This is a genomic window from Luteimonas qiangzhengi, assembly GCF_039548515.1.
GTDB lineage: Bacteria > Pseudomonadota > Gammaproteobacteria > Xanthomonadales > Xanthomonadaceae > Luteimonas.
On the sequence record NZ_JBCLVE010000008.1, the window covers coordinates 115,344 to 173,014 of the forward strand.

Here is a 57,671-nt window from a genome sequence, read left to right on the forward strand (position 1 = left end):
GGACTTCCACCCCGCCCTGAAGACGTTTCTGGTTGGTTTGGTGCCGGTCGAACCGGCGCCGGAATTCTACCACCCGGCCCCGATGCCCGGCCCGGAACGCGGCGTTCCACCGCAAGACCGCCGGCGGTGTCTTCGCAGGTCGGCCTATGCGGCCGACGCGGGGGATGTGTGGTTCGCGGCGAACGCGCGAGTACAGGATTCCCGGGGCGTCGGGGGCGTAGCCCCGACCTACGGGGCTACCGGTCGCAGGCGGATGCGCAGGTCTTCGCCGAGTTTGCGGGTTTCGGCGGCGCGCAGGCAGTAGCGGTGGGCCATGTCGTCCACCTTCAGCCCAGCAAACAGCGGCCGGGCAGTGTCGCCCAGCAGCACCGGGGCCACGTACAGCAGCAGCTCATCCACCAGCCCTTCCGACAGCAACGCGCCGGCCAGGGTGGCACCGGTTTCCACGTGCACCTCGTTGACCCCGCGCTCCACCAGCAGCTGCAGCACCGCGCGCAGATCCAGCCCGCCGTTCTTCTTCGGCACCGCGGCGCGGGGCGCGGCCATCTCGCGCGGCGGCTTCACGTCGGGCGCGTGCAGGTACAAGGTGGGCGCATCGCCCTCGCGGACCCGACCGCGGGCCACCGTGGCCAGGCCCGGATCCAGCACCACCCGGATGGGCGCCACGAACGGCGTGTCATCGCCCATGCGTACGGTCAGCTGCGGATCGTCGGCCATGATCGTGCCGGCGCCGGTGAGAATGGCCCCGGCGCGGGCGCGCCAGCGGTGGCCGTCGACGCGGGCCGCCTCGCCGGTGATCCACTTCGATTCGCCGCTGGCCAGCGCGGTGCGCCCGTCCAGGCTCATCGCCAGTTTCACCCGCACCCACGGCCGGCCACGCTCAATGCGGGAAATAAAGCCGACGTTGAGCTCGCGGGCCTGCGCTTCCATCAGCCCGGAAGCGGTTTCAATCCCCGCCGCCTGCAGCCGCTCGAACCCCTTGCCGTCCACCTGCGGAAACGGATCGCGCATCGCCGCCACCACCCGCGCCACGCCCGCAGCCACCAGCGCATCCGCGCACGGGCCGGTGTGCCCGGCATGCGCGCAGGGCTCCAGGGTCACGTAGGCGGTGGCGCCACGGGCGCGCTCGCCGGCGGCTTCCAGGGCCAGCGCCTCGGCATGCGCCTCACCCTGGCGCTGGTGCCAGCCCTCGCCCACCACCTCGCCGTCGCGGACCAGCACGCAGCCGACCATCGGGTTGGGCTTGGTGGTGTACAGGCCGCGCTCGGCCAGGCGCAGCGCGCGCGCCATCATCTCGTGATCAGTCGCGCTGAATTGATTGGTCATGGACACAGCCTTTTTTCCCGGATCAGGAAGGTCATTGCGTTGCGGCGCACGCCCTCAACGCTTGCGCCCCTTGCCTGCAGCGTCGGCTGCAGCGTGCTCAGCGGGCAGCCCTTCGCCACCCACCCCCGGCAGCGGCAGCTGGCCTTCGTCGGGCGCCTCGCGCTCCAGGCGGTCAAGCTCGTTGCGGAAATCCGCTACGTCCTGGAACGAGCGGTACACCGAGGCGAAGCGCACGAAGCCGATATGGTCGAGCTTGCGCAGCTCGGCGATCACGAACTCGCCGATCCGCCGCGACGGCACCTCGCGCTCGGTGGTCATGCGCAGCTGGTGCACCACTGCCCGCACCGACGCCTCCACCTGCTCTTCGGGCACCGGGCGCTTGTGCAGCGCGCGGTCGAAACTCTGCCGCAGCTTGCGCGTTTCAAACGCCTCCCTGCGGCCATCGCTCTTGATCACCGCAGGCAGCTTGAGCTCGATGGTTTCCAGGGTGGAGAACCGCTCGCCACAGGCCTCGCACTCGCGCCTGCGGCGGATGGTGGCCCCATCCTCCGAGGCGCGCGAGTCGATCACGCGGGTATCAACGTGCTGGCAGAAGAGGCAGTGCATCAGGCCCGCCGGTCAGGATCAGCCATACACCGGATACTTGCGGCACTGCGCAGTGACCTGGTCACGCACGCGGGCGATCACTTCCTCGTCCGCCGGCGCGTCCAGCACGTCGCACATCCAGTTGGCCAGGTCCACGCAGTCCTGCTCGCCATAGCCGCGGGTGGTCACCGCCGGCGTGCCGATGCGCAGGCCCGAGGTCACGAACGGCTTTTCCGGATCGTTCGGCACCGCGTTCTTGTTGACCGTGATGTGGGCCCGGCCCAGCGCTTCTTCCGCAGCCTTGCCGGTGATGCCCTTGCCGATCATGTCCACCAGCATCAGGTGGTTCTCGGTGCCGCCGGACACGATGCGGTAGCCGCGTTCGATAATGGTCTTCGCCATGGCCTGGGCGTTCTTCACCACCTGCTGCTGGTAGGCCTTGAACTCCGGCTCAAGTGCTTCCTTGAACGCCACCGCCTTGGCCGCGATCACGTGCATCAGCGGCCCGCCCTGCAGGCCCGGGAACACGATCGACTGCAGCTTCTTGCACATGTCGTCGAACCTGTCGCCGGCGCCTTCGCGGCTGGCGACGATGATGCCGCCACGCGGCCCGCGCAGGGTCTTGTGGGTGGTCGAGGTGACCACGTGCGCGTGCGGCACCGGGTTCGGGTACGCACCCGCCGCGATCAAACCGGCCACGTGAGCCATGTCGACGAAGAAGATCGCGCCCACCTTGTCGGCGATGGCGCGGAAACGCGCCCAGTCGATCACCTGCGAGTAGGCGGAAAACCCGGCGATCAGCATCTTCGGCTTGTGCTCGACCGCCAGCCGCTCGACCTCGTCGTAGTCGATCAGGCCGTCGTCATTCACACCGTACTGCACCGCGTTGAACAGCTTGCCGCTGATATTGGGCTTGGCGCCGTGGGTCAGATGCCCGCCGTGGGCCAGCGACATGCCGAGGATCGTGTCACCCGGCGAAAGCATCGACAGATACACGGCCTGGTTGGCCTGCGAGCCCGAATGCGGCTGCACGTTGGCGTAGTCCGCACCAAACAGTTCCTTCAAGCGGTCGATCGCCAGCTGCTCGGCCACGTCCACGTACTCGCAGCCGCCGTAGTAGCGCCGCCCGGGATAGCCCTCGGCGTACTTGTTGGTCAGCTTGGAACCCTGCGCCTCCATCACCCGCGGGCTGGCGTAGTTCTCCGAAGCGATCAGCTCTACGTGGTCTTCCTGCCGCCGACCCTCATCCGCGATGGCCGCGGCCAGCTCGGGATCGTAACCTTCGATGCGCGCGTCTTTGGGAAACATTCAACTTCTCCTGGGTCGGGGCGGGGGGAATGGACTGATTGTAGCTTTTCGGCCGCTGCGGGCGGCGCCTGCCCGGCCGCCCTCGCCCGGTTGTGATCCCCGCGGCCCGACCCCAGTTATAATGGGCAGATCCCTACACCTTCGCCGGCCCGTCTTTCCACGGGCCGGTTTTCGCTTGCGGAGCCCCCCAATGTCGCAATACATCTACACCATGAACAAGGTGTCCAAGGTGGTGCCGCCCAAGCGGCAGATCATCAAGGACATTTCGCTCAGCTTTTTCCCCGGCGCCAAGATCGGCCTGCTGGGCCTGAACGGCTCCGGCAAGTCCACGGTGCTGCGGATCATGGCCGGCGTGGATACCGATTTCGAAGGCGAGGCGCGCCCGCAGTCCGGCATCAAGGTCGGCTACCTGGCCCAGGAGCCGCAGCTGGACCCGGAGCACACCGTGCGCCAGGCAGTTGAAGCGGGCCTGGGCGAAGTGCTGCAGGCGCAAGCCGCGCTGGAGGCGGTGTACGCCGCCTACGCCGAGGAAGGCGCCGATTTCGACGCCTTGGCCAAGGAACAGGAACGGCTTGAGGCGATCCTGGCCAGCGGCGATGCCAACACCCTGGAACAGCAGCTGGAAGTGGCCGCCGACGCGCTGCGCCTGCCGCCCTGGGACGCGGTGATCGGCAAGCTGTCCGGCGGCGAGAAGCGCCGCGTGGCGCTGTGCCAGCTGCTGCTGCAGAAGCCCGACATGCTGCTGCTGGACGAGCCCACCAACCACCTGGACGCCGAATCGGTCGAATGGCTGGAGCAGTTCCTGGCCCGCTACACCGGCACCGTGGTCGCGGTGACCCATGACCGCTACTTCCTCGACAACGCCGCCGAATGGATCCTGGAGCTGGATCGCGGCCGCGGTATTCCGTGGAAGGGCAACTACACCCAATGGCTGGAGCAGAAGGAAGACCGCCTCAAGCGCGAGGAATCCTCTGAGAAGGCGCGCCAGAAGGCGATCCAGAAAGAGCTGGAGTGGGCCCGCAGCAATGCCAAGGGCGGCCGCTCCAAGGGTAAGGCCCGTCTGTCGCGGATCGAGGAGCTGCAGGCGGTCGATTACCAGAAGCGCCAGGAAACCAACGAAATCTTCATTCCGCCGGGCGAACGCCTGGGCACCAAGGTGATGGAGTTCAAGAACGTTTCCAAGAGCTTTGGCGACCGGCTGCTGATCGACAACCTGAGCTTCATCGTGCCCCCGGGCGCGATCGTTGGAATCATCGGCCCCAACGGCGCCGGTAAATCGACCCTGTTCAAGATGATCACCGGCCAGGAAAAGCCTGACTCGGGCACGATCGAGATGGGCCCGACGGTCGACATCGCCTACGTGGACCAGAGCCGCGACAAGCTGGAGGGCAACCACAACGTCTTCCAGGAAGTCTCCGGCGGCGCCGATATCCTCAATATCAACGGCATCGAGATCCAGTCGCGCGCCTATCTTGGCCGCTTCAACTTCAAGGGCCAGGACCAGCAGAAGATGGTGGGCACGCTGTCGGGCGGTGAGCGCGGCCGGCTGCACATGGCCAAGACCCTGCTACAGGGTGGCAACGTGCTGCTGCTGGACGAACCGTCCAACGACCTTGACGTGGAAACCCTGCGTGCGCTGGAAGATGCGCTGCTGGAGTTCCCCGGCAACACGTTCGTGATCAGCCATGACCGCTGGTTCCTTGACCGCGTCGCCACCCACATCCTGGCGTTCGAGGGCGACTCGCACGTGGAGTTCTTCCAGGGCAATTACCGCGAGTACGAGGAAGACAAGAAGCGTCGCCTCGGCGACGACGCGGGTCCGAAGCGGCTGCGTTTCAAGGCGCTGAAGTGATCCAAGGGCGCCCGCGTCCCACGCGGGCGCCGTCTGCTGGACGGAGGCTGTGGGCATGACCTTCAACGACGTTACGTTCATCGACAGGCTGCGCGCTCGCTGGCAGTCCGCCGACACCCTGGTGTGCGTGGGCCTGGATCCGGAGCCGGCGAAGTTCCCTGCCCGCTTCCGCGATGACCCGGACGCGGTGTTCAACTTCTGCCGCGACATTGCCGATGCCACCGCGGAGTTCGCCTGCGCGTTCAAGCCCCAGATCGCGCACTTCGCAGCATTGGGCGCCGAAGACGCGCTGGAGCGGCTGATCGCGCACCTGCGCCAGGCGCACCCGTCGGTACCGGTGATCCTGGATGCCAAGCGCGGCGACATCGGATCCACCGCGCAGCACTACGCGGCCGAGGCCTTTGACCGCTACGGCGCGGATGCGGTGACTGCCAATCCGTACCTGGGACGGGATTCGGTGCAGCCGTTCCTCGACCGCGCCGACCGCGGCGTGGTGATCCTGTGCCGCACCTCCAACCCCGGCGCCGCCGACCTGCAGGATCTGCCGGTGCGCGGCGCGGACGGCAGCGAGCGTCCGCTGTACCAGCACGTGGCCGAGACCATTGCCCGTGACTGGAACGGCCACGGCAACTGCGCCCTGGTGGTGGGCGCCACCTGGCCGGAACAGCTGCGCGAAGTACGCGCGATTGTTGGCGACATGCCGCTGCTGGTTCCGGGCGTCGGCGCACAGGGCGGTGATGTGGAGGCGGTGGTCCGCAACGCCCGCAGCGATGACGGCACCGGCCTGATGGTCAGCTCCTCGCGCGCGATCCTCTACGCCTCATCCGGCGACGACTACGCCGAAGCCGCCGCCACCGCCACCCGCACCCTGCGCGACCAGATCAACCGCTTCCGCACCGCCTGACCGCGGAAGCCCCCTACTCGGTCGACTGGGCACTTGCGACGGACGATTTGTAGGAGCGCGCCATGCGCGCGAAGCCGCGTGACCTCTGCTCATGACGCGATGGCCGCAAAGGTAAAGGGCCGGCGGATCAGCCCACGCAAGACTTAACCCATCAGGCAAGCCGGAATTCACGCGGCTTCGCGCGCATGGCGCGCTCCTACAGAAGCGGGGTACATGCCCGCCCCAGTGGACCGGTCAGGCGACTTCGAACACCTGGCGCAGGTAGGCCAGGTAGCCGGGATCGTCACACATGGTCTTGCCCGGCGAGTCGCTGAGCTTGGCCACCGGCTGCCCGTTGCAGCGGACCATCTTCATCACGATGCTCAGCGGCGGCACGCCCAGGTCGTTGGTGAGGTTGGTGCCGATGCCGAACGACATCTTCGCCCGGCCGCGAAAGCGCGCGTACAGGCGCATCACCTGGTCCATGTCCAGCCCGTCGCTGAACACCAGCACCTTGGTATTCGGATCAATCCGGTAGCCCTGCAGGTGGGCGATCATGCGCTCGCCCCATTCGAACGGGTCGCCGGAATCATGGCGCATACCGTCGAACAGCTTGCAGAAGTACAGATCGAAATCGCGCAGGAAGGCATCCAGCCCGATCACGTCGGTCAGCGCGATGCCGAGATCGCCGCGGTATTCGCGCGCCCAGCTGTCGAACGCCGCACTCTGCGAATCACGCAGCCGCGGACCCAGCGCCTGGAAGGCCTGCAGCCATTCGTGGGCCATGGTGCCCTGCGGATTGATATTCAGCCGCCGCGCCAGGTCCAGGTTGCTGGTGCCGGCGAACTTCGGCCCAAGCTCATCAACCAGCATCTGCACCACTTCGCCGTGCCAGGCGCGCGAGTAGCGCCGACGCGTGCCGAAGTCGGTGATCCGACAATCCTCATAGCCGACGCCTTCGCGCAGCTGGGCGGCCTTGTTCCGCAGCCGCCGCAGCCCTTCCACCCGCACTTCCGGCCCCGCCCCATGGGCCATGTGCAGCTCGCTGATGATGGCCAGCAGCGGCACCTCGAACAGGATCGTGTGCAGCCACGGTCCGGCGACTTCCAGCTCGATCCCGCCGGGCTCGGTGTCGGAGCGGCGCAGCGAGACGTACTTCCGGTCCAGCTGGAACAGGCCGAGGAAATCAATGAAGTCGGGCGTCATGAAGCGCAGCCCGGCCAGGTATTCCAGCTCCTGCGGAGTGAAGCGCAGGCTGCACAGCGCATCGATCTCCGCAGAGATCGCATCCATATGCCGGGCCAGATCAACGTCCTGCGAGCGACAGCGGAAGCGGTACACCGCGTGCGCGCCGGGGTGCTGGTGCAGGACCGCCTGCATCATGGTGAGCTTGTAAAGATCGGTGTCGAGCAGCGATTCAATGACCGGCATGGCGTCTTTCCGATGGGCCGCGCCGGTGACTCAGGCTCCAGCCTGCGAGCGGCTGGCGGCCCGCAATACGGCAATGGGGAAGCGGGCCCAGATGATCGCATACACCGCCAGGCGCACCGGCAGGGAGCGCTTCGGCGCTTCGAACCGCCGGAAGTAGCGGGCCAGGCCGCGATGCTTGTTCCACTCCACGAACACCGGCCGCGAGCGGCTCGACACCCCGCGCAGGTGCACCACCCGCGCCGGGTTGGCGACGGCGATGAACGCCCCGGCTTCACCCGCGCGTCGGCACAGATCCAAGTCTTCGGCGTGCAGGCGGTAGCCTTCGTCAAAGCCACCCAGCTGCTGGTACAGCGCGCGCGGCATCAGCATCAGCGCACCCGATATCGCCTGCACCGGCTGCAGCGGCTGCGTGTCATCGGGAGCGATGGCCATCGACGTGGCGGTACTGCCACCGCCCAGCACGCCGCGGAGCATGGCGGCAAAGTCCGGCTCACGCCGCCGCGCCGCAGGATCGCGCACCCCGTCCTCACCCACCAGATCAGCCCCCAGCAGCACCCGCGGCAGGCCGCCCTCGCACACCGGCCCCCGATGCGTCCAAGCCAGCGAGATCATCCGCGCGAATGTATCCGGCTCCAGCATCAAATCGGGATTGACCATCGCCACCCAGCGGCCGCCTTCGTCATCCGCCGCGGCTACGCCCTGGTTGCAGGCCACCGCGAAGCCCGGGTTGTCCGGATTGGCAATGAAACGCACCCGCGGATCGGCGGCCGCGTGCCGCTGCACGATCGCCATGGTCCCGTCCTCGGACCCGTTGTCGACCACCCGCACGGCGGCCACCGCATCCGCTGCCCGCAGTCGCTGCAGGCACTCATCGATCGTTGAAGCGCTCTGGTAGGTCACCACCACGGCGGTGACCGTGTCGGCGCGTGTGCGCCCGTCGTTGTGCACGCTCAGTCGCCGTCGGTGGCAGTCGCGCGTGCGGCTTCCTGGGCCTCGCGGGCCTGCTGCGCCTCGCGCTCATACATCGGCGCCATGGCGCGGAAGCGTCGGCCGTACTCGTCGGTCAGGCGGCGCGCCTCAAGCGGATTGCGCACGATCGACGGGGTCAGCAGGATGATCACCTCGCTGCGCTCGTTGCGGGTGCGCTGCTGGCCAAACAGCCCGCCGATGATCGGAATCCGGCTCAGTCCCGGCACGCCGGTGGAACCGCGCACCGAGCCCTCGCTCATCAGCCCGGCCAGCATCACCGTATCGCCCGACTGCACTGCGGCTTCAGTTTTCAGATAGCGGGTGTCGATGCGCACGTTGCCGCGCTCGTCCACCTCGCCCAGCGGCGAGCTGACTTCCTGGGCGATATCCAGGAACACCATGCCGTCCTGGGTCACCCGCGGGCGCACCTTCAGGATGATGCCGGTGTCCAGGTACTGCACCTGGGAGTAGGCCGTGTCGCTGCCCATGCCGGGATTGATCGACACCGAGTTGACCGGAATGCGGCTGCCCACGTTGAGTTCGGCTTCGGCGTTGTTGCGCACGAATACCGAGGGCGTCTGCAGCAGGCGCAGATCGGTCACTTCATCCAGCGCCGAGATGACCGCCGCCGCGTTGCGACCGAGGAAGGTCCAGCCCAGCCCGGCCGCTCCCGCGCCGGTCGGCGTGCCGGTCAGGTTGCCGGCCAGCGTGCTCCAGGTGGTGCGGCGGACCGCGTTCGGCAGGCCGGCATCGGTCACCGCGCGCTCAAAGAACCAGTTGACGCCATATTCCAGCGCGCCCTCCAGCGCCACCTCGACCACCTGGGCCTCGATGTGCACCTGCATGGGCATCACGTCCATGCGTTCGACCACTTCGCGGATCGATTTCCACGCCTGCGCGGTGGACCGCACCAGCAGGGTGTTGGTTTCTTCCAGGGCGGAGACGCCCACCTGGTCGCCATCGATTTCCAGGGTCACGCTGCCCGATCCCGGACCCGCTTCATCCAGCTGCAGCTGGCCGCCATTGGCCATGCCGCCTCGCCGTCCTTGCCCATCTGCACCGCCGCGGCGCCGGGCATCGTCTCCAAACTCGCCGCCGCCAACCGCCAGGCTGCTGCCACGCCCGCCCACGCCGCTGCTGCTCAGGCTGGTGGACTGCAGGCCTGGCATCAGCGAAGCGCTGCCATCGTCCATCCGCCCACCACCGGCGCCGAACACTTCGGCCAGGCGGTCAGCCAGGTCCATCGCCTTGATGTATTTCAGCTCGTAGGAAAACAGCCGCGCATCGCGGCCGGCGCCGTCGATCCGCTCCAGCCAGCGCTGCACTTCCCCCAGGTAGGCCGGCTGCGGGGTGATCACCATGATCGCGTTGGCGCCATCAAGCGGCATGAAGCGGAACATGCCGGCCACTGGCGAACCGCTGTCCTCGCCGAACACCGTTTCCAGATCGCTGACCACTTCCGAGGCGCGCCCGGACTCCAGCGGGAACACGCCCACCGACATGCCCGCCAGCCAGTCCACATCGAAGATCTCGATCGTGCGCAGGTAGTTCTCCAGCTCGGCGCGGCTGCCGGACACGGTGATCACGTTGCGCGCGTTGTCGGCGCTGACGATGGCTTCCGGGCGAGCGTAGGGCTCGAGCACCTTTTCCATCTCGGTGGCCGAGATGTAGCGCAGCGGCACGGTGCGCACCTCGAAGCCGCGCGCATCCACCGCGGCGCCGGTGCGCGGGGACACGGTACCGGTGGCCATGGCGCCTTCGGCCGGCACGATGTTGTAGCGGCCATCGCTGTAGATCATGCGGGCGTTGTTCCAGCCCAGCACCATTTCCAGCATGCTCAGCGCGCCCGAAGCACTCACCGGGCGCGGCGTGGCCAGGGTCACCGTGCCCTGCACTTCCGGCGCGATCACGTAGTTCTGGCCCAGCATGTCGCCCAGGATCGCCTTGACCACCGCGTGCACCGGCGCGCCTTCGAAATTGAACGTGGACTCGCCGCTGGTCGCGGCCAGGCCCGGCCGTGGCGCGCTGGCCGCGGACTGGTTGATGGTGTGGCCGCTGCCATGGCGCAGCTGCGCCTGGGGCGGGCCGGATTCCTCCAGCGGCTCGGCTTCAACGCTGCTGCGGATCACCGGCTCGGGCATGCCCGCAGTGCCGCCCCGCTGCATATGCGGCATCGGCGTGGCGCAGGCGGCCAGCAGGGTGGTGAGCAGGGCGGCCAGTGCTGCTTTGGACAGGGTGGATGGCTTCATGGAATGCACTCTACGGATTCTGCTGCTGCGGCGTGGGCGACGCCGATGATTGCTGCTCGCGCAGGCGCGCGCGCCGCGCCTCGATACGGGCGCGGATGGCTTCGGCCTGTTCGCTGCGGTCGCCAGCCTCGTTGCCGGCACCGGTTTCGGCGATCACGCCGGTGCCCGGAGCGCTGCGACGCAGCGCATCGCGCGCCGGCGCTGCGGCGTCGACCGCTGCCTCCTGCGATGGCTCTCCATCAGCCATCGGCGTGGGAGGCTCCCCGCCGACGCCGTCGAATACCCGCAGCTCCAGCCTGAGTTCACCGTCCGGCCCGTTGAAGACAGCGCTGCGCGGGCTGACCGAAGTCAGCGTCCAGTCCGGCGCCAGCGGCGAGGACTCCCCCACCCGGAAGCTCATCGCCCCGCCATCCTCATCACGCTGCACGATCGCCATCTGCAGGCGCGGGGTGATCAATACGCTGGTCAGGACCACGTCGAAACCGGTGTCCTGGACGGCACCTTCCGCGCTGCCGTCCAGCAGGAACGGCCGGTACGTGCGGTCCGCTTCAAACAGCGCACGATCGCGGATGGCCGAATATTGCGGCAGCGGCCCCAAGCCGTCGTCAATGGGGCTGCCGGCCTGCGGCAGTGGCTGCAGGAGGGCCGGATCTTCCGGCAGCGATTCCACCCGGCCGCCCAGCCCGAAGGCCGCCACCACCCACGTGCACACCGCCCAAAGCGCCACCGCCGCAAGCAGCCAGGTCCTGGCGCCGGCCTGCTCAATTCGCATGGGCAGCTCCCGGCAGCGGCCGCAGGTAGCCGATCAGGTCGAAGGTGACATCCAGTCCGGCGCCGCGCCCTTCCTCCAGCCGCACGCCGCCCAGCTGATGGGTCAACAGGTTCAGGTTGTCCACGAACAGCCGCGGCGTGCCGCTTTCCAGCCCATGCAGGATCGTGGCCAGCTCCGCCCCGCCGCAGTGCAGGCGCACCTGCACCACCGCCCGCGGAAAGCGCTCCTGGCGGACATCGGTCATGGGCGAGCGGTTGATGATGGCGCAACTGCGGTTTCCGGGGCTGGCCTCGGCCACCACGGTTTCCAGCTGCTGCACCAGCGCCGCGGTGGCGCGCTCCGGACTGGTCTCGGGCATGAAGCCGGGGCGGCGCAGGGCCTGTTCCTGCTGCGCCTGCAGCTGCTCCAACACCTGGGGCTGCTGGGCCAGGGCCATGCGCGCGCGCAGGTCGCGCTGCTGCAGGGAGTCAATGCGCGCGCCGACTTCCTGCATCGGTCGCGTCCACCATGGGTGCACCAGCAACAGGTAGCCCAGCCCCAGCAGCACAAGGAGGATGCCCAGCGCCAGCCAGCGCTCGCGCTCAGGGATCGGGCTGCGCATCGGCGCCTCCTGCTGACGTCGATGCAACTTCTGCGGTCAGGGTGAAGCGATCGCGGCGGCTGCGCGGATCCGGCTGCAGCGCGCCGGCCAGCGCGGGCGAGTGCCACAGCGCCGAGTTGCCGAGCTGCTGCACCAGCGCCGAGGCCTCGGTGCTCTGGCCGATCAGCAACAGGCGGCCGTTCTCGACCGCCAGCTTTTCAAGATAGGTGCCGTCCGGCAGCAGGCGGCTCAGCTCGTCGAGCAGCTCGACCATGGCCGGCTGCGCGGCACGCAGCTGGTCCAGGTACTGCATGCCTTCAATATGGTCGGCGACCTGGCGGCGCTGGTCCGAGGCCTGCCGGGCCTGGGCGATCAGCGGCTGCGACGTCTGTTCGAACGCATCCGCCGCCTGGCGGCGATTGTCCAGGGTCATCCACATGGCGGTGGTTACTGCCAGCAGCGCGAGCATGGCGAAGGCAAGGTTCCAGCGCTGGCCGGGGTCGGCGCGGCGCTCGCGCGCGGCTTCCGGCAACAGGTTGATCCCCAGCGGCGAACCGCCGTCATCGTCAAGGTCCACGCCTGCCAGGCCGGTACCCGCATCGCCGAGCGCGCTGATGGCGGCATCGAAGGCCGCGCGCGGCACCACCACCAGCTCGACGTCCAGCTGACCGTCGCTGCGGCGCCGGATCACCCGGGCATCGAAACACACCTCGCCGACGGCGAATGGGGTCTGCCGGTCGATCTCGAACCCCAGCACCTCACGCAGCCGGTCGGCGGCAGCGATGGGCACGGTCATCGGCCGTCGCAGGGCGGACCCGGCCGGCAGCACCAGCCAGCGCGGCAGCGCCGACAGCCGAGCCGGCAGCAACGTATTCAGAATGGCGGTGCCACCGCCGGCATCGCCAGCGGACCACGGCAGGCGGGCCAGTTCCGGTTCGCCTTCACTGTGTTCAAGGACCAGCGACAGCTCCGCATCCGCGTGCCGCAGCAGCAGACGCCGACCGTCCAGACCCAGCAGCGCGCGCAGCCGGGCCGGAACCCAGGTCACCAGCGCGCGGCTCCACCACGACCAGAACCCCAGCCATGGCCCCAGGCGGCTTCCGCCTTCGCGCCACAGCCGCTGGATCAACGACGGGGGCGAAGGCGGCGCAGCGATGTGGTCGGCATCAGTCATCGGGAGCCGAAGCACCCTCCTTCCAGCGCAGGGAAACATAGGCCGCACCTGGCAGGGCGGTCCCCCCCGCCCGAACCACTGCCTGCAGTTGCGCCCGACGCCCATCGGGCAGCCGCGCGAGGCTGTCGATACTATACGTTCCGCTGCCACCTGCGACGAAGCCCTGGTCCGGACCCAGCATGGGATCCGGCTCACGCATTGCCTCAACGACTTCCGGGTCCAGACCCATGGCCTGCAGGACCGGACCGCTGGCCCAGCGCTGATCGGGAACCGGCGAGGGGTTGTGCACAGTCACGTGTGGCGCCATGCGCGCGGCGAGGTCGGCAGGCATGCCCAGGACGAGCTCCAGTTCGGACACGGTTTCAAACCACGCGTTCCTCGGCCCGTAGGGCAATCCAGCCGCCGCGTACTGGGGGGCTTCGGCAGAGCCCACCAACTGCCCCAGATCATCCTCGTCGCGCCAGTCTTCAATCGCCGCGGCCAGCACCTGCGCTTCGGTTTCATCGGCTCCCAGCGCCACCATCAGGGCCGCGAGCAGGGTCTGCTCGGCTACGTTGAGGTCGATCTTGCCGCGCTCGTCCACGATCTGAACCTGCACCGGCATGCCGGCGAACTCCCAGTCGTACGAGCGCCCATCCGGCACCCAGGCGGTCAGCGGGTCACGGTCGGCGAGCCGCAGCATGGCGTATTCCAGCCCCGCCCGGGCGGCCTGGTCCGCCACCACGCCGCGATACAGCACGCGGCCCTGGATGTGTTCGATCCGCGCCGAGAAGGCGAACGCCCCCACCAGCGCCGCCAGCAGCGCTACCAGCCATATCACCAGCAGCAGCGCCGCGCCGCGCTGGGCGTTGGGGGTCCGTCGTGCACTCAACGTCGCGGTCCTCCCGGGAATCCCTGGCCCTGCGCCTGGAACGGGGCCACCACCAGGGTCGGCCAGGCACCCTCGCGTTCGCCTTCCACCTCGATGCGCACCAGCAGCGGAAGTCGCTGCGGATCGGGCCATTCATCCAGCCAGTCGGTCATCCCGCCCTCCGCATCCGGCCCCCGATAGCTGAAACGCACGCTGGTCAGCTGTGCGGCCAGTGGCTCGGGCGGACGCGCCGGCTCATCCCGGAACACCTGCCCCGCAAGCACGGTGGCAAACGAGACCTCCAGCCGCAGCCCGTCACGATCCCCGGCGGCGACCACTTCATGCAGCGCCGGCCCCCCATGACCCAGATACGCCGGCACGTCGCTGACAAACAGCATGTGGTCCCGCCCGCCGATGAAGTACACCGGGTCCGGGCCGGCCAACTCATGCTCAAAGGTCAACGCATGGGCCGAGGCCAGCCGGCTGCGCAGGAATCCCTGCACGGCCCGGATCCGCTCGCTGCTGGCCACCAATGCCTCGCCCCTGTCCACCGTGGCGGTGGCGGCGCGCAGGGTAGCAAAGGCCAGCGCAAGACCGGCAGCCAGCAGCGCGGTCGCCACCAGCACTTCGATCAGGGTGAATCCGCGCGCGTGCCGCCCGGCCATTGCGCTGCTGCCGTTCACAGCGACCGCCCCGCGGGGTCCGGTTGCACCAGGCGCAGCGAATCAACCTGCAGACTCTGCGCCGGGCCACCCTCACCCCATTGCACACGCAGCCGCAGCGCCATCAGCTCCGGACCGGAGACCGCTTCGAGCAGCTGCGGCGGCTGGGCGGGATCGACCCAAGGCGCCACTTCCAGCGTCCAGCGGTAGAGTCCTGCGTCCAGCTCGCCCTCACGCCGGCCGGGCAACAGCAGCTCACCCACGCCAGCCTGGGCGATCAGCGACTGCGCGTGCAGCGCCGCGCGACCGGCATCGGCCGACCAGCGCACTTGGCGGGTGGAGCCCGACAGCGTGCCCAGCAGCAGGGTCAGCGCCAGGGCCAGCACCGAGAACGCCACCAGCACCTCGATCAGGGTGTAGCCGCGCTGGCGCGAGCCCGGGCGTGCCTGGCCCGTCATGGCTGGCCCCGATGGATGCGGACTTCGCCGGTCAGCCAGGCCACGTCGATGTCCCAGCGCGCGCCGCCGGACTGCAGCCGCACCCGGCCGCCGGTGGAAGCACCGTCGTCGAAAAACACCACCGCCCCTTCGTCACCGCGCACCTGCGCTTCGCGCGCGCCGGTGAACTCCACTTCCATGCGCGCCGGGATCCGTCCGCTGCGATCCCGCGGCGCCTGCCAGGTGCGGGCCACAGGATCGATGGTGAAACGCTGCGGGGTGCCGGTGGCCAACGCATGGGCGCGGGTGAAGCGCAGGTTGGCGGCAATATCCTTGGCGGCCGAGCGCATCTGCATGCGCTCCAGTCCTCCACCCAGCACGCCCACCGCGAGCAGGCTGGCGATGGCGATCAGGGCGACCACCGCGATCACTTCCAGCAGTGAAAACCCGCGCTGGCGCCTGCCCATCCCGCGCTCCCGGCCCGGCTACTGCCGGATGCCGATGTCCGCGTTGACGCTTTCGCCGCCCGGCTGGCGGTCCGCGCCGTAGCTGACGATGTCAAAACGGCGGTTGTCACCCGGTACCCGGTATTCAAATGGGGTGTTCCAGGGGTCGGTCAGCTCGCCCTGGGTCGCGTACGGACCCAGCCAGCCGCTCACGCCGGAGGGCTGCACCACCAGGTCGCTGAGGCTGCCGGGCAACGTGCCGGTATCCATTTCATAGCCTTCGACCTTGTCGACCAGGGTCTGCACCTGGGCCTGGGCCAGGTTGACCCGGGCACGGTCGCCGCCGCCCAGGATGCGGCTGGCCGCGAACGCGACGATGCCGCCAATCAGCACCACCACCACGATGATTTCGATCAGACTGAAGCCGCGCTGCATTGAACGCGCCGTGCCAGTGGCCGGCATACGGCCGCTTTTCGACTCCAGTCCCGACTCCAGCCCTGGGGCTGAAACCCAAACACGCCCGGCCCGTCGGCAATAACGATATCTGTTCATACATCAACCTATGACATTGGTGAGATCGTAAATGGGAACCAGCACCGCCAGGATCACCACCCCGACGATGCCGGCCAACAGCAGGGTCACCACCGGCACCAGCGCCGCCAGCATGCGGTCCAGTGCCTGCCCGGTTTCCTGCTCGAAAGTATCGGCGGTCTTGAGCAACATGGAATCCAGCGCGCCGGACTCCTCGCCGACCTGGATCATCTGCAGCGCCAGGCGCGGGAAGCGCTTGTTCCGACCCAGCGCCACCGACAGGCCCACCCCGCCCTTGACCTCCTCGGCTGCCGCTTCGACATCCGCCGCCAGCGCGCGGTTGCCGAGCACGTTGCGGGCGATGCCCAGCGCCGCCAGCAGCGGCACGCCGTTCTTCAACAGGGTGCCCAGGGTACGGGCCAGGCGGGCGGTTTCCAGCCGGGCCACCAGCGATCCGGCCAGCCGGGTGCCGAGCAGCCAGCCGTCAAAACGGGCGCGAAATACCGCGTCGCGCAGCCTGCGGTCAAACCACAGCAGGGCCAGCAGCGGCACCGCCAGCATCAGCAGCCACCAGTCGCGAACCAGTTCGCCCACGCCCAGCACCAGCCGGGTGAACAGCGGCAGGTCGGCATCCAGGCTTTCATACATGCCGGCGAACTGCGGCACCACGTAGCCCAGCAGGAACAGCAGCGACAGGCCCACCATTCCCATCAGGATCGCCGGATAGATCATCGCGTTGACTACCCGCCCACGCAGCTCACTGCTGCGCTCCAGGTAATCGGCCAGCCGCTGCAGGGTGTCGTGCAGGGTGCCGCCGGCCTCGCCCGCGCGGACCATGTTCACGTACAGGCGCGAGAACGCCCCATGCTGGCGCTCCAGCGCCTGCGACAGCGGGCTGCCGCCGCGCACCGCATCGCGGATATCCGTGATGGTGCGCTTGGCGGCCGCATCTTCGGGCAGGTCCAGCAGGATGGTCAGGGCCCGGTCCAGCGGCTGCCCCGCCGCCAGCAGGGTCGCCAGCTGCTGGGTGAACTGCACCAGCCGCTGGCCGGCGAAAGGCTTGGGCCGCAACAGCGCGCGCCAGTTGGTCGAACCTCCCCCCTCGCTCGCCGGCCGCGCCTCGACCGGCATGTTCCCCTGCTCCTGCAGGCGCTGCACCACCTCGGCTTCGCTGGCCGCTTCCATTACGCCCTCAAGCGATTCGCCGCGCGCGTTGAGTGCCTTGTAGCGGTACTGGGCCATCAATCAGCACCCGAGGCCGCCGGCAGGGGAAGCAGCCTATGCATCTTCCGTGACCCTCAACACTTCCTCGATGGTGGTCACCCCGGCCAGCGCTTTGACGATCCCGTCCTCATACATGGTGCGCATGCCGTGCTGGCGGGCGATCTGTTCGATCTCGCCCATGCCGGCGTGGCGCATCACCGCCCGGCGCAGCTCGTCGTTCATCACCAGAAATTCCATGATCGTGGTGCGTCCCAGATAGCCGGTCGAAGTCAGCTCCGACGCACGCGGGCGATACAGCATGATCTCGCCGTGCGGCTGGAAGCGCCGCAGGTCAAACTTTTCAATCTCCTCCGCGGAAGCCGGATAGCGCTCCGCATGGGTGGGCTCCAGCTGCCGCACCAGGCGCTGGGCCAGGATCCCGTTCACGGTGGAGGTCAGCAGGTAATCCTCCACTCCCATGTCCAGCATGCGGCTGATGCCGCCGGCGGCGTTGTTGGTGTGCAGGGTGCTCAGCACCAGGTGGCCGGTGAGCGCCGACTGGATTGCGATGCGCGCGGTCTCCAGATCGCGCATTTCGCCGATCATGATGATGTCCGGATCCTGGCGCACGATCGAGCGCAGCGCGTGGGCGAAGTCCAGCCCGATCTGCGGCTTGGCCTGGATCTGGTTGATGCCCTCGATCTGGTATTCCACCGGATCCTCGACGGTGATGATCTTGACCCCGGGCGTATTGAGTTTCGACAGCGCGGTATACAGGGTGGTGGTCTTGCCTGAACCGGTCGGGCCGGTCACCAGCAGGATTCCGTGCGGCTGCTCCAGCACCTTCTGGAACTGCGGCAGAAACTGATCGGTAAAGCCCAGCCGCTCGAAGTCGAACACCACCGTCTCGCGGTCGAGCAGGCGCATCACCACGCTCTCGCCGTGCGCGGTCGGCATCGTGCTCACGCGCAGGTCCAGCTCCTTGCCCTGTACCCGCAGCATGATCCGCCCATCCTGCGGCAGCCGGCGCTCGGCGATGTTGAGCCGGGCCATGATCTTGATGCGGCTGATCACCGCGGCGGTCAGGTTGGCCGGCGGGCTTTCGCCCTCCACCAGCACCCCGTCCACCCGGTAACGCACCTTGAGCCGGTTCTCGAACGGCTCGATATGGATATCGGAGGCGCGCAGCTCCACCGCCCGCTGGATCACCAGGTTCACCAGCCGGATCACCGGTGCCTCGCTGGCCAGGTCGCGCAGATGCTCCACGTCGTCCATGTCGCCGGCTTCGCCGTCGGCGGTTTCCACGATCGCGCCCATCGCGCTGCGACCCTGTCCGTACCAGCGTTCAATCAGATCATCGATCTCCGACCGCACGCCCACCACCGGCTGCACCTGCAAACCGGTGGCCAAGCGCACGGCCTGGCGGGCGTAGTCATCGAACGGATCGGCCATCCACAGCACGAGCCGCCCCTGTGACTCGCCCAGCGGACACACATTGAACTGGCGCAGGAACCGCGGTGACAGCGGCTGCGCGCCCTCGATCAGTTCGGGCGGCTCTTCAGGCAGCTGCTTGCCCGCCACCAGGCGCAGGCCCAACACCGTGGCGCAGGCTTCGGCATGGTCACGCTCGGACACCAGCCCCAGCCTGCCGAGCAGGCCCAGCAGGCTGCCACCGGCTTCCTCATGCAAACGCCGGGCCCGGGCAAGATCGGGCTCTTTCAGCCTGCCCTGCTCCAACAAGACCGCAATCACGCGCTGTTCGGCCGACGCGACGCCCTCTACCGCCGCAAGGATCCCGGCTGGTTCGCCACCAGCCGCCCTGGTCATTTTTTCGGAGGCCGCAGTCACGTTGTCAGGTCCTGTTTTTCCTGGTCCCACTTTACATCCTGCGCGCAAAAAGAAGGCCCCGGACTGACCGGGGCCCATTGGATTCGACCCGATCCCGGCCGGAGCCGGGAAAGGGACGTCAAGGCTCAGTAGCTGCCAGTCAGGCTGACGCCGCTGAAGGTGGTGAACGCGCCGATCATCACGTGCCAGGTCCCCGCCGCCGGACTGGAGATCGTGCAGGTCTCGTTGTTGCCAACCAGGTAGGGACGACACTCATAGCTGGTGGCGGTGGGCTGGGCGCCATGCTGCACGTACAGGTCCGCATCACCAGTGCCACCGGCCATCGCCACGTTCAGGGAAGCAGTGCCCGCCGGGACGTTGATGGTCCAGAACTGCTGGCTGCTGGCGGCACCGGAAATGCCGGTCACAGGCACGCCGTTCTCCAGCTCATTGCCACCCGGCTCCGGCTCGCCATTTTCCGGAGCTTCGAACCGCCCCTGCAGGGTCAGGTTGCTGTAGCTACCGGCAAGCTTGATGAAGTACGTGCCGGCTGCAGGGTTGTTGACGCGCACCGTCTCGTTGTTGCCGGGACGGGTGGAACGCCAATCGGAAGCATCCTCGCTGGGCTCTTCGTCCAGGCTGACGAACATCGAAGCATTGCCGCTGCCGCCCGAGCTGGTGATGCTCAGCACACCGGTCACGCCCGCGGGCACTTCCAGAGCGTAGAGCGTCTCGTTGCCGGCGGAACCGGACAACCCGCGCATCGGCACCTTGTTGGCGATTGGAGTGGCTTCGATGCCGGGCTCCTCACACTCTTCGACCTCTGGATCGCAGGGCACTTCGGTGGCCTTGTCGAGCAGTGCCTTCAAATCAAGGATGCCTGCACCTATCGGCGTTCCAGCCGGCGGAGCCACCGGGAAAGCGCGTGCGGTACTGGTCAGCAGGTTGCGCATCTGCTCCCAGTCCAGCGGCATGTCCACGACGCTCTGAACCATTGCCGCAGCGGCTGCAACGTGCGGGGACGACATTGACGTGCCGGCCTTGCCACCGAGCAGCCATTGACCTGCCACCGGACCCTGCGTGCCGCCGTTGATCACCTGCCAGATATAGCCGTTCGGGTTGCCGTCGACACCCCCGCCGCCGCCGGGCGCGGACAGGTCCACGCGGGCACCGTGGTTTGAATAGCCGGCTTTGTTACCCGCAATACCGGTTGCGCCGATGCTGATCACGCCGTCACACGAGGCCATCGTGTAGTTGCCGGCGCTGGCATTGCCGTTGCCCGCAGCGACCACGATGATCGAACCGCGGGCGTTGACCTCATCGATCGCGTCCTGATAGATCCCGGGACATGCAGCCGGGCCGGAGCTGCCCAGGCTCATGTTGAGCACCTCGGCCGGATTCTCGTTGTCCGGCAGGCCGGGCACTGAACCGCCGGCGGCCCACACCATGGCGTCTGAAATATCGCTGCCAAAACCACCGCACGATCCCAGCACCCGGATCGGCATCACCTTCGCGCCAGGCGCGATGCCGGCCAGCCCGATCCCGTTGTTGGTTTCCTGGGCAATCGTGCCGGCAACATGCGTTCCGTGCCAGGAGCTGTTGGTTGGACCATGCGGCGGCGCACCAAGCGGCACGCAGTAATCCTGCTCGGTCCACGATCCGATGTCCCAACCACCGGCAACTCGGCCATCCGCGGCGCGGCGCGACACCCGCGCATCGCTGATCATGTCGTAGCCCGGGATGACGTTGGCTGCCAGGTCCAGGGTGTCCTGGGTAATGCCGGTATCCAGCACCGCCACCACCACTCCTTCGCCGGTGGAAATCTCCCACGCCTCTTCCGCCCTCACTCCCCCGGCTTCGTTGTAGAAGTTCCACTGGTACTGCGCGTAGTTCGGATCGTCAGGCGCAGCGGCCGGAACCGCTGTCGCCAGATGGTGATAGAGCTGGTCCACCTCAACGCGTTCAACCGCCGGGTCAGCAGACAGTTCGCGGATAAAACCTGCCGATTCGGCATCCGTCAGCAACCGCGAAGTGCGCACAACCTGCCAGCCAGGCGCTGCCATCGTGCGCAGCACGCCCGCAGATACCCCGACCCGGCCACTGGAACCGCGCGCGGCGGGCAGCGTGCGGTCAAGGCCTGCCCGTGAGACGGCTGCGCCCAGCACCCGCGAAGCGGCACGGCTGTCCGAAGCCAGGGAAGGCTGCCGGTACTTCACCACGAAGCGCTGCCCTGCCGCAGCTTGCTGGTCAGCCTGTGGCGCCTCGCTCACGTGCCCTTCCGGAATCGGACCGGAGGCGAATGCGCCGGGCGTTGCTGCGCCCGCGACGAGGATTACACCAATTGCCAAACTGATCTTGTGCTTGTTCATAGTCGTTATCACCTCGATTGGCATTTCAAAGGGATCGGCACTGACAGTGCATTGCTTCCTGCTGGTGGACACCGAACCTCCCGGTATCCGGAAAAGAGAACCCCGGCTGAAGCCGGGGTTCCATGAAGCGCTTACATGTTGCGGAACATCAGTTGTGCCGCGCTTGCAGGGTGACGTTGCTGTAGCTGCCGCTCAGCTTGATGTAGTAGATGCCGGCGGCCGGGTTGTTGACCCGCACCGTCTCGTTGTTGCCGGGACGGGCGGACGACCAGCCCACGGCACCTTCGGTCGGCTCCTCATCCAGGCTCACCTGCAACGACACGTTGCCGCTGCCACCGCTGGTGGTGATGCTCAGCACGCCGCTCACGCCGGCCGGCACTTCCAGCGAATACAGCACGTCGCCACCGGTACCGCCCAGGCCGCGCACCGGCACCTGGTTGAACAGGACGATGGCTTCCGGCGCCGGAGGTTCACACTCTTCCACTTCCGGATCGCACGGCGGCGGCGGGCCTTCGAGCGCGAGCGTCACAGCCGCATCCGCATCAACGATGCCGGTACCGATCGGCTTGTCCACCGGCGTCGGGAACGTGCGCGCGGAGTCCTTCAGGATCGCCTTGACCTCATCCGGGCTCAGCGGCTCTTCCGACGCGGAAATCACCAGGGCAGCCACGCCCGCCACGTGCGGAGAGGCCATCGAGGTACCGTAGTAATAGTCGTAGCCCGGACCCTCCGGCCCCTGCGTTCCCACATCCACCGTCGAGAGCACCTGCTCCTCGTTGTAATCCCAGCCGCTGCCCATCGGCCCGGCAACGTCCACCCGCACACCATGGCTGGAGCCATGGCCTGACTGGGTACTACCGTTACTGGCAACGCCGCCGCGACGTCCCAGCGGGCCCACGCCGCCGACCACCACGATATCGTTGGAACAGTTGCCCATGGTGTAACCCACGCCGCTCTCCTGGGTGACGTCACCATCGGAGTTGCCGGCGGCCACAACCACGGTCACGCCCTCCTGGTGAGCAAAGGCAAGCGCATCCTTGAACACGTTCGCACAGACAGAGGGATTGCGCCCTCCCAGGCTCATGTTGATCACGTCCGCCTTGAACTCGTTGCCGGACGCACCGCTGACGCTGCCACCTGCAGCCCAGACGATACCGTCGGCAATATCGACCGAGCCGCCGCCGCACTTGCCCAGCACGCGCACCGGCAGCACCGCTGCATCGGGCGCAACGCCCGCCACGCCAACGCCGTTGTTGGTGACTGCAGCGACCGTGCCGGCTACGTGGGTGCCATGCCAGGAACTGGCGCCTACGCCGCAGCCTTCCGAGCCGGTGGTGAAGTCACCCGGGTCATAGCCGCCGGGAATACGGTCGACGAAATCGTAGCCCTGCTCCAATAGGACGTTGGCGTTCAGGTCCGGATGGGAGACCACGCCGGTGTCGAGCACGGCCACGACCACACCTTCACCCGAGACCTTTTCCAGCGCAGACGGCAGGTTGATGCCACCGCCGCTCTGGTCCGGCGTATGCAGGCCCCACTGATCGTTCCAACGCGGATCGTTCGGCTCAGCCAGCCGCACCAGGATCATTTCCGGCTCGACATACTCGACGTTCGGGTCGGCGGCGATCTGCTCGATTAGTGCCTTCGCCTGCGCATGGTCCAGACGCTGGGAGAAACTGATGACATCCGCGCCCACCGCGAGGCGGCGGTCATGACGGGCCTGCAACGGAGCGGCGCGCAGCGCACCCACTCCGCCGCGGGCGGCCGGAGCCACGCGGGCTGCAGCCGTATTGACAGAACGCAGCAACGTAGCGGTATTCGCCTTCTGTGCGCTTCCTTCCCGGTACTTCACTACGAACCGGTCGTAGGTTTCCCCTTGCTCGATCACGCCGGTATTGGCGCGCACGTACTCGACCCCGGCGCCGGCAAATGCCGGGGCCACACCAAACGCCGCTGCCATCGCAACGGTCAACGCACCCAGAGCCAACTTTTTGTTATTCAACCGCACGTTACTCTCCTGATTTACCTGTTTGATCGATCTTTACTTGCTAACTTTTTCCGGCTTCGGTTGATCACCAGCCGAAGCCGGCACCCACGCCTACCGACTTCTCGTCACCACTGAACGCACCGCCGACGGTGATCGTTGCGCGCTCGCTGAGCGCACGCTGATAGCCCACCGACAGCGCACTTTCTCCCCCCTGGAAACCCACGCCCACGCCCACGCGGTTCTGGGTGCGGATGCCGGCGGCGCTGGTGGCCATGTTCAGCATCGCCGCGCCCATGGCGCCCTGGCGGTCCATGCGGCGGTCCACGTCATGGAACCGGCGCTCGACATCGCCGCGGAACGCGTCAAAGTTGTCGTTCCACACTGACATCCGCTGATCGGTGTAGGCATTGGCAGAGCTCAAGGTCTGGGTTGCCGTGTTGTCGGTATACGCCTTGGCCTCGGCCACGCTTGCGGTCACCTGACCGACGTTGGCCGCATCGGTGGCCGCGGTACCTGCCGCAACGTTGACGATCTGGCGTTCACCACCCGCGCTGCCCACGGACACTGTATTGGCACGGTCGGCCACGGAACCCTGACCCAGGGCCACCGCACCTTCTGCCGTGACCGAAGCGCCCTGGCCGATCGCCGTACCCGAAGCCGCACTGACGCTGGCGCCCTCACCCACCGCAACCGCGTTGGTGGCGTCGGCGGTGATGGTGGTATTGGCACCCACCGCGGTGCTGCCGTCAGCTCCCACGTAGGAGTTTCCACCGATCGCGATGTCGTTCGCGCCATGTGCGTAAGCATCACCGCCGATGGCAATAGCGTTGGGCCCGCCAGCGTTGGCACCGGAACCGGCTGCTACCGCATTGGTGCCCTCGGCGATTGCCGCGTCGTCACCACCGTTGGCACTCCCGCCAACGGCAACGCGCTTGTTGGTGCCCTGGCCACCCGCCGTCACGCCTTCCACATCGTCCAGACGTGAATCGAGCATGCCGATATGTGTATCCAGTGCAGCCAGCGCGTCACCGACGTTGCCGTAGTAGCTGCCCTGCACCGAGAACACGGTGCCGATCAGGCGGCCGCTGGCATCGACCACGGTGTTGCCGCCAAAGGCAGTCGCGACCGAGTTCATGGAGGCATACACCTGGCCACCGGTCACCGCGTCGGTGCTGTTGGCGTTGATCCCACCCGCCGCCAGATTGGTCAGACGGGTGCCGTTCTCACCGGCCAGCGTGGCCACTGCGCGCGAGTCATCGTCATAGGCAATGGCGTTGGCTGCCACTCCCGCAACGTCACCGATGCGATCGTCCAGGTCGTCCACCCGGCCTTCGACCACATCCACCCGCTCACCGACCTGCGCAACCTGTTCGTTGGTTTCAGCCAGCTGGCCCATGTTCACCGCATCGCTATCCTCGGTCCCTGCCGCAACGTTGGTGATCTGGCGCTCACCACCCACATGACCAACGGACACGCTGTTGGCACGGTCGGCAAGAGAAGAAGCACCCAGTGCCACGCTGTTGTCGGCTGTGGCCTGCGCATGAGCACCCAGCGCAACGGAGCCGTAGCCTGCCGCCATCGCCTGCTCACCTGCAGCGGTGGCATTGAAACCATCGGCAACCGCGCCGACTCCCACCTCATTCTCATCCGCTGTTGCTGCGAAGAAGCGGTTGCCTTCGGCATCCACCGATGCGATGGCACCCTGCATCTGCTCCAGGTTCACCGCATCGGTGCCCTCGGTACCCGCCGCCACGTTGGTGATCTGGCGCTCGTTGTCGGTCCAACCCACGGACACCGTGTTGTCACGGCTGGCCATGGAGCCGGCACCCAGCGCAACGCTGTTTTCTCCGGCTGCATTCGCGCCATAACCCACCACGGTCGAATTGTCGGCCTCGGCCCACGATGAAGCACCCACAACCGTGGAGTTCTGACCATCGGCGCTGCTCATCCAGCCCAAAGACGTGGACTGATCCCCGGTTGCCCAGGAACCCGCGCCAAGCGCGGTGGCTCCGTCACCGAGCGCCTCGGTCGTAAAGAACCCGAACGCTGCGCCGCCGATGGCAATGCTCTCCTCGCCGCCGGCAACGCTCGACTCACCAATTGCAATGCTGGCGGTCCCGACGGCTGCGCTCATCGTGCCGATCGCGGTCGAGTAATCACCGATCGCATTGGACACCGCGCCGAATGCCGACGACTGATCACCGCCCGCGTAGGCACCCACGCCGGTCGCCGTTGATGCAAAGCCCGAAGCCTCGGCACTGGCGCCGACTGCGGTTCCGCCTACCCCGGCACTGGTAGCACTGGTCTCGATCGGATTGCCGCTGCCATCGACCAGCAGGGGATCCCCGTTATCGTTGACCGCGTTTCCACCGACCGCCACGCTGGCGGCACCATCTGCCTGCGCACCGGCACCAAAGGCGGCACTGTTCTGCCCCCAGGCATTCGCATTGAAGCCCACCGCCGTCGCGTTCTCGGCCTGCGCCATGGCACCACTACCGAACGCCGACGCGCCCATTCCATAGGCATCGCTGGACGCACCGATCGCAGTCGCGTAGTCCCCATCGGCATAGGCGTCCGACCCGGCCGCTGTCGCGTCCTCACCAGACACGTAGGCCTCGCCTTCTCCGGTCGCCCTGAAGTACTGGTTGTAGGCGGTTGCCTCTCCCAGCTGGTCCAGGTTTACCGCGTCGGTGCCCTCGGTACCGGCGGCCACGTTGGTGATCTGGCGCTCGGCCCCCACGTCTCCGACGGACACCGTATTGGCACGGTCAGCGTAGGAGTTCGCACCCAGGGCAACACTGTTCTCCGCATCCGCGTAGGCCAGGAAGCCCACCGCAGTGGAATCCAGCGCCGCGGCATAGCTGCCGCTGCCCAGCGCACTCCCACCGTCGGAATCCGCCGCGGCCAGCGTACCCAGCGCGGTTGACTGCACGCCCGTCGCCTCCGCCAGCGTACCCACCGAAGTGGCTCCTGTTGCCGTCGCCCAGGCGCCGTTGCCCAGCGCGGTCGAGGCCGTGCCGCTGGCTTCCGTGGTCTGCAGGATGAAGCCCGGCAGCCCGATCAGCAGGTCGCCGTAGTCGGCAATGCCACCCACCGCCAGGCCGTAGTCGCCGCTGGCATCGCTGCCGTAGCCCACCGCCGTGCCGTACGTCCCGGTCACCGCGCTGAACGCACCCACCGCGGTCGAATAGTCCATGCCCGCGTTGGCCGAATAGCCCACTGAGGTGGACTGCACGCCCTCGGCAATCGAACCCGCGCCGGTGGCGGTGCTGAACGCGCCCAGTGCCTGCGCACCCGCGCCGAACGCCGACGCTCCCACTTCACCCGCCGTCGTGGCCTGATCGAGCAGGATCTCACCGGTGTTCGGATCTTCGAAGTACAGCAGGCCACCTACTGCGGTGGAAGAATCTCCCTCCGCGACCGCGTCGAAGCCGGACGCCGTGGCGTACTGGCCCCAGGCCTGCGTGCCGCTGCCCAGAGCAGTCGCACCCGTGCCCCAGGCATCGGCGCTGGCACCCATCGCCGTGGCGTAGTCACCGTCAGCCATGGCATCGGAACCGGCTGCGGTCGCATCCTCGCCGTATACGTACGCCTCGCCCTCGCCGGTTGCACGGAAATACTGGTTGTAGGCGGTCGCCTCTTCCAGCTGGCCCAGGTTCACTGCGTCGGTCGCCTCGGTGCCATCGGCCACGTTGGTGATCTGGCGCTCGTTGCCCACCGAGCCCACCGATACGGTGCCCTCGCGATCAGCCTCCGAGCCCACACCCAGCGCCACCGAGTTGTCCGCCGTGGCGTAGGCATCCGCACCCACTGCTACGGATTCATAGCCCGATGCCATCGACCAGGCACCCAGCGCCGTGCTGTTGTAGCCCGGCGCATAAGACGCGGCGCCAACCGCGGTGGCGTAGTCGCCCGTGGCCTCGGTCGGCAGCAGGCCGAGGAAGCTCGAACCACCCACCGCCACGCTGTTGTAGCCGCTGGCATTGGAACCTTCACCCACGGCGACCGAAGACTCGCCGCTGGCGTTGGAACCAAAACCCACCGCCGTCGCACCGTCGCTCGTTGCGTTGGCGCCGTAGCCGAGCGCCGAGGCGCCGAATGCCGAGGCCACGCTGTAGCCACCGTAAGCCGCGGCCGCATCGTCGCTGGCCTCGGAGCGGAAGCCCGTAGCCGTCGACTGCCCGCCCGAAGCCACCGCCTCGGCACCCGTGGCGGTGCTGTAGCCGTTGTCGGCGATCGCACCCGCGCCGGTCGCAGTGGCGCCGATTTCATTGGCCTGCGCACCATCGCCCACCGCCACGCTGGATTCGCCGTATGCCTGGGCGTACGCGCCAAGCGCCACCGAATTCATGCCATCGGCCATTGTGTTGTAACCGATCGCCGTGGCGCCATCATTGAGCGCCATGGCACCGCCGCCGTAAGCCGATGCACCATCGCCAAACGCGCTGCTGGCCTCGCCTGCGGCGGTCGCGTCATCACCGTCCGCGTATGCACCGGCATCGCTGTTTTCACTGCCGGTCGCCGTGAAGTACTTGCTGGTGTTGTCAGCCACCTCGGCAACAGCGTTGAGCTGGTCCAGGTTCACCGCATCGGTGCCCTCTGTACCCGCCGCCACATTGGTGATCTGGCGCTCGTTGCCGGTCCAACCCACGGACACCGTGTTGTCACGGCTGGCCATGGAGCCGGCACCCAGCGCAACGCTGTTTTCTCCGGCTGCATTCGCGCCATAACCCACCACGGTCGAATTGTCGGCCTCGGCCCACGATGAAGCACCCACAACCGTGGAGTTCTGACCATCGGCGCTGCTCATCCAGCCCAGGGACGTGGACTGATCCCCGGTTGCCCAGGAACCCGCACCAAGCGCGGTGGCTCCGTCACCGAGCGCCTCGGTCGTAAAGAACCCGAATGCTGCGCCACCGATGGCAATGCTCTCCTCGCCGCCGGCAACGCTCGACTCACCAATTGCAATGCTGGCAGTCCCGACGGCTGCGCTCATCGTGCCGATCGCGGTCGAGTAATCACCGATCGCATTGGACACCGCGCCGAATGCCGACGACTGGTCACCGCCCGCGTAGGCACCCACGCCGGTCGCCGTCGATGCGAAGCCCGAAGCCTCGGCACTGGCGCCGACCGCGGTTCCGCCTACCCCGGCACTGGTGGCGCTGGTCTCGATCGGATTGCCGCTGCCATCGACCAGCAGGGGATCCCCATTGTCGTTCACCGCATTTCCGCCGACCGCCACGCTGGCCGCACCATCTGCCTGCGCGCCGGCACCGAAGGCGGCACTGTTCTGTCCCCAGGCATTCGCATCAAAGCCCACCGCCGTCGCATTCTCGGCCTGCGCCATGGCGCCACTGCCGAACGCCGACGCGCCCATTCCATAGGCATCGCTGGACGCGCCGATCGCAGTCGCGTAGTCACCTTCCGCCATGGCATTGGAGCCGGCCGCGGTGGCGTCCTCGCCGTACACGTAGGCCTCACCCTCGCCCGTAGCACGGAAGTACTGGTTGTAAGCCGTCGCCTCTTCCAGCTGGCCCAAATTCACCGCATCTGTGCCCTCGGTACCGTCAGCCACATTAGTGATCTGGCGTTCCTCGCCAACCGAACCGACGGACACCGTGTTGTCACGGTCGGCCACCGAATCCGAACCCAGCGCCACGCTGTTGTCTGCCAGCGCCTGGGCGAAGTTGCCCAGCGCCGTGCTGTTGTAGCCGGCAGCGGTGGAGAAGCCGCCGATCGCGGTGGAGAAATCAGCGAAAGCTTCAGCCGCTCCACCGAACGCCACGGCCAGATCGCCGACCGCCACGCTCTCCGCACCAACCGCCGTCGCGCCAAAACCGTCGGCTACGCCATAGGCACCCAGGACGACCGAAAGATCGCCCGAAGCCTCAGCATTCGAACCCACTGCAAGGCTGCCCTCACCAAACGCGGTGCTGTAATAGCCCACGGCGGTGCTCTCGACGCCCGAGGCCCAGGACTCACCACCAATGGCCGAGGAATTCACGCCACTGGAATAGGCCCAGTTGCCGACTGCCGTGCTGCCGTCCGCGCCCGCTTCGGAGAGAAAGCCCACGGAAACGCTGGCGTCGCCACCCGCGATGGCGCCCGCGCCAAATGCCGAAGAATTTTCACCCAGCGCCTGCGTATCAACGAAGAAGCCCAACCCGGGAAGCAGATCTGCAGGTCCGCCCACCGCCACGCTGCTGGTACCGACTGCGGCACTCTGCGTACCCACCGACGTCGAAAAATCGCCGATTCCGTTGGCGACCGCACCCACGGCGACCGCCTGCTCGCCCGGTGCATGGGCCCCCACACCGAAGGCCGATGAGGCAAAGCCATCGGCGTTGGCGCTGGCGCCCACTGCCGTGGCGCCCAGCCCGGCACTGGTGGCACCGGTATCAATCGGGCCGTCCGGACCGTTGATCAGCGGATCACCGTTTTCGGTTACCGCGTTTCCGCCCACCGCAACGCTGCCCGGCCCCATCGCCTGCGCGCCGGCACCATACGCGGCGCTGTTGATGCCCTGCGCAGTGGCGCCGTAGCCGGTGGCGGTCGAATAGTCCGCTTCGGCCATGGCGCTGCTGCCGATCGCGGAAGCACCCTGTCCCTGAGCGCTGCTCGCCGAACCGATGGCAGTCGAATAGTCACCCTCGGCATAGGCATCCGAACCTGCCGCAGTGGCGTCCGCGCCCAGCACGTACGCCTCACCATCGCCGTTGGCGGTGAAGTAGCGGCTGTCCGCCGTCGCCTCTTCCAGCTGGTCCAGATTCACCGCATCGGTGCCCTCGGTGCCAGCGGCCACGTTGGTGATCTGGCGCTCGGATCCGGCATCGCCTACGGAGACGCTGTTGGCCCTGTTTGCAACCGACTCCATGCCCAGCGCAACGCTGCCGTCGGCAGCCGCGTAGGCGTTGAAGCCAAGCGCGGTCGAACCTTCCCCGTCGGCCCAGGACAGCGCACCTGCCGCCGTCGTCAGGTCATTGGTAGCACCGGAACCGGCGCCCAGTGCGGTCGCGGCCAGGCCGGTTGCCTCGGCGGAGAAATCGTTAAGCACCCCACCAAGCGCGGTACTGCCGTACCCGGTGGCCTCGCTCGCCACGCCCACTGCGGTGCTGTAGTCGGCGCTCGCGAAGCTGTCGGACCCCAACGCCACGCTGTCGACGCCAAAGGCCGTGCTGTAGTTGCCCAGCGCCGTGCTGTTGTATCCCGACGCAAGAGCCTCACCACCCACTGCCGTTGCAAAGTCCCCAGCGGCTTCCGCGTAGGCACCAATGGCCACCGCGTCAATTCCGGTGGCGCTGGCCGAACCGGCCACCGCGCACTCGGCCGTCGCCGGGCCGTTCTGATCTTCAACGGTGCACTCGATGTTGCCGCCCACTTCCACCGACTGCGCCAGCGCGAGCGGGGCCGAGAGGCCAAACAGCAGGGCACTCATCGCGATAGCGAGCAGCCGTGGCTGCAGCGCGCCACTGCCACCTTCGCCGCGGGTGCCGGGGCTGTCGCCCGTGGCCAGCTCCGAAGCGACAACCAGTTGACCCAGCGACTTGTTCCAGACCTTGCGGTAGATGCGATTCATGGACTGCGACCCCTTGCGTTCGATGGCGATTGAAAAGAGAAAAAAGAAAGGCCCGCGGCCGTCAGTGACAGACGGCGCAGGCCCGATGTAATGTCTTCAGGGAAAGGGGAGCGGGAAGATCACCGCCCCGGGGCTATCCGCGCAGTGCGCTGCGCTGTTCACACTTGACCGTTCCAAGTAAAGCCCCTCAATGAACACTCCCTGACCAACTTCTTACGGCACCGTGACTGGAAAGGTCAAGCTTTGTCGCACTGCGACATGAAACGACGACGGTTGTTTCACAGCGTGACGGGGCTCACGCATCCACAGAACGGCGCTGACACGTGCCCGAGAGGAAAAAACTCTCCTGCGCGCACAGATCAATAACTGAAATTTAACAACCTGTTCCACGCCCCGAATCCCGGCTTTCGCGCAACCGCCCGCGAACCCAACCCATGAATCAGTCAGAAAAGTACCCGCGCACGGTCCATCCTCCAGGTCAGCAACACCTGGGAAGCGTCCAAAAAAGCAAACGGAAATAAAAAACGCCGGGGGTTCAGCCCCGGCGTTCCAGTTCCTCGACCTCAATCGCAGCGCGTCAGCGCGCGATCACTCAACCCACCCAGCGGCGGGCATTGTGGAACACCCGCATCCAAGGCGACTGGTCGGGCCAGTCGGCGGGGTGCCAGCTGAAATTGGCGCTGCGCAGGGTGCGCTCGGGGTGCGGCATCATGATCGTGGCGCGGCCGTCTTCGCTGCACAGACCAGCCACCGCATCGGTGGAGCCGTTGGGGTCAGCCGGGTACGACACCGCCGGGGCGCCGTCGCCTTCCACGTAGCGCAGGCCCACGCGGGACGCGGCGCGATCCGCTGCGGAGAGGTATTCGGCCCGGCCTTCGCCGTGCGAGACCACCACTGGGACACGCGATCCGGCCATGCCGGACAGGAGCACCGAAGGGGATTCCAGCAGTTCCACCATCGCCAGGCGGGCTTCGAACTGCTCGCTGCGATTGCGCTGGAACATCGGCCAATTGCCCGCGCCGGGGATGATTTCGCGCAGTTGCGACATCATCTGGCAGCCGTTGCACACGCCCAGGGAGAACGTATCCGGGCGGGTGAAGTAGGCTTCAAACGCCTCGCGCACCGCCGGGTTTTCCAGGATCGAGGTAGCCCAGCCGCGGCCGGCGCCCAGCACGTCGCCGTAGCTGAAGCCGCCGCAGGCCACCAGGCCCTTGAAGTCGTCCAGCGCAACCCGCCCTTCCAGCAGGTCGCTCATGTGTACATCCACCGCGGCAAAGCCGGCGCGATCGAAGCCCGCGGCCATCTCGATCTGGCCGTTCACCCCCTGCTCGCGCAGGATCGCCACCTTCGGCCTGGCCACGCCGGTCACTGCCGGCGCCTGGCCTTCGGCCGGGTCGAACGTCAGCACCGGCTGCAGTCCAGGTGCGTTGAAACCACGCCGCGCCTCACGCTCGGCATCGGCGGATTCGGGGTTGTCGCGCAGCCGCTGCAGCGCATGGCTTACCGACCACCACGCGTCAAACAGCTCCTGCCAGCTCCACTCCACCACCACCTGGTCGTCACCCAGCACGCGGATGGAAGGGGCCGAAGTCGGTCGGGCAATGCGCTGCGCACATTCCACAAGCCCGTGGCGGGCTACCAGATCGGCAAACTCGGCCCGGTGCTCGGTAGCGATCTGCACCACCGCGCCCAGTTCCTCGTTGAACAGGGTGCGGAACACATCTTCGCTGCGGTCGTCGCCCCAGTCGTCCAGGTCGATATCCAGGCCGCGACGCGAGACAAACGCCATCTCGCACAGCGTGGCGAATGCGCCGCCGTCGGAACGGTCGTGGTAGGCCAGCAGCAAACCATCTTCGCGCGCGTCGCGCAGCAGTTCGAACAGCGCACGCAGGCGCTGGGGTTCATCCAGATCCGGGCAAGCACCGCCGAACGCGCCATGGCACTGCGACAGCACCGATCCGCCCAGGCGCTGGCGCCCGCCGCCCAGGCCCAGCAGCCACAGCTCGGTATCCATGCGCGGCGACAGCAGCGGGGTCAGCTGCGCCGACACATCGCGCACCGGCGCGAACGCGGTCACCACCAGCGACACCGGCGAGACCGAGGAATGATCCTCGCCCTCGTGCTGCCAGCCGGCCTGCATCGACAGCGAGTCCTTGCCCACCGGGATGCTCAGGTCCAGCGTCGGGCACAGCTCCATGCCCACCGCCCTGACCGCATCGAACAGGCGCGCGCCCTCGCCTTCATGACCGGCAGCCGCCATCCAGTTAGCCGACAGCTTGACCCGCTCCAGCCCTTCCAGCGGCGCCGCGCACAGGTTGGTGATCGCCTCGCCCACCGCCATGCGTGCAGCGGCCTCGGGGTCGATCAACGCCAGCGGCGTGCGCTCGCCGAGCGCCATCGCTTCGCCGGCATTGCCCTCGTAATCGGACAGGGTGATCGCGCAGTCCGCCACCGGCAGCTGCCACGGCCCCACCATCTGGTCGCGCGCGGTCAGCCCGCCTACGGTGCGGTCGCCGATGGTGATCAGGAAACTCTTGGAAGCCACGGTCGGGTGCGCGAGCACGCGCAGCCCGGCTTCATGCAGGTCGATGAGCTTGGTGTTGAGCGCCGGGAAGCGCGAAGGCGCCGGTCGCGACTCGTCGCGATGCACCTTGGGCGCCTTGCCGAACAGCACGTCCATCGGCAGGTCGATCGGGTGGGGACGGCCGGCTTGCGTGGCATCGTCCGACACCGGATCCACCGAGGCGCCGTAGCCGACGGTCAGGTGTTCTTCGGCCGTGGCGGTACCGACCACCGCGAACGGGCAGCGCTCGCGCTCGCACAGCGCAGTGAATTCTTCCAGCCGTTCCGGCGCGATCCCGAGCACATAGCGTTCCTGGGATTCGTTGCACCACAGCTGCATCGGCGACAGCGACGGATCGTCGCTGGGCACCTGGTCCAGGTCGATCACCCCGCCCACGTCCGAATCGTGCAGCAGCTCTGGAATCGCGTTCGACAGCCCGCCCGCGCCCACGTCATGAATCGTGAGGATCGGGCTGTCTTCACCCAGCGCCACGCAGCGGTCGATCACTTCCTGGCAGCGGCGCTCCATTTCCGGGTTGTCGCGCTGCACGCTGGCGAAATCGACCGATTCGTCGCTGGTGCCGCCGGCCACCGAGCTGGCCGCACCGCCGCCGAGGCCAATCAGCATCGCCGGCCCGCCCAGCACGATCACCAGATCGCCCGGCGACAGGCGCTTCTTCTCCACCAGGATGCGATCCACCGCGCCCAGCCCGCCAGCCAGCATGATCGGCTTGTCGTAGGCCCAGGCGAACTGCGTGTCCACCGGCAGCTCGAAACTGCGGAAATAGCCCACCAGGTTCGGACGCCCGAACTCGTTGCCAAACGCGGCCGCACCCAGCGGGCCGTCAATCATGATTTCCAGCGCCGGGGCCATGCGCGGATTCAGCGCGCGCGGCTGCTCCCACGGCTGCGGCAGGGTCGGAATGCGCAGGTGCGATACCGAATACCCGGCCAGACCGGCCTTGGGCCGCCCGCCGCGCCCGGTGGCGCCTTCATCGCGAATCTCCCCGCCCACGCCGGTCGCCGCACCCGCATAAGGCGAGATGGCGGTCGGATGGTTGTGGGTTTCCACCTTGATGCAGAACGCGCTGCCGGTGAGCGGCTCGGCGCGATATTCGGCGCTGACCGGATCCGGGCGGAAGCGGCGCGCCTCGTAGCCTTCCACCACCGCCGCGTTGTCGCTGTAGGCAGTCAGGGTGTGCTGGGGCGTGGCCGCGTGGGTGTTGCGGATCATGCGGAACAGCGAATTGGGCTGATCCTCGCCGTCCACCGTCCAGCTGGCGTTGAAAATCTTGTGGCGGCAATGTTCCGAATTCGCCTGGGCGAACATCATCAGCTCGACGTCGGACGGATCGCGGCCCAGCAAGCCGAACCGGTCGCGCAGGTACTCGATCTCGTCTTCCGCCAGCGCCAGGCCCAGGCGGGCATTGGCCTCTTCCAGGTCCGCCAGCGCAATGCGCTCCAGCTCACCGCGCCCGGGCGTGCGGAACAGCGCATCGGCCTCGTCGTGGGCCGCCAGCAGCGACTGGGTCATCGGATCGTGCAGCAGCCGCTCCAGCGCCGCGGCTTCGGCCGCGTTCTCCGGCCAGCCGGCGATATCCAGGCGCGTGCCGCGCTCGACCCGCTTCACATCAATCCCGGCGTGGTCCAGCAGCTCGCTGGTCTTGCTGGCCCACGGCGAAATGGTGCCCAGCCTCGGCGCTACGAAGCGCGATACCGCACCGTCCGGCAGCGACTCGGCCCCGGTGCCGGCCTGCAGGATCCGCGTCAGCGCGTCCACATCCGGCTCCACGCCTGGCTGCGGCTGGATCCAATACACATGCCAGGCCCCCACCACGCGGGGAGCCGAAGGGAACAGTTTCAAACGCGCCTGCAGGCGCTCAAGCCGGAACGGCGACAGGGCGGGCTGCCCCTCAAGGACGATCATGTCCAACACACTGAAAAGGCGGCCCGCCATTGTACCGGACCGCCCCGCCCCAAACGACGCGCCGCCCTCGTAGGAGCGCGCCGTGCGCGCGAAACCGCGTGAATTTTGGCCGCGCCGCGAGGCGTCGGTGACCGCGTTCCAGCCGAAACCCCATTCCGACGCCAGGATTCACGCGGCTTCGCGCGTATGACGCGCTCCTACAACAACGGGCGTCACACCCAAAAGGTGTGCCACCCCGGCACCCCGAAAGTCAGGGCGTGCCGGCCGCCATCTGATCCAGCGCGTCGCGCAGCGCCGCTGGCGGCATGTAGCCCGGCATCTGCATGCCGTCCTCGGTCACGATCAGCGGCGTGCCCTGCAGGCCCACGCGCTGGCCCAGCTCCCACTGCTCCGCCACCGGGTTGTCGCAGGTGGCCGACGCCACGCGCTTGCCATTCTTGGCGTCGGTCATGGCCTGCTTCGGATCATCCGCGCACCACACCGACACCATCTTCTGGTAGTCCTCGCTTTCCAGCCCCATGCGCGGGAAGGCCAGGTACTGCACCGCGATCCCGAGCCGGTTGTACTCGTCGATCTCCTGATGCAGGCGGCGGCAGTAGCCGCATTCCACATCGGTGAACACCGCCACCGTGTAGCGCGGGTTTTCCGGGGCGAATACCAGCCGCTCTTCCACCGGCGACAGCTTCATCAGCTCCTTGCGCACCTTGGCCAGACCGTCCTGACTCAGGTCGCGACGCGCCTCTACGTCATACACGCTGCCCTGGATCAGGTAGCGCCCGTCGTTGCTTACGTACACCACCTGGCCGCCGACCACCACTTCCTGGTAGCCGTCAATCGGCGCCGGCTCCACGCTGTCCACCTGTATCTGCGGATTGACCTGGGCGATCGCCTCCAGCGCGCGCGCCTTCGGCGTGCCCGGCTCAGCCTCCACCCGGGGCGAGTCCAGCGCCGGCGTTACCGGGATCGCATCCGCACCTTCCGCCTCCGGATCCGGCGCCTGCGCACAGGCTGACAGGCTGAAAGCGCAGAGCAGACCAAACAACAGATAGGACTTCATACAGACGGCGACCTCGAAGCTGGGGCGGATGACGGATCGGGCATTATTCCATGCCCATCCCCACCGGCGGCTGAGTGGTGCCCGGTTGAACCACACCCCACCGACCCGCATCCCCGTCACCGTAGGTCGGGGCTACGTCCCCGACGCCCCGCGAACCATACTTCGCCGCTATCACCACGAACCGAATACCCCTCGCGTCGGCCGCGTAGGGCCGACCTACGCACGCGGGTGGTGTGCAGCGTGCAGCTGCTTCAGCTTTTCCCGCGCCACCAACGTGTAGATCTGCGTGGTGGAAAGCGAGCTGTGGCCCAGCAGCATCTGCAGCGCGCGCAGGTCCGCGCCGTGGTTGAGCAGATGGGTGGCGAAGCTGTGCCGCAGCCCGTGCGGACTCACCCCCTGCGGATCAATCCCCGCTACCGCCGCATACCTCTTCACCGCCAGCCAGAATGCCTGTCGCGTCAGCGGCCCCTGCCGCGGCCCGACGAACAGCGGCGTCCCAGCCCCCGCACCGGCAACCGACAGCCGCCCACCAGCCAGCAGCGGACGCGCCTCATCCAGATATCGCTCCAGCCAGTGCTGCGCCTCTTCCCCCATCGGCACCAGCCGCTCCTTGCCGCCCTTGCCCGCCACCCGCAGCACGCCCTGGCGCAGGTTCACCCCGTTGGCCGGCAGCTCAACCAGCTCGCTCACCCGCAGGCCGCAGGCGTACATCAGCTCCAACATGGCTTTGTCGCGCAGGCCAGCGGGCGAATCCAACTCCGGCGCCGCCAGCAGCGCATCCACCTGGCTTTCCGTCAGCGCCTTGGGCAGCAGCCGGCCGAGCTTGGGCGCCTCGATCAGCGCAGTGGGGTCATCCTTGCGCGCCCCGCGCTGCAGCAGATACCCGTAAAACGCCCGCAGCACCGACAGCAGCCGCGCATTGCTGCGCGCCGAGTAGCCCTCCCGCGTGCGCCAGGCCAGATAGCCGTGCAGCATTTCCCGGCCCGCCCCCACCAACCCCCCGCCGCGCCCGTCATTCCAGCGCGCCAGCGTGACCAGATCGCGGCGGTAGCTTTCCAGCGTCTGCTTCGACAGCCCGCGCTCGGCCCACACCGCATCAAGAAAGGTATCGATCGCGCGCGCGTCCGCATCCGCGAGGGGCGGCAACTGCATCGCCTTCTGGCGGCGGTCGGCGGGGGTACGGCTGGTCATGCGAAAACGATACCGCACCCAATCGCCACGACAATCACGCTTGACGTTTGGCTACTGGCTGCGTGGACAGGCCCGGCACGACACAGAAATCGCCCGGGACATGCTGCAAGAAGAGCTAGAACGCATCCAGCCACTGGCGCAGAAAGCGGCCTGATCGCAAAGTCGACGCGCAGGCCGACATAGACAAATAAGCTTGGGGCACCGCCACCTCAGACCAGGTTCGCCAAATGCTCCACGGTCTCGGGATACTTCTGGACCAGGCGGATGAGGGTTGTGGCCTGCGCATTGGGCTTGGCCCGGCCCTGCTCCCAATTCTCCAAGGTTCGGGGGTTGGTTCGCAGATACATGGCAAAAACCGGTCGAGACATCTTCAAATGCTCACGGATCCTGACCAGCTCGTCGGCTGACAGGACCTCAAGCTCCTGCAGCTGCACCTTGTGGGAGCGCAAGGTGACTTTACCCGCGCGCTCCTGCTCAAGCGCATCAAAACCTTCCAGCAATTCGGCAAATACGTCGCGCTTCATCACAACCTCGCATCCAGTTCGTTCTTCAACAACTGCCTGAGCACCTTCCGCTGTGCATCATTCAGATCGTCGAGAACATCTTTTCCATACAGGGTAAACAACCAAAACTGCGCGCCGCTGGGCCACCAGAAGTAGATCACCCGGATACCACCACGCTTTCCTTTTTGCCGACGCCCATCGTCATCAAAGTATTGAGACCGGTAGCGCTCGAACGCCGGCAACTCCAAAAACACGGCTTTCATAGTGTACGTTATCTGCGTATGGAAGATCTCACCAGATCCTGCAGCATTTGAAGGTCAGAATCAGTCGGGGAACCCCGCAGCATTCGGTGGGAAGCCCGAAGCTCTGCCTGGTAAACGACTGTCCGCTTGTATCCTTGCCCCATGGAAGACACCCCCACCACCGCCCCCACCCCGCCACGCGCCCACATTCCCTGGCGCCTGCTTGCCCTGTTCTACGACCTGTGGCCAGTGATGGCGCTGTGGTTCCTCACCGCCGTGCCGTTCATGCTGGTGGATGTGGCCATCCACGACGACGTGCGCCACAACATCGCGCCCTTCAGCCTGATGCAATGGCTGCTGTGGATCACCTGCTGGGCCGTCGCCGGCATCTACGCCACCTGGAGCTGGCGCCGCGGCGGCCAGACCCTGGGCATGCGCCCGTGGCGGATCCGGCTGGTGACCGCGGATGGCGCCACGCCCGGCTGGGGAGACCTGTGGCGACGCTACCTGGTGAGCACCGCATCGCTGCTGCTCGGGGGCATTGGATTCTTCTGGGCCTGGTTCGACCGCGACCGCCTGACCTGGCACGACCGCGCCAGCAACACCCGCGTAGTCCGGGAACCAAAACGCCCTTAGGTCGGGGCTACGCCCCCGACACCAACGCTCGCGAACCCGCCCCAAACGCGACCCCCATCACAGTCCGCGCAACCAAGGGTAAACCCCAGATCAAAACTTTGTCAGTTCACGCCCAAAAGTGACGCAACCCGTCACTACCACCCCGCAGCACACCCCCACAACTGTGATCCACCCCGATCAAACCACTTGACGGCCCCCACAATGTCCACATTGGCACGCATCCTGCGTACCCATCACTGCACGTGCGGTGTCGCACGGCTGCCCAACGGACCCGGCGCCAGCCGGCCATGCGGCACGTGACTTTCAATCACTCCTAGGGGATACACCATGAAGAAGATGCAACAGGGCTTTACCCTGATCGAACTGATGATCGTTGTGGCGATCATTGCCATCCTGGCCGCCATCGCGCTGCCGGCGTATCAGAACTATGTGGCAAAATCACAGGCCACGGCTGGCCTCGCTGATATTCGTGGCGGTGTAACTGCATTTGAAGAAGGAATTCAGGCAGGCACCCAGACTGGCGCGGTTACCGCTGAAGACATCGGACTTCTGGATGAAACCGAACGCTGCGAGATCTCAGTCGGTGGAAACTGGGAAGACGAAGACGGTCAGACGATCACCTGCACGGTTAAGGGCAACCCGAACGTCAACACCTATGATGTGGAGCTGACCCGCAACGACACCGGACAGTGGGTCTGCGACAGCACCATCCCGGAAAACAAGCACAAGCCCAACAATTGCAGCGGCGTAGCTACGACGACTCCGTAAGGTTTAAAACAAGCCAAGCGCTTAACGGTTTATACGTAAAGTATCGCAACAAAGAGCCCCGCCCTGGCGGGGCTCTTTTTTAGCAAAAAACATATTCATCTATCCTTTTATTATTAGTCACTCAACAACCATTGCTATCGCAAGAAGCTCACCTCCAACACCACCTCAGTGAGTGCAACTGCCAGCAGAGCAGCCTCATTTTCGCGCAAAAACTTCAAACCAATCGAAACGCGAACTCTTCCACCCTACATAGAATGCCGGCTAGAGAGCCAGAGTGACCTTACGCTCAGCACAAGCAAACACGAATTCCAAGGTTAGTTCGCCATACCTCAAACCTGCGCCATTCTCGCCCAAGGGGCTGCCCCTCCCTTAAATTAAAGCCCACAGTATTTTTCACCACCTAATAACGAGAACTGCCATGATTGTCGCCCCTTCGCCCAACCTAGTCGGCATTACTGGGATTGCTCGACGCTTAGTAATAGATGGCGCGCTGGACGAAAACGAGGCCCGAGAAGCTCTTGACAAAGCCACCGCAGAACGAAAGCCAGTAGCAATCTGGTTACGCCAAAAGAGCCTTGTATCAGCAGCTCAGCTAGCTGCGGCGAACTCGATCGAATTCGGTATACCGGTATTCGATCCGACCACAATGGATGTTGAACAAACCGCAATCAAGCTGGTCAGCGAAGAACTGCTGCGCAAACACCTTTTATTGCCTCTATTCAAACGCAGCGGGAAGCTGTTCGTGGGCACGGCAGACCCTACCGACACCCGCGCTTTGGATGAGGTGAAGTTCAATGCGAACTTGACGATTGAGCCAATCCTAGTAGCAGAGGATGCTCTCAAGCGCACTCTTGAGCTGTGGCTGGAGGCCACGGACAGCTTTGGCGACGCGCTGGAGGATGCCGAGGGTCTCGAAAATCTTGATGTGGGTGGAGGCGAAGCCAGTGACTCGGGCAGCGATGTCAAGGGCGATGACACCCCTATCGTCAAGTTTGTCAACAAGGTACTGGTCGATGCGATAAAAAAAGGCGCCTCCGACATCCACTTCGAGCCCTACGAAACAGACTACCGGGTACGGCTGCGCATTGACGGTATCCTGAAGCAGGCGGCGAAGATGCCGGTTAAGCTGAACCAGCGCATCACTGCCCGCTTGAAGGTCATGGCGCAGCTCGACATCGCCGAAAAGCGGGTTCCGCAGGACGGCCGCATCAAGCTCAACCTCAGCAAGACCAAACAGATCGACTTCCGCGTCAGCACCCTGCCCACGCTGTTTGGTGAAAAGGTGGTGCTGCGAATCCTGGACGGTAGCGCCGCCAAGCTGGGCATCGAGAAGCTGGGCTATGAAGAAGACCAGATGCAGCTGTTCCTGGAAGCGATCCAGAAGCCCTACGGCATGGTGCTGGCCACCGGCCCCACCGGCTCGGGTAAGACGGTGAGCCTGTATACGGCCCTGAACATCCTCAACAACGAGGAACGCAACATCTCCACGGTGGAAGATCCGGTGGAGATCCGGGTGCCGGGGATCAACCAGGTGCAGATGAACGTGAAGCGCGGCATGACCTTTGCCGCTGCGCTGCGCAGCTTCCTGCGCCAGGATCCGGACGTGATCATGGTGGGTGAGATCCGCGATCTGGAAACCGCGGAAATTGCGATCAAGGCCGCACAGACCGGGCACATGGTGCTCAGCACCCTGCACACCAACGACGCCCCGCAGACCATCGCCCGCATGATGAACATGGGCGTGGCGCCGTACAACATCACCAGTTCCGTGACCCTGGTCATCGCCCAGCGCTTGGCACGGCGGCTGTGCAACCGATGCAAGAAACCCCTGGAGTTGCCCGAAGCCGCCCTGCTGGCCGAAGGCTTTACCAGCGATGAGATCCACGAAGGCCTGAAAATCTACGACGCGGTGGGCTGTGACGAGTGCACCGGCGGCTACAAGGGCCGCTCCGGTATCTATCAGGTGATGCCGATGAGCGAAGAAATCCAGGAAATTGTGCTACAGGGCGGCAATGCGATGCAGATTGCCGAGGCCGCGCAGCAAGCCGGGGTTCGGGATTTGCGCCAATCCGGGCTGCTCAAGGTGAAACAAGGGGTCACCAGCCTGGCGGAGATCGACCGGGTCACCACCGACTGACGGATTGTTCGCATTGGGACAGAGACTCGGCCCAAACCCGGCTGGACGTCACACTGGCGGATTACACAAGGGCCGGCGACCCGCTACCATGCTGGATCAACCGGCTGGGGAGGCCGGACCAGGGGAGTTAGAGCAATGTCCATGACCCGTACCGCCACCAGAAAGTCCACGCGTGCCACCGGACCCGTGCGCGAAGGCGTCACCCTGGATACTTTTGTCTGGGAAGGCACCGACAAACGCGGCACCAAGATGAAGGGGGAGCAGCAGGCAAAGAACGCCAATCTGCTGCGCGCCGAGCTTCGCCGACAGGGCATCAAGCCCTCGGTAGTCAAGACCAAGCCCAAGCCGCTGTTTGGCAGCAAGGGCCGGAACATCACGCCCAAGGAAATCGCCGTTTTCATGCGGCAGATTGCCACCATGATCAAGTCTGGCGTGCCAATTGTTCAGTCGCTGGAGATCATCGGCAACGGGCACAAGAACCCGAAAATGGCGGAGATGGTGAACGCTATTCGCCTTGACATTGAGGGCGGCAGTCCCTTCAACGAGGCGCTGGCCAAGTATCCGGTCCAGTTCGATGAGCTCACCCGCAACCTGGTGAAGGTGGGCGAGGCCGCGGGTGTGCTGGAGACTGTGCTGGACAGCATTGCCACTTACAAAGAAAACATCGAAACCCTGAAGGGCAAGATCAAGAAGGCGTTGTTCTACCCGATCACGGTGGTCGCGGTCGCAATCATTGTCAGCGCAATCCTGCTGATCTTCGTGGTGCCCCAGTTCGAAGCTGTATTCCAAGGCTTCGGGGCCGAATTGCCGGCATTTACACAGATGATCGTGGCAGCCAGTAAATTCATGGTCAGCTACTGGTGGATGATTCTTGGCGTGGTGGTGGCTGCGATATTTGGCTTCATCTTTGCGTACAAACGCTCTCCGGCCCTGCAGCACTCCATGGACCGTTTCATGCTCAAGATCCCGGTCATCGGTCAGTTGTTGCACAACGCAGCTATCGCCCGCTTTGCCCGCACCTTGGCCACCACTTTCCAGGCCGGCGTGCCGCTGGTGGAGGCGTTGGAATCAGTCGCCGGCGCCACCGGCAACAGCGTGTATGAGAAAGCCACCCACCGCATCCGTGAAGACGTGGCCGTGGGTTACCAGATGAACATGGCCATGAAGCAGGTGAACCTGTTTCCGCACATGGTGGTGCAGATGACCGCCATCGGCGAAGAGGCCGGCGCGCTGGACACCATGCTGTACAAGGTGGCGGACTTCTACGAGGAAGAGGTGAACAACGCGGTCGACGCGCTGAGCAGCCTGATCGAGCCGCTGATCATGATCTTCATCGGCGTGGTGGTGGGCGGCATGGTGATTGGCATGTACCTGCCGATCTTCAAGCTCGCCGCAGTGGTCTAGGCAAACCGCAACCGCGCGCGCCACACAAAATGCCCCGGACCTCCGGGGCATTTTGCTTTATGGGCGGGCAGTTCCGGTGTCTGCAAATGCGATGCCCGCTTCCCAAACCGGCCACAGGCGCTGAATGAGTTCCTCCGGGATACGCTCATCGATCCGGGCTGCTGCCAGCGTGACCTGCAGGCTGTCGGCGATGCGTGCGAATACTTCGCCAGGATCGCGCACGCCGCACACGTCGCGGCCGAAGCGGGCCAGATCCTGCGCTGAGGGATACCCCCTTGAGCGGTGCTTGCTCCCCGAGCGCAGGCGCAGGGCCAGGGTGTTGTCTTCCAGCTCGGGACCGCCGGGCGAGCGCTGGTAGCGGTAGATGCGGGTACTGACCACATCGAACATCGGCGCCAGGCGGACGTTGTCGGCCAGACCATCGTAGAGCACGCCAAAGTTCTTCAGATGAGCATCGCCATTGCCTACCATGACGGAGAACGCCAGCTGCTCAAAGAAGCAGCGCAGCTGGCTCTTGTCGCGGGTGACCATGGCCAGCAGGCCGGCGACGCTTTCATAGCTGCCGTGGTACTTGCGTTCGGACAGGGTGTCGCGCACGCGCAGACCCATCAGCGAGGCCACGTCCTCGAAGCCCAGGCGGGTGCCGTCTTTTGCAATGTCAAAACGGTCCACGATCAGCAACTGGCCATCGTGGCCCAGGTCCACGCGTGCGGTCAGGATCCCGGCGCGGGCGGCGGCAGTCATGCACAGGTACTCGTTGGCTGCCAGGCCCGGATAGCTGGCCCCTCCCGCCTTTACGATCAGGGTGGGAATGGGAACGCTTACCCGGTCAGGCACCATGATTTTGGGTTGCATGCCTGCCACGCCGATACCGGTAGACAGGTAGGCGGCAACAAGCTCGTCAAATACGGTCTGGCTGTAGTTCATGCCCAACAGCTCCTCGCGCGCAAGGGTGCGGGGCGCTGCGGACGTCTCGTGGTCTGGAAGGCGGTAACCCAGGCGGCCGATTCCGTTGTGGCCAATCATGGCCAGCAGCCGCATGGCGGTCATGGGCTGCTTTGGGAACTGCTGCCGCAAGCGGTTGAACAGGTCACCTTCGGGCAGGTTCTGGTCCATCACCGGAAACAGGTCGCCATCGCGCCAGGTGAGCTGGGCGGGAGCCATCAGCAGGCCGACCGATGGCTGCTGCTGACCGGCTTGCAGGTAGCGGTACTCAAAGCCTGACTGCTTCAGGAGTTGGCCGGACATGGTGCCGGCAACGTCTACTTCCAGCAGGCGGATACGTTCGGGGATGGCGGCGGCAGACATGGCGGGGTCAGTCCTTTGGGTCGTCGTCATCGGCGCCAAATCGCTGGCGCATTTCGTCCAGTGTGGGCAGGCCTGCCCGCTCGATACGCAGGGTGCAATCCATGGCCTGAAGGATATCCAGCAGCGCGCTGACAGTGACGTCGCCGCCGGTTTCCAGGCGATGCAGCAGGTCGCGGCTACGCCCGGACTGGCGGGCGACCTGCACCGCGCGGTGCCCCTGCTCCTGGCGGAGCCGACGAACGACCTGCCCGAGGTCAGCGAGGTTACGAATGGGGAGGGGCGAGGGATCGCTCATGTCTCGATAGTAGTACATTATTATTAGTATGCATGAATATGTCTTGAATTCAGGGCATTCTTGGAGGCCAGAGGTCACGCGGCTTCGCGCGCGTGGCGCGCTCCTACTAGGAAGGTGGGTTGTGGGATGCAGTGCTGTTTTACGCCGTAGCTGGACGGGCTACCATGCGGCAGTCGTGAAGGCTGGCGGGATTGCATCGGGGAACGTCGTGGACGTGATGCGCTCGCAGCCCGGCTGACCCCTTTCCTCTGATACCGGATACCCATGGCGTACCTCGATACAAACCCGGCGCTCGGCTACCCGCTGGCGGCCGGGCTGGGGCTGCTGATTGGCAGCTTCCTCAACGTGGTGATCCTGCGCCTGCCCAAGCGCATGGAGTGGGAGTGGAAGCGCGAGGCGCGCGAGGTGCTGGAGCAGCCGGAGATGTACGATCCGCCGCCGCCGGGGATCGTGGTGGAGCGCTCGCACTGCCCCAGCTGCGGGCACCAGCTGAGCTGGTACGAGAACATTCCGGTGCTGAGCTGGCTGGCGCTGCGCGGCAAGTGCCGCAGCTGCCGCACGCCGATCTCGGCGCAGTATCCGCTGGTGGAGCTGATCACCTCGCTGCTGTTCGTGGCCTGCGTGTGGAACTTCGGCTTCGGCTGGCAGGGGTTCGGGGCGATCGTGTTCACTTCGTTCCTGGTGGCGCTGTCGGGGATCGACCTGCGCACCCAGCTGCTGCCCGATCAGCTCACCCTGCCCTTGATGTGGCTGGGATTGATAGCGGCGGCCGACAGTCTGTATATGCCCGCCAAGCCGGCCCTGCTGGGGGCGATGGTGGGCTATCTGAGCCTGTGGTCGGTGTGGTGGCTGTTCAAGCAGATCACCGGCAAGGAAGGCATGGGGCACGGCGATTTCAAGCTGCTGGCGGCGCTGGGCGCCTGGTGCGGGCTGACCGGGATTCTGCCGATCGTGCTGCTCTCGGCGCTGTCGGGGGCGATCATTGGTTCGGTATGGCTGGCCGCGAAGGGGCGGGATCGGGCGACGCCCATTCCGTTTGGGCCTTATCTGGCGATTGCGGGCTGGATTGTGTTCATGTGGGGCGATCAGTTGATCGGGGCGTATATGCGGTATGCGGGGTTGGCGTGATTGGGCAGGCTCCCGTAGGTCGGGGCTACGCCCCGACACCCGGCGAATCACCGGCGAATCACGCATCACCGCGCTCCCCGTGCATCATGCATCCCTCGGGTCGGCCGCGTAGGGCCGACCTACGGGGTTCTGGCGGGTATAGAGACACCATGAGTGATTACATCATTGGCCTGACCGGCGGAGTGGCCTCCGGCAAGAGCGCGGTGGCAGCGCGGTTCGAGGCGCTGGGGATCACGGTGGCTGATGCCGACGTGGCGGCGCGCGAGGCTGTGGCAGTGGGCAGTGAGGGGCTGGCTGCGGTGGTGGCGGCGTTCGGCCTTGAGGTGCTGGGGGCGGACGGAGCATTGGACCGGATGGCCATGCGTCGACGCGTGTTCAACGATGATGCCCAGCGGCTGAAGCTGGAGGCGATTGTGCATCCGCTGGTGCGCCAGCTGGTGCGCGAGACGTGCGAGGCGGCGCCCGGGCCCTATTCGATTGCGGCAATCCCACTGCTGGCCGAGGCCGGTCGCGATGCGTATCCGTGGCTGCAGCGGATCCTGGTGGTGGATGTGCCTCGGGAAGTGCAGCTGGAGCGGCTTCTGGCCCGCGACGGGATTGATGAGGCGCTAGCCGAGCGGATGATCGAGGTGCAAGCCACGCGCGAGCAGCGGCTGGCGATTGCCGACGACATCATCGTCAACGAAGGCCCGCTGGAAGCGCTTGAGCAGCACGTCGCCGCCCTGCACGACCGCTACCAAAAACTGGCGGCCTATACGTTTGACGTATTACGACGTCCGTAATACGATCTCCCCGTGATCCAGTCATTTCGCTGTCGCCATACCCGGGCGCTGTTCGAAGGTGCGAACCCTCGTCCGTTTCGCGCTATTCGGGCGGCAGCAGAACGCAAACTGCAGCTGCTGGATTCTGCGCAGACACTCGACTTCCTGCGCAGCCCGCCCGGCAACCGGCTGGAAGCCCTGCGGGGAGACCGTTCTGGTCAGCACAGCATCCGCATCAATGATCAGTGGCGCGTGTGCTTCGTCTGGACGACCGGTGGTCCTGCCGAGGTAGAGATTGTCGACTATCACTGAATGAGGTTCATCATGTCCCGCCCGACCAATGCCATGCGTCCAATCCATCCCGGCGAAATCCTGCGCGAAGAATTCATGCAGCCGCTGGGCCTGAGCGCCAACGCACTGGCGATCTCACTTGGCGTTCCGGCGACGCGTATCCACGAGATCGTGAACGGCCGCCGCGGAATCACCGCCGATACGGCTGCCCGCCTGGCGCGACACTTCGGTGGCGACGCCGGCTCCTGGCTGGCGCTGCAGAATGCTTATGATCTGAAGACCTTGCCTAATCTGTCGGAAATTGAACGAACCGTGCGCCCGCGGGCGGCCTGAGGCAAGCACTTTCGGGCGCTTATTCGGCTGCCGCCCTCGACCGCAAGCTGCCGCCCTGTAGGAGCGCGCCATGCGCGCGAAGCCGCGTGACTACGGGCCACGCCGCGTGGCTACGGACAGGACACCGGCACCGATGCCACGCCGCACAATCAAATTCACGCGGTTTCGCGCGCATGGCGCGCTCCTACGGGGATGACGGCCAGAGGGCGCGGATGGCGGCGATGCCTTGGGCGCCGTGTTGGCGGGCCTGGGGGATGTCGTCGGGGGTGAGGCCGCCGATGGCGTAGATGGGCAGGGAGACGGTTTCGCGCAGGGCGGCGAAGCGGGTCCAGCCGAGGCCGGGGGCACCGGGGTGGCTGGGGGTGGGCATGACCGGGCCGAGTACGGCGAAGTCACAGCCCAGCCGCTGGGCGTGGCGTAGCTCTTCCTCGTCGTGACAGGAGGCGGCGACCGGGAGCGAGGTAGGCAGCGGACGCTGCTGCAGTCCTGCCAGCTGACCTGAGCGCAGGTGTACGCCGGCACCGGTAGCCCGGGCGAGTTCGATGTCACCGCTGATAAAGGCCTCGGCGCCAGCGGCGTGGGCAAGGGTGACGGCTTGTCGGAGGAGCGATTCGCGGCATGAGGCGGTGAGACCGTGCGACGAATGCGCGGGCCCAAGGCTGCCCTGCCCTGTTTTCTGTCCTGCCGCAGACTCATCGGGCACCGCATCCGGCAGGCGCAGGTGCAGGCGGCGGATGCCGGTAGCGACGGCGCGTTCGATCCCAGCCAGCCATTGATCCCCGTAGGTCGGGGCTACGCCCCCGACGTCCCGTGAATCATGCAACCCGGCGTCCACCGCGGCCCACGTATCGCTCGCGTCGGCCGCGTAGGGCCGACCTACGGGAGCATGCCCCGCACCGGTGGACACCGGCGAACCATCAATCCGGCCCGGGGCTGGGGTCACCAGGTAGCGGTCGGGGGCGGTGAGCGCGGCGACGACGGGGATGTCGGCGGGGGGCATGGCGTAGCTGGTGAGCTTGTGCAGCGGAACCCAGGCCAGGGCCTGGCCTTCTTGGCCGCGTGGGACGCCTTTCCATGCGGTGACCATGCGCACGTCAAGGCGCAGACGCTTGGCGGGATAGGCCTGGGGCACGGTGATGATGTGGGCGCCGGGCTGGACATGGATGCCCAGCTCTTCCTGCAGTTCGCGGATCAGGGCCTGTTCGGGAGTTTCGCCGGGTTCGACCTTGCCACCGGGAAATTCCCACAGGCCGGCGAGGTCGCGGCCGATGGTGCGGCGCGCCAGCAGGACGCGGCCGCGCGGGTCGGTGATGGCGGCGGCGACGACGTGGACGACGCGCTGCTCAGTCATGGGCATCGCCGTAGGAGCGCGCCATGCGCGCGAAACCGCGTGAACTCAAGTGTGCGGTGGAGCGTCGGTCAGCGTGTCCCGCCCGGAGCAACGCCGCGTGGCCAGAAGTCACGCGGCTTCGCGCGCATGGCGCGCTCCTGCACGGGGTGGTGACAGACATGTGGTTGCGGAGGCGTAATCCCGACATGCGGGCGGTGGACTTGAGGTGGCGGGAGTGGTCCCCCGCCACCGTCGGTCAGGTCAGCTGGCCGTGGCAGTGCTTGTACTTCTTGCCGCTGCCGCAGGGGCACGGATCGTTGCGGCCGACTTTGTCGCCGTCGCGCACCACGGGCTGCTGCTGCGCCTGCGGACGCTCGCCGTGCTGGTAATCAGGCTGCGCGGCTTCTTCGTCGGCACCGTAGCCGCCGGAATCGGCGTGCTGGAATTCGGCCTGGCGCAGGCGCGCTTCGATCTGGCGCTTCTCCTCGGCTTCCATCGCGGCGATCTCCTCCTCGCTGCGGATGCGCACCCGCGCCAGCAGGGTCACCACTTCCAGCTTGACCTTCTCCAGCATGTCGGAGAACAGCTCGAACGCCTCGCGCTTGTATTCCTGCTTGGGCTGCTTCTGGGCGTAGCCGCGCAGGTGGATGCCCTGGCGCAGGTAGTCCATGCGCGCCAGGTGCTCCTTCCAGTTCTGATCGAGCACGTTGAGCATGATGTGCTTTTCCAGCATGCGCATGGTCTCGGTGCCGACGGCGGTTTCCTTGGTGGCAAACAGCGTGTCCACCTGTTCGGAGACGTGCTCGGCGATGCCTTCGGCGTCCAGTTCCTGCTCGCTCTTCACCATGCTCTGCAGGTCCAGGGTGAGGCTGAATTCCTCGGCCAGCGCGGCTTCCAGGCCCGGCAGGTCCCACTGCTCGTCGATGGACTGCGGCGGCACGTGGCGGGTGACCAGGGCCATCACCGCGTCCTGGCGGATGGCGAGGATGTTGTCCTCAACGCTGTCGGCTTCAAGCAGCTCGTCGCGCTGGCCGTAGATGACCTTGCGCTGGTCGTTGTTGACGTCGTCAAAATCCAGCAGGTTCTTGCGGATGTCGAAGTTGTGCGCTTCCACCTTGCGCTGCGCGTTGGCGATCTGCTTGGTCACCAGCGGGCTTTCGATGATGTCGTCTTCCTTCAGACCCATGCGCTCCATCACCTTCTGCACCCAGTCGGCGGCGAAGATGCGCATCAGGCTGTCTTCCAGCGACAGGTAGAAGCGGCTTGAGCCCGGGTCACCCTGGCGGCCGGAGCGGCCGCGCAGCTGGTTGTCGATACGGCGCGATTCATGCCGCTCGGTACCGATGATGTGCAGGCCGCCGGCTTCCTTGACCTGCTGGTGGCGCTGTTCCCAGTCGGCGCGCAGCTCGGCTTTCTGTTCTTCAGTGGCTTCCTCGCCGAGTTCGGCCAGCTCCACTTCCAGCGAGCCGCCGAGCACGATATCGGTACCGCGACCGGCCATGTTGGTGGCAATGGTGACCGCGCCGGGCTGGCCGGCGTTGGCCACGATCTGCGCTTCGCGCTCGTGCTGCTTGGCGTTGAGCACTTCGTGGGCGATGCCGGCTTTCCTGAGCTCTTCGGACAGCAACTCACTGACTTCGATGGAGGTGGTACCCACCAGCACCGGCTGCTGCTTGGCGTTGCATTCCTGGATGTCGCGGGCCACGGCGCGGAACTTGCCGGCGCGGTTGAGGAACACGGCATCGGGATGATCAACGCGAACCATCGGCCGGTTGGTGGGGATGACCACCACTTCCAGCCCGTAGATGCTCTGGAACTCGGACGCCTCGGTGTCGGCGGTGCCGGTCATGCCCGAGAGCTTGTTGTACATGCGGAACAGGTTCTGGAAGGTGACGCTGGCCAGGGTCTGGTTGTCACGCTGGACCGGCACGCCTTCCTTCGCTTCCACCGCCTGGTGCAGGCCGTCCGACCAGCGCCGGCCCTTCAGGGTACGGCCGGTGAACTCGTCAACGATGATCACTTCGCCGTCGCGGACGATGTAGTCCACGTCGCGCTGGTAGAGGGCGTGCGCGCGCACGGCGGCGTTGAGGTGGTGGACGATGTGGATGTTCTGCGGGTCGTACAGGCCCTCGTCCTCATCCAGGATGCCGGCTTCGCGCAGCAGACGCTCGGCGTTTTCCTGGCCTGCCTCGGACAGGTGGATCTGCTTCTGCTTCTCATCGACCCAGTAGTCGCCCTCGCCGTCTTCCTCTTCCTGGGGCACCAGGGAGGGGATGATGCGGTTGACCTTGATGTAGAGCTCGGGCGATTCCTCGGCCGGGCCGGAGATGATCAGCGGCGTGCGGGCTTCGTCGATGAGGATCGAGTCGACCTCGTCGATGATGGCGTAGTTCAGGCCGCGCTGGTGGCGGTCGTCCTTGGACAGCGCCATGTTGTCGCGCAGGTAGTCGAAGCCGAATTCGTTGTTGGTGCCGTAGGTGATGTCGGCCTTGTAGGCATCGGACTTGGTGGCGTGGTCCATGCCCGGATACACCACGCCCACAGTCAGGCCGAGCCAGGTGTACAGCCGGCCCATCCAGGCGGCGTCGCGGCGGGCCAGGTAGTCGTTGACCGTGATTACGTGTACGCCCTTGCCTTCCAGGGCATTGAGGTACGTGGGCAGGGTGCCGACCAGGGTCTTGCCCTCACCGGTGCGCATCTCGGCGATCCGGCCCATGTGCAGCACCATGCCGCCGATCAGCTGCACGTCGTAGTGGCGCATGCCGAGCACGCGCACGCTGGCCTCGCGGCACACGGCAAAGGCTTCGGGCAGGATCTGGTCGAGCGTTTCGCCATTGGCGATGCGCTGCTGGAATTCCGGGGTCTTGGCCTGCAGCTCGGCGTCTGAAAGCGCCTTCATCTGCTCTTCAAGGGCGTTGATCTTGTCGACAAGCTTCTGAAGCTGCTTGAGCTGGCGTTCGTTGCGGCTGCCGAAGACGCTGGTGAGCAGGCGATTGAGCATGGGTGGTTGGAATCCGTTTGCAGGGGCTGCGGGCCGCAGCCCGGGCGCTGGAAATGAAAAAAGGCGCCAGGCGCCCTTTTCACGGCAACTTCGAATTGTACCGTGGGGATGACGCGGGCGCGTTTCAAGCGCCGCGGACGGTAGGTCGGCCCTACGTGGCCGACGGGGGGCGTAGCCCCGACCTACGTGGCCGAGGCGGCGGCCTCGGCCAGGAACTGGCGCGGGTTGAGCACGCGGCCGTTTTCCCAGACCTCGAAGTGCACGTGGGTGCCGGTGGAACGGCCGGTGGAGCCGGCCTTGGCCACTTCCTCGCCCGAGCGCACCAGGTCGCCAACGCGCACGCTGTTGCTGGTGTTGTGGGCGTAGCGAGTGACGTAACCGTTGCCGTGGTCCACTTCCACCACGTTGCCGTAGCCGCTGCGCCAGCCGGCGTAGCTGATCACGCCGTCGGCCACGGCCATCACCGGATCGCCATGGCGGGCGCGGAAATCAATGCCGCGATGGAACGCACGACCGCCGCTGAAGGGGTCGGCGCGGCGGCCATAGCCGGAGGTGACATAGCTGCTGGCCACCGGCGAGCGCGACGGGATGGCGGAGCGTTCAAGCTGGCGATCGAACAGCAGCGCTTCCAGCACCGACAGCTGCGAGCCCGAGGCGCGAAGCTGGCCTTCCACCTGGGTGAGGTCCTGGATCAGGCCGCTGACCGGCATGTCTTCCACCGGGCCGACGCCGCCGAGGGCAACCGGCTCGTTGAAGTCGAATTCACCGTCAACCAGCTTGCCGGCGCGCGTCAGGCGCTCGCCGAGGGCGTTGAGGCGGTTGGCCTGGGCCTGCAGTTCGGCCACGCGCGCGGCCATGGCGTTGACTTCGCGCTGGGCCTTGCGGCGGGTGTCTTCGACGGCTTTTTCCTGCTGCTGCAGCTGGGCCTGCAGGCGCGAGGTCTCGCCGCTGCTGATGGCGGCGCCGCAGATGATGCCTGCCGCCACCACCAAACTGGCCGCCGCGCCGGGCCGGCGCAGGGCCATCACGCGCAGTCGCCGTGAGCCGTGCAACAGTCCGTTTTTGATGCGCTGGCGCGCCTGACTGCAAATGCTGTGTAAAGTCATGCTTTCAAATGTCTCGTTTCCGATCCCATCCCAGACGCCCTGCCCGCCCTGCCAAAGCTGCGCTTGATGCGCTGCTGGCGGACGGTGCCGGCGATCCGGTTCGCCGGGCCATGTGGCTCGAAACGATGGACCGCAGATTGCATTCCCTCCTGCCGCCAACGTTGGCCGCGCGTGCGCGCCTGGGCAATGTGGATGGCAAGAGGCTCGTATATCTCGTCGAGTCGCCCATCTGGCATGCCAGGTTGCGCCTGGCGGGCCCGGAGATCCTGGCGGCGGCCCGATCCATCGGGCTGGATGTCACGGAGTTCGTGGTCAAGACCACGCGGCCTGTACCCAGGGCTCCCCAGCCGCGGGCTGCCATGCGTCGCCTTTCTCCTTACGCTGAGCAGGCTCTGCGTGAGGTTGTAGCAACGCTGTCCGATGACGCTACCGGTAAGGACACTTCCTGAAACGGGCGCCGGCCGGTCCTTTCAGGGATCGGACGACGACGAGGCATGCTAACGGTCGGAAGAAGGCGGCAAGTTAACGCGGCGCTAACGGGGCAGGAATTTTCCGTTAACTTTTCGTTAGGAATTCACTGATTGCTCACTTTTGTGCGCTGGGTCCGAGGGTGTGCGGCGAGCATCAGCTGTCGAGGCGCCTCTTCTGGGTGCCCCTCCTCTTCTGGGCGCATCTTCTGTAGGAGCGCGCCATGCGCGCGAAGCCGCGTGACGTCAGGCACGGCACGACAGTTCGGACACCTTCGCCCCAGGAGCCTCGGCCAAAACGGCTGACTGATCTCCACCGCCATCTTCCTGCAATCGGATTCACGCGGCTTCGCGCGCATGGCGCGCTCCTACAAATGGGCGCTGCTGCGGCGTGGGGCGGTTGCCCGCCGGGTCGGCCGGCGGGCTTTGTCTGTGTTGCTCAGAACGCGGTGGCTGGGGCCTGTTTGACGTGTTCTTCCAGCCAGGCGTCGGTTTCGTAGAGCATGTGCAGGATCGATTCGCGGGCGCGGTAGCCGTGCGATTCGTTGGGCAGCATCACCAGGCGCGCCTGCCCACCCATGCCCTTCATGGCGGCGAACATGCGCTCGCTCTGCATGGGGAAGGTGCCGGAGTTGTTGTCGTCTTCGCCGTGGATGATCAGCATCGGTTCGTTGATCAGGTCGGCGTGGTGGAAGGGCGACATGGTCAGGTAGGTGTCCTTGGCATCCCAGTAGTTGCGCTCTTCGGCCTGGAAGCCGAACGGGGTGAGGGTGCGGTTGTAGGCGCCGCTGCGGGCGATGCCGGCGCGGAACAGGTCGCTGTGGGCGAGCAGGTTGGCGGTCATGAAGGCGCCGTAGGAGTGGCCGCCGACGGCGATGCGGTTCGGGTCGGCGACGCCGCGGCGGACTACTTCGTCCACCGCTGCCTGGGCGCTGGCGACCAGCTGCTTGATGTAGGTGTCGTTGGGTTCGGCATCTCCTTCGCCGACGATCGGCATGGCCGGGCCCTCGAGCACGGCGTAGCCGCGGGCCAGGAAGCCAAGCGGGCCCCAGTAGCTGATGCGGTTGAAGGCGTGCGGGGAGCCGATGACCTGGCTGGCGGCGTCGGCGGAGCGGAATTCGCGCGGGTAGGCCCACATCAGGGTCGGCAGCGGACCGTCGCGTTCGGCATCGTAGCCGGCCGGCAGGTACAGGGTGCCGGTGAGTTCGACGCCGTCATCACGGATGTAGCGGATCTGTTCCTTGTTGACGTCGCGCAGCTGCGGGGTCGGGTGCGGGAAGTCGGTCAGGGCCACCGGCTCGGCGGCGTCGGTCGACAGGTCCAGGACGTAGATGTTGGTGGGCTCGACCGGGGATTCGCGGGTCAGCAGCACGCGGGTGCCTGCATTGTTCAGCAGGGTGGCGGGACGCTCCAGATACGGGGCCTGGGAGTGGAACAGGCGGGTGGTTTCCTTGCTGCCCAGGTCGAAGCGGTCGACGAACGGGCGGTCGCCTTCGGGCGAGGCGCCGTTGCCGATCAGGAACAGACTGCTGCCGTCCGGGCTGGTCAGCAGGCGGCTGTTGCCGGCGGCGTCGGCGACCAGCACCGGGCTGCCGGGATCGCCGTAGCGGTCTTCGGAGGAGCGGTCGAACAGCAGTTCGGGAGCGCGCTGCGGGTGATCCGGGGCGATGCGCCACTGGCGGGTCTGGCGGTCGCGCCACCAGAACTCGTCGATCAGGGCCAGGTCGCCATTGCCCCAGGTGGCGCCGCGGTAGCGGTAGCCCAGGTCGGCGAGCTTAGTGGGCGCATCGTTGAAAGGAGCGGCGTGGGCGAAGACGCTGTCGCGCACGGCGACATCGATTGCGGGATCACCGCCGTCCTGGGCTTCGGCCCAGACCAGGGTGGCCGGGGCGTCGGCGCGCCATTCGATCCGGCGCACGCCGGTGGCCACGGCGTCGCGGCCCGAGGGCAGGCCCTCGATCAGCGGCAGCGAAGCGACTTCATGCACCACGGCGCCGGTGGCGGCATCGCGCACTTCGATCCGGCGCGGGAAGCTCCAGTACGGCACCTGGTAGGAGAACGGGCGCTCGATGCGCTGGCTGAGCAGGTGCTGGCCGTCCGGCGAGGCGGCAATACCGATGTAGAGATCCGGGCTGCCCAGCGGGGTCACGCTGCCGTCCAGCGCCACGATGGCGGGCTGGCTGCGCAGGTAGTGTTCGAACACCTGGGCGTCGTGCTCGTTGGCCAGCAGGTCCTGATAGGTGCGCAGCTGGGTGATCTCGCCGCCGGGGCCGGTTTCCTGGATGTTGGGGCCGGTCGGCACGCCGTCACTTTGCGGCGCATTGCCCTGCCCCGCGGGACGCAGCTGCACCAGCAGGCGATCGCCGCCCGGCATCCAGTCAAAGCCGCGGCCGGAGACCGCATTGAGCGGCTGGGTGATCAGGCGGCGGGCGCTGAGGGTCTGCACATCCACCAGCCACAGCTCGACCGCACCGGCGCGGCTGTCGATGTGGGTGAATGCGATATGGTGCTGGTCGGGCGACCAGGACAGGGAAGCCAAAGCCAGCGGCTGCGGCAGGCCCTGCACCGGCTGCGCTTCGCCGCCGTCAACCGGCTGCAACGACAGATCGGTGCCGAACGAGAAGCGGCTCTGGGAATAGGTGCGCGGATTGATCCGGGTGCCGGCCAGGCGCAGTTCCGGCTGGGCGACGACGTCGATACCCGGCAGCGACGGGGTTTGGACGAAAGCGATGATGTCGCGGCGCGGCGAGAGCATCATCTGCGGCGCGGTCGGCGCATCAACGATGGCCTGCAGCTCCGGCGGCGGCAGCAGGTAGCCGCCCTGCGAGGCATTGGCGGCTGCGGGCGTGGTGCCCGCTTGCGCCAGCAGGACCGGCGGGGCCAGCAGCAGGCTGGCGGCTACGAGCGGTGCGGCGAGATACCGGAGGGCGGGTTTGGCCATCGGCTGATCATCCTGAAAGGTCAAACTCCCAGCCTAGCCGCTGGCGGCCACCCCTGCCCCATGGCTTCCGTCATGGGCCACGAGCGACGCCGCTGTAGGAGCGCGCCATGCGCGCGAAGCCGCGTGAATCCTGTTCCCGGCAGATCGCAGCACTATCGAGGGGCCGGTGGGCCAGCGCCTGGCAGGACTGTCGGCGACATGGACGTCGCCGCCAAGCGTACATGGACGTATTCACAGCGTGTCATGACAGGCGCTGGCCCGCCGGCCCCGCCCTCCAACCCAAATGTCACGCGGCTTCGCGCGCATGGCGCGCTCCTACTCGGGTCAGGACTCGGAAACGGCGGTCAGGAGGAGTCCGGGAAGAGCCCGGGCTGGGCAATCTCATGCTCGAACCGCTCCACTATCCGGGCCTGCGGCGCCGGGGCCAGCGCCAGTGATGCCCTGGCGCGGCGCGCCCAGCCGACACCTCGCGATGCCAGGTCCGCCCACGCATCGGCAAGGGCATGCGGTGCGCGCTCCAGGTGCCAGTCGATCAGTGCTAGCGCCTGGGCAATGTCCTTGCGGTGTTTTGGATGCGCCGCCCCGCGCTCATAGGCAACGATCAGCTTGTGCAGACCGTAGCGTGCGGGATCGGGCAAGTTCACCAGGCAGGCATCGGCACGATCCATCAGCACCGCCTGGCCCGGGCGTTCAATCAGATAATCGAGGAACCTGAGCGGGCTGAGCGACACGCCCAGATCAGCCATGTAAACGTCTTCCCTCCCCTTGCGCCTCGGCACGGTGAGGAAATCAACCCGCAGCTGCGGATCCTTCTCGCTGACATACAGGCTGGAAATGCCCTTGCTGCCGCCGAGCGCCGGCAGGAAGCCATACTCGAGCGAGGTGAGCGCATTATGCGCGTTGACCTGCAGGTTTCCCGGCAGAGCCACCGCCACGTTGCCGCCCGGACCGGCGTGGGCAAAGTCGAGGTCCAGCGTACGTGTCCCAGCGCCCCAGGCGACGCCCAACTGGTTGCCCAACGCAAGAAACGCGTGGGTACCTACCAACAGCCCGCCCGTGCGGAAAAACTGGTATTCGGACAATCGCTTGACGATGCGGTAATGCTTCGGGGGCGTGGCAATACAACCCTGCACCACCGCGGCTGCCGCCTGCCGTGCCACCGCATCCAGGGCCGGCGCGCCCGCTTGACGGGCCCGTTCAATGGCATCGATCGCCGGACCGGCCGGACCGAGGTAGTACTCGCGCTTGCGGCCATCCAGTTCCTTG

Annotated in this window: 42 protein-coding genes, 1 pseudogene and 1 riboswitch (2 of these 44 cut by a window edge); of the genes and pseudogenes, 11 read left to right on the forward strand and 32 right to left on the reverse strand. The window is 66.4% G+C overall.

From position 1 onward, the window contains the following. A riboswitch (FMN riboswitch) is annotated at positions 1-28 on the reverse strand (it extends 173 nt beyond the left edge of the window). Between the two features lie 200 nt (positions 29-228). From ribD to glyA, 3 genes are read right to left on the reverse strand one after another with little or no spacing between them, the layout of a single operon-like run. After that, on the reverse strand, positions 229-1,326 hold the full coding sequence (gene ribD / locus WCE59_RS07265) for a bifunctional diaminohydroxyphosphoribosylaminopyrimidine deaminase/5-amino-6-(5-phosphoribosylamino)uracil reductase RibD (protein WP_343258074.1): 1,098 nt from the start codon (positions 1,324-1,326) through the stop codon (positions 229-231). Positions 1,327-1,380: 54 nt separating this feature from the next. Next, the gene (gene nrdR / locus WCE59_RS07270) at positions 1,381-1,932 is read right to left on the reverse strand and encodes a transcriptional regulator NrdR (RefSeq protein ID WP_343258075.1); all 552 of its coding nucleotides are present in this window, start codon (positions 1,930-1,932) and stop codon (positions 1,381-1,383) included. 18 nt (positions 1,933-1,950) lie between these two features. Then, positions 1,951-3,219 (reverse strand): serine hydroxymethyltransferase, encoded by a 1,269-nt coding sequence (gene glyA, locus WCE59_RS07275; RefSeq protein ID WP_343258076.1) that lies wholly within the window; start codon positions 3,217-3,219, stop codon positions 1,951-1,953. Between the two features lie 190 nt (positions 3,220-3,409). Between glyA and ettA the strand changes: the two genes are divergently transcribed. Then, positions 3,410-5,071 (forward strand): energy-dependent translational throttle protein EttA, encoded by a 1,662-nt coding sequence (gene ettA / locus WCE59_RS07280; RefSeq protein ID WP_343258077.1) that lies wholly within the window; start codon positions 3,410-3,412, stop codon positions 5,069-5,071. 55 nt (positions 5,072-5,126) lie between these two features. Next, positions 5,127-5,975, forward strand: a complete 849-nt coding sequence (gene pyrF / locus WCE59_RS07285; protein WP_343258078.1) for an orotidine-5'-phosphate decarboxylase — start codon at positions 5,127-5,129, stop codon at positions 5,973-5,975. Positions 5,976-6,209: 234 nt separating this feature from the next. Here the strand turns inward: pyrF and pncB are convergent, their stop codons facing one another. The 22 genes and pseudogenes from pncB to WCE59_RS07390 all read right to left on the reverse strand — a co-directional run bounded on the left by pncB (position 6,210) and on the right by WCE59_RS07390 (position 38,520). After that, positions 6,210-7,385, reverse strand: a complete 1,176-nt coding sequence (gene pncB / locus WCE59_RS07290; RefSeq protein WP_343258079.1) for a nicotinate phosphoribosyltransferase — start codon at positions 7,383-7,385, stop codon at positions 6,210-6,212. Between the two features lie 30 nt (positions 7,386-7,415). After that, complete coding sequence (locus tag WCE59_RS07295; protein WP_343258080.1) at positions 7,416-8,333, reverse strand: glycosyltransferase family 2 protein; 918 nt, start codon at positions 8,331-8,333, stop codon at positions 7,416-7,418. Between the two features lie 2 nt (positions 8,334-8,335). Further along, positions 8,336-10,603, reverse strand: coding sequence for a type II secretion system secretin GspD (gene gspD, locus WCE59_RS07300; protein WP_343258081.1), 2,268 nt, complete (start codon positions 10,601-10,603; stop codon positions 8,336-8,338). Positions 10,604-10,613: 10 nt separating this feature from the next. Next, positions 10,614-11,375 carry a hypothetical protein gene (locus WCE59_RS07305; protein WP_343258082.1) on the reverse strand — a complete coding sequence of 254 codons (762 nt, stop codon included), beginning with the start codon at positions 11,373-11,375 and terminating at the stop codon, positions 10,614-10,616. Beyond that, positions 11,365-11,976, reverse strand: a complete 612-nt coding sequence (gene gspM / locus WCE59_RS07310) for a type II secretion system protein GspM (protein WP_343258083.1) — start codon at positions 11,974-11,976, stop codon at positions 11,365-11,367. Before gspM ends, WCE59_RS07305 begins: the two co-directional genes overlap by 11 nt. Further along, a complete protein-coding gene (locus WCE59_RS07315) occupies positions 11,957-13,129 on the reverse strand; it encodes a PilN domain-containing protein (protein WP_343258084.1) in 1,173 nt (390 codons plus the stop codon). Before WCE59_RS07315 ends, gspM begins: the two co-directional genes overlap by 20 nt. Continuing rightward, positions 13,122-14,000, reverse strand: a complete 879-nt coding sequence (locus tag WCE59_RS07320; RefSeq protein WP_343258085.1) for a type II secretion system minor pseudopilin — start codon at positions 13,998-14,000, stop codon at positions 13,122-13,124. Before WCE59_RS07320 ends, WCE59_RS07315 begins: the two co-directional genes overlap by 8 nt. Then, a complete protein-coding gene (locus WCE59_RS07325) occupies positions 13,997-14,662 on the reverse strand; it encodes a prepilin-type N-terminal cleavage/methylation domain-containing protein (protein WP_343258086.1) in 666 nt (221 codons plus the stop codon). The genes WCE59_RS07320 and WCE59_RS07325 overlap by 4 nt, the downstream gene beginning before the upstream one ends. After that, on the reverse strand, positions 14,659-15,099 hold the full coding sequence (gene xpsI / locus WCE59_RS07330) for a type II secretion system protein XpsI (RefSeq protein WP_343258087.1): 441 nt from the start codon (positions 15,097-15,099) through the stop codon (positions 14,659-14,661). The genes WCE59_RS07325 and xpsI overlap by 4 nt, the downstream gene beginning before the upstream one ends. Continuing rightward, positions 15,096-15,545 carry a type II secretion system protein XpsH gene (xpsH, locus tag WCE59_RS07335; RefSeq protein ID WP_343258089.1) on the reverse strand — a complete coding sequence of 150 codons (450 nt, stop codon included), beginning with the start codon at positions 15,543-15,545 and terminating at the stop codon, positions 15,096-15,098. The genes xpsI and xpsH overlap by 4 nt, the downstream gene beginning before the upstream one ends. 18 nt (positions 15,546-15,563) lie before the next feature. Further along, complete coding sequence (gene gspG, locus WCE59_RS07340) at positions 15,564-15,986, reverse strand: type II secretion system major pseudopilin GspG (protein ID WP_343258090.1); 423 nt, start codon at positions 15,984-15,986, stop codon at positions 15,564-15,566. A gap of 93 nt (positions 15,987-16,079) precedes the next feature. After that, positions 16,080-17,297, reverse strand: a complete 1,218-nt coding sequence (gene xpsF, locus WCE59_RS07345) for a type II secretion system protein XpsF (protein WP_343258091.1) — start codon at positions 17,295-17,297, stop codon at positions 16,080-16,082. A 36-nt stretch (positions 17,298-17,333) separates the two neighbouring features. Next, a complete protein-coding gene (gspE, locus tag WCE59_RS07350) occupies positions 17,334-19,085 on the reverse strand; it encodes a type II secretion system ATPase GspE (protein ID WP_343258129.1) in 1,752 nt (583 codons plus the stop codon). Between the two features lie 146 nt (positions 19,086-19,231). Next, on the reverse strand, positions 19,232-19,519 hold the full coding sequence (locus tag WCE59_RS13785; protein WP_449284132.1) for a PPC domain-containing protein: 288 nt from the start codon (positions 19,517-19,519) through the stop codon (positions 19,232-19,234). A gap of 54 nt (positions 19,520-19,573) precedes the next feature. Then, positions 19,574-21,454, reverse strand: a pseudogene (locus WCE59_RS07355) (S8 family peptidase); the annotation flags it as partial. 148 nt (positions 21,455-21,602) lie between these two features. Next, positions 21,603-23,456, reverse strand: a complete 1,854-nt coding sequence (locus tag WCE59_RS07360; protein ID WP_343258093.1) for a S8 family serine peptidase — start codon at positions 23,454-23,456, stop codon at positions 21,603-21,605. A 70-nt stretch (positions 23,457-23,526) separates the two neighbouring features. Beyond that, on the reverse strand, positions 23,527-31,017 hold the full coding sequence (locus WCE59_RS07365; RefSeq protein ID WP_343258094.1) for an ESPR-type extended signal peptide-containing protein: 7,491 nt from the start codon (positions 31,015-31,017) through the stop codon (positions 23,527-23,529). Between the two features lie 592 nt (positions 31,018-31,609). Further along, the gene (gene purL, locus WCE59_RS07370) at positions 31,610-35,506 is read right to left on the reverse strand and encodes a phosphoribosylformylglycinamidine synthase (RefSeq protein ID WP_343258096.1); all 3,897 of its coding nucleotides are present in this window, start codon (positions 35,504-35,506) and stop codon (positions 31,610-31,612) included. A 250-nt stretch (positions 35,507-35,756) separates the two neighbouring features. Continuing rightward, entirely contained in the window at positions 35,757-36,563 is an 807-nt protein-coding gene (locus tag WCE59_RS07375) for a thioredoxin fold domain-containing protein (protein WP_343258097.1), read from the reverse strand. A gap of 216 nt (positions 36,564-36,779) precedes the next feature. After that, positions 36,780-37,754, reverse strand: a complete 975-nt coding sequence (gene xerD / locus WCE59_RS07380) for a site-specific tyrosine recombinase XerD (RefSeq protein ID WP_343258098.1) — start codon at positions 37,752-37,754, stop codon at positions 36,780-36,782. A 209-nt stretch (positions 37,755-37,963) separates the two neighbouring features. Continuing rightward, the gene (locus WCE59_RS07385) at positions 37,964-38,278 is read right to left on the reverse strand and encodes a helix-turn-helix domain-containing protein (protein WP_343258099.1); all 315 of its coding nucleotides are present in this window, start codon (positions 38,276-38,278) and stop codon (positions 37,964-37,966) included. After that, positions 38,278-38,520 (reverse strand): hypothetical protein, encoded by a 243-nt coding sequence (locus tag WCE59_RS07390; RefSeq protein WP_343258100.1) that lies wholly within the window; start codon positions 38,518-38,520, stop codon positions 38,278-38,280. The genes WCE59_RS07385 and WCE59_RS07390 overlap by 1 nt, the downstream gene beginning before the upstream one ends. 141 nt (positions 38,521-38,661) lie before the next feature. On the opposite strand from WCE59_RS07390, the gene WCE59_RS07395 reads away from it, so the two are divergent. The 4 genes from WCE59_RS07395 (at position 38,662) to WCE59_RS07410 (ending at position 43,444) form a co-directional block, all read left to right on the forward strand. Then, the gene (locus WCE59_RS07395) at positions 38,662-39,135 is read left to right on the forward strand and encodes an RDD family protein (RefSeq protein WP_343258101.1); all 474 of its coding nucleotides are present in this window, start codon (positions 38,662-38,664) and stop codon (positions 39,133-39,135) included. A 327-nt stretch (positions 39,136-39,462) separates the two neighbouring features. Continuing rightward, positions 39,463-39,903 carry a pilin gene (locus WCE59_RS07400; protein WP_343258102.1) on the forward strand — a complete coding sequence of 147 codons (441 nt, stop codon included), beginning with the start codon at positions 39,463-39,465 and terminating at the stop codon, positions 39,901-39,903. A 418-nt stretch (positions 39,904-40,321) separates the two neighbouring features. Then, positions 40,322-42,040, forward strand: coding sequence for a type IV-A pilus assembly ATPase PilB (pilB, locus tag WCE59_RS07405; RefSeq protein WP_343258103.1), 1,719 nt, complete (start codon positions 40,322-40,324; stop codon positions 42,038-42,040). A gap of 135 nt (positions 42,041-42,175) precedes the next feature. Then, positions 42,176-43,444: a type II secretion system F family protein gene (locus WCE59_RS07410; RefSeq protein ID WP_343258104.1), complete on the forward strand. Its 1,269-nt coding sequence runs from the start codon at positions 42,176-42,178 to the stop codon at positions 43,442-43,444. A 57-nt stretch (positions 43,445-43,501) separates the two neighbouring features. Here the strand turns inward: WCE59_RS07410 and WCE59_RS07415 are convergent, their stop codons facing one another. Both WCE59_RS07415 and WCE59_RS07420 read right to left on the reverse strand, forming a co-directional pair. After that, positions 43,502-44,752, reverse strand: coding sequence for a type II toxin-antitoxin system HipA family toxin (locus WCE59_RS07415; protein ID WP_343258105.1), 1,251 nt, complete (start codon positions 44,750-44,752; stop codon positions 43,502-43,504). A gap of 7 nt (positions 44,753-44,759) precedes the next feature. Continuing rightward, positions 44,760-45,047, reverse strand: coding sequence for a helix-turn-helix domain-containing protein (locus WCE59_RS07420; protein WP_343258106.1), 288 nt, complete (start codon positions 45,045-45,047; stop codon positions 44,760-44,762). Positions 45,048-45,311: 264 nt separating this feature from the next. On the opposite strand from WCE59_RS07420, the gene WCE59_RS07425 reads away from it, so the two are divergent. The 4 genes from WCE59_RS07425 (at position 45,312) to WCE59_RS07440 (ending at position 47,560) form a co-directional block, all read left to right on the forward strand. After that, on the forward strand, positions 45,312-46,175 hold the full coding sequence (locus tag WCE59_RS07425) for a prepilin peptidase (protein ID WP_343258107.1): 864 nt from the start codon (positions 45,312-45,314) through the stop codon (positions 46,173-46,175). Between the two features lie 149 nt (positions 46,176-46,324). Further along, positions 46,325-46,957: a dephospho-CoA kinase gene (gene coaE, locus WCE59_RS07430; protein WP_343258108.1), complete on the forward strand. Its 633-nt coding sequence runs from the start codon at positions 46,325-46,327 to the stop codon at positions 46,955-46,957. Positions 46,958-46,969: 12 nt separating this feature from the next. Then, complete coding sequence (locus WCE59_RS07435) at positions 46,970-47,248, forward strand: type II toxin-antitoxin system RelE/ParE family toxin (RefSeq protein ID WP_449284128.1); 279 nt, start codon at positions 46,970-46,972, stop codon at positions 47,246-47,248. 12 nt (positions 47,249-47,260) lie between these two features. Next, positions 47,261-47,560, forward strand: coding sequence for a HigA family addiction module antitoxin (locus WCE59_RS07440; RefSeq protein ID WP_343258109.1), 300 nt, complete (start codon positions 47,261-47,263; stop codon positions 47,558-47,560). A gap of 184 nt (positions 47,561-47,744) precedes the next feature. Here the strand turns inward: WCE59_RS07440 and mutT are convergent, their stop codons facing one another. The 3 genes from mutT to WCE59_RS07455 all read right to left on the reverse strand — a co-directional run bounded on the left by mutT (position 47,745) and on the right by WCE59_RS07455 (position 52,997). Continuing rightward, positions 47,745-48,911 (reverse strand): 8-oxo-dGTP diphosphatase MutT, encoded by a 1,167-nt coding sequence (mutT, locus tag WCE59_RS07445; protein WP_343258110.1) that lies wholly within the window; start codon positions 48,909-48,911, stop codon positions 47,745-47,747. 235 nt (positions 48,912-49,146) lie between these two features. Then, positions 49,147-51,891, reverse strand: a complete 2,745-nt coding sequence (gene secA / locus WCE59_RS07450) for a preprotein translocase subunit SecA (RefSeq protein WP_343258111.1) — start codon at positions 51,889-51,891, stop codon at positions 49,147-49,149. A gap of 182 nt (positions 51,892-52,073) precedes the next feature. Continuing rightward, entirely contained in the window at positions 52,074-52,997 is a 924-nt protein-coding gene (locus tag WCE59_RS07455) for a peptidoglycan DD-metalloendopeptidase family protein (protein ID WP_343258112.1), read from the reverse strand. 8 nt (positions 52,998-53,005) lie between these two features. Here WCE59_RS07455 and WCE59_RS07460 point away from each other — a divergent pair, with 8 nt between their 5' ends. Further along, positions 53,006-53,446 (forward strand): DciA family protein, encoded by a 441-nt coding sequence (locus WCE59_RS07460; protein WP_343258113.1) that lies wholly within the window; start codon positions 53,006-53,008, stop codon positions 53,444-53,446. Positions 53,447-53,903: 457 nt separating this feature from the next. Here WCE59_RS07460 and WCE59_RS07465 read toward each other — a convergent pair whose 3' ends face one another. Together WCE59_RS07465 and WCE59_RS07470 are read right to left on the reverse strand one after the other, a co-directional pair. Next, on the reverse strand, positions 53,904-56,405 hold the full coding sequence (locus WCE59_RS07465) for a S9 family peptidase (protein WP_343258114.1): 2,502 nt from the start codon (positions 56,403-56,405) through the stop codon (positions 53,904-53,906). 344 nt (positions 56,406-56,749) lie between these two features. Continuing rightward, positions 56,750-57,671 carry the 3' portion of a GSU2403 family nucleotidyltransferase fold protein gene (locus tag WCE59_RS07470; RefSeq protein ID WP_343258115.1) on the reverse strand. 173 nt of this gene lie beyond the right edge of the window, so the window shows 922 of its 1,095 coding nt (coding positions 174-1,095); its start codon lies beyond the right edge, outside the window; the stop codon is at positions 56,750-56,752.

What these genes read in the sequence shown, in the direction of transcription:
- ribD (WP_343258074.1), bottom strand. Translation starts at nt 1,326, where the DNA reads ATGACCAATCAATTCAGCGCGACTGATCACGAGATGATGGCGCGCGCG.
- nrdR (WP_343258075.1), bottom strand. Translation starts at nt 1,932, where the DNA reads ATGCACTGCCTCTTCTGCCAGCACGTTGATACCCGCGTGATCGACTCG.
- glyA (WP_343258076.1), bottom strand. Translation starts at nt 3,219, where the DNA reads ATGTTTCCCAAAGACGCGCGCATCGAAGGTTACGATCCCGAGCTGGCC.
- ettA (WP_343258077.1), top strand. Translation starts at nt 3,410, where the DNA reads ATGTCGCAATACATCTACACCATGAACAAGGTGTCCAAGGTGGTGCCG.
- pyrF (WP_343258078.1), top strand. Translation starts at nt 5,127, where the DNA reads ATGACCTTCAACGACGTTACGTTCATCGACAGGCTGCGCGCTCGCTGG.
- pncB (WP_343258079.1), bottom strand. Translation starts at nt 7,385, where the DNA reads ATGCCGGTCATTGAATCGCTGCTCGACACCGATCTTTACAAGCTCACC.
- gspD (WP_343258081.1), bottom strand. Translation starts at nt 10,603, where the DNA reads ATGAAGCCATCCACCCTGTCCAAAGCAGCACTGGCCGCCCTGCTCACC.
- WCE59_RS07305 (WP_343258082.1), bottom strand. Translation starts at nt 11,375, where the DNA reads ATGCGAATTGAGCAGGCCGGCGCCAGGACCTGGCTGCTTGCGGCGGTG.
- gspM (WP_343258083.1), bottom strand. Translation starts at nt 11,976, where the DNA reads ATGCGCAGCCCGATCCCTGAGCGCGAGCGCTGGCTGGCGCTGGGCATC.
- WCE59_RS07315 (WP_343258084.1), bottom strand. Translation starts at nt 13,129, where the DNA reads ATGACTGATGCCGACCACATCGCTGCGCCGCCTTCGCCCCCGTCGTTG.
- xpsI (WP_343258087.1), bottom strand. Translation starts at nt 15,099, where the DNA reads ATGACGGGCCAGGCACGCCCGGGCTCGCGCCAGCGCGGCTACACCCTG.
- xpsH (WP_343258089.1), bottom strand. Translation starts at nt 15,545, where the DNA reads ATGGGCAGGCGCCAGCGCGGGTTTTCACTGCTGGAAGTGATCGCGGTG.
- gspG (WP_343258090.1), bottom strand. Translation starts at nt 15,986, where the DNA reads ATGCCGGCCACTGGCACGGCGCGTTCAATGCAGCGCGGCTTCAGTCTG.
- xpsF (WP_343258091.1), bottom strand. Translation starts at nt 17,297, where the DNA reads ATGGCCCAGTACCGCTACAAGGCACTCAACGCGCGCGGCGAATCGCTT.
- gspE (WP_343258129.1), bottom strand. Translation starts at nt 19,085, where the DNA reads ATGACCAGGGCGGCTGGTGGCGAACCAGCCGGGATCCTTGCGGCGGTA.
- WCE59_RS07365 (WP_343258094.1), bottom strand. Translation starts at nt 31,017, where the DNA reads ATGAATCGCATCTACCGCAAGGTCTGGAACAAGTCGCTGGGTCAACTG.
- purL (WP_343258096.1), bottom strand. Translation starts at nt 35,506, where the DNA reads ATGATCGTCCTTGAGGGGCAGCCCGCCCTGTCGCCGTTCCGGCTTGAG.
- WCE59_RS07375 (WP_343258097.1), bottom strand. Translation starts at nt 36,563, where the DNA reads ATGAAGTCCTATCTGTTGTTTGGTCTGCTCTGCGCTTTCAGCCTGTCA.
- xerD (WP_343258098.1), bottom strand. Translation starts at nt 37,754, where the DNA reads ATGACCAGCCGTACCCCCGCCGACCGCCGCCAGAAGGCGATGCAGTTG.
- WCE59_RS07385 (WP_343258099.1), bottom strand. Translation starts at nt 38,278, where the DNA reads ATGAAGCGCGACGTATTTGCCGAATTGCTGGAAGGTTTTGATGCGCTT.
- WCE59_RS07390 (WP_343258100.1), bottom strand. Translation starts at nt 38,520, where the DNA reads ATGAAAGCCGTGTTTTTGGAGTTGCCGGCGTTCGAGCGCTACCGGTCT.
- WCE59_RS07395 (WP_343258101.1), top strand. Translation starts at nt 38,662, where the DNA reads ATGGAAGACACCCCCACCACCGCCCCCACCCCGCCACGCGCCCACATT.
- WCE59_RS07400 (WP_343258102.1), top strand. Translation starts at nt 39,463, where the DNA reads ATGAAGAAGATGCAACAGGGCTTTACCCTGATCGAACTGATGATCGTT.
- pilB (WP_343258103.1), top strand. Translation starts at nt 40,322, where the DNA reads ATGATTGTCGCCCCTTCGCCCAACCTAGTCGGCATTACTGGGATTGCT.
- WCE59_RS07410 (WP_343258104.1), top strand. Translation starts at nt 42,176, where the DNA reads ATGTCCATGACCCGTACCGCCACCAGAAAGTCCACGCGTGCCACCGGA.
- WCE59_RS07415 (WP_343258105.1), bottom strand. Translation starts at nt 44,752, where the DNA reads ATGTCTGCCGCCGCCATCCCCGAACGTATCCGCCTGCTGGAAGTAGAC.
- WCE59_RS07420 (WP_343258106.1), bottom strand. Translation starts at nt 45,047, where the DNA reads ATGAGCGATCCCTCGCCCCTCCCCATTCGTAACCTCGCTGACCTCGGG.
- WCE59_RS07425 (WP_343258107.1), top strand. Translation starts at nt 45,312, where the DNA reads ATGGCGTACCTCGATACAAACCCGGCGCTCGGCTACCCGCTGGCGGCC.
- coaE (WP_343258108.1), top strand. Translation starts at nt 46,325, where the DNA reads ATGAGTGATTACATCATTGGCCTGACCGGCGGAGTGGCCTCCGGCAAG.
- WCE59_RS07440 (WP_343258109.1), top strand. Translation starts at nt 47,261, where the DNA reads ATGTCCCGCCCGACCAATGCCATGCGTCCAATCCATCCCGGCGAAATC.
- mutT (WP_343258110.1), bottom strand. Translation starts at nt 48,911, where the DNA reads ATGACTGAGCAGCGCGTCGTCCACGTCGTCGCCGCCGCCATCACCGAC.
- secA (WP_343258111.1), bottom strand. Translation starts at nt 51,891, where the DNA reads ATGCTCAATCGCCTGCTCACCAGCGTCTTCGGCAGCCGCAACGAACGC.
- WCE59_RS07455 (WP_343258112.1), bottom strand. Translation starts at nt 52,997, where the DNA reads ATGACTTTACACAGCATTTGCAGTCAGGCGCGCCAGCGCATCAAAAAC.
- WCE59_RS07460 (WP_343258113.1), top strand. Translation starts at nt 53,006, where the DNA reads ATGTCTCGTTTCCGATCCCATCCCAGACGCCCTGCCCGCCCTGCCAAA.
- WCE59_RS07465 (WP_343258114.1), bottom strand. Translation starts at nt 56,405, where the DNA reads ATGGCCAAACCCGCCCTCCGGTATCTCGCCGCACCGCTCGTAGCCGCC.